62 protein-coding genes, 1 other RNA gene and 3 pseudogenes (1 of these 66 running past the window's edge) are annotated in these 56,418 nt (G+C 40.6%); 38 read left to right on the forward strand and 28 right to left on the reverse strand.

The features are described from left to right. On the forward strand, positions 1-561 hold the 3' portion of the coding sequence (gene bshB2 / locus V756_RS0114970; RefSeq protein WP_024715367.1) for a bacillithiol biosynthesis deacetylase BshB2. The gene continues 105 nt to the left of window position 1, outside the view; the window shows 561 of its 666 coding nt (coding positions 106-666); its start codon lies beyond the left edge, outside the window; its stop codon occupies positions 559-561. 26 nt (positions 562-587) lie between these two features. Here bshB2 and rsbRC read toward each other — a convergent pair whose 3' ends face one another. After that, the gene (gene rsbRC, locus V756_RS0114975) at positions 588-1,436 is read right to left on the reverse strand and encodes an RsbT co-antagonist RsbRC (protein WP_024715368.1); all 849 of its coding nucleotides are present in this window, start codon (positions 1,434-1,436) and stop codon (positions 588-590) included. A gap of 15 nt (positions 1,437-1,451) precedes the next feature. Continuing rightward, entirely contained in the window at positions 1,452-2,810 is a 1,359-nt protein-coding gene (locus tag V756_RS0114980) for an MATE family efflux transporter (protein ID WP_024715369.1), read from the reverse strand. Between the two features lie 276 nt (positions 2,811-3,086). Here V756_RS0114980 and cdaS point away from each other — a divergent pair, with 276 nt between their 5' ends. From cdaS to odhB, 8 genes are all read left to right on the forward strand, one after another. Beyond that, positions 3,087-3,701, forward strand: coding sequence for a cyclic di-AMP synthase CdaS (gene cdaS, locus V756_RS0114990; RefSeq protein ID WP_024715370.1), 615 nt, complete (start codon positions 3,087-3,089; stop codon positions 3,699-3,701). A 234-nt stretch (positions 3,702-3,935) separates the two neighbouring features. Beyond that, the gene (locus tag V756_RS0114995) at positions 3,936-5,153 is read left to right on the forward strand and encodes a macrolide family glycosyltransferase (protein ID WP_024715371.1); all 1,218 of its coding nucleotides are present in this window, start codon (positions 3,936-3,938) and stop codon (positions 5,151-5,153) included. Positions 5,154-5,517: 364 nt separating this feature from the next. After that, positions 5,518-6,756, forward strand: a complete 1,239-nt coding sequence (locus tag V756_RS0115000) for a C40 family peptidase (RefSeq protein WP_024715372.1) — start codon at positions 5,518-5,520, stop codon at positions 6,754-6,756. Positions 6,757-6,850: 94 nt separating this feature from the next. Next, the gene (locus tag V756_RS0115005) at positions 6,851-7,441 is read left to right on the forward strand and encodes a superoxide dismutase family protein (protein WP_024715373.1); all 591 of its coding nucleotides are present in this window, start codon (positions 6,851-6,853) and stop codon (positions 7,439-7,441) included. 87 nt (positions 7,442-7,528) lie between these two features. Then, positions 7,529-8,419, forward strand: coding sequence for an AAA family ATPase (locus V756_RS0115010; protein ID WP_024715374.1), 891 nt, complete (start codon positions 7,529-7,531; stop codon positions 8,417-8,419). Positions 8,420-8,429: 10 nt separating this feature from the next. Next, positions 8,430-10,346 (forward strand): vWA domain-containing protein, encoded by a 1,917-nt coding sequence (locus tag V756_RS0115015; RefSeq protein ID WP_024715375.1) that lies wholly within the window; start codon positions 8,430-8,432, stop codon positions 10,344-10,346. Between the two features lie 228 nt (positions 10,347-10,574). Then, positions 10,575-13,409, forward strand: coding sequence for a 2-oxoglutarate dehydrogenase E1 component (gene sucA / locus V756_RS0115020; protein WP_024715376.1), 2,835 nt, complete (start codon positions 10,575-10,577; stop codon positions 13,407-13,409). A 15-nt stretch (positions 13,410-13,424) separates the two neighbouring features. Continuing rightward, positions 13,425-14,669: a 2-oxoglutarate dehydrogenase complex dihydrolipoyllysine-residue succinyltransferase gene (gene odhB / locus V756_RS0115025; protein ID WP_024715377.1), complete on the forward strand. Its 1,245-nt coding sequence runs from the start codon at positions 13,425-13,427 to the stop codon at positions 14,667-14,669. 49 nt (positions 14,670-14,718) lie between these two features. Here the strand turns inward: odhB and V756_RS0115030 are convergent, their stop codons facing one another. Next, positions 14,719-15,684, reverse strand: a complete 966-nt coding sequence (locus V756_RS0115030; protein WP_024715378.1) for a bile acid:sodium symporter family transporter — start codon at positions 15,682-15,684, stop codon at positions 14,719-14,721. Positions 15,685-15,912: 228 nt separating this feature from the next. On the opposite strand from V756_RS0115030, the gene V756_RS0115035 reads away from it, so the two are divergent. Beyond that, the gene (locus V756_RS0115035) at positions 15,913-17,250 is read left to right on the forward strand and encodes a sodium-dependent transporter (protein ID WP_024715379.1); all 1,338 of its coding nucleotides are present in this window, start codon (positions 15,913-15,915) and stop codon (positions 17,248-17,250) included. A 33-nt stretch (positions 17,251-17,283) separates the two neighbouring features. Here V756_RS0115035 and V756_RS0115040 read toward each other — a convergent pair whose 3' ends face one another. The 3 genes from V756_RS0115040 to dhaS form a co-directional block, all read right to left on the reverse strand. Next, complete coding sequence (locus tag V756_RS0115040; protein WP_024715380.1) at positions 17,284-18,129, reverse strand: superoxide dismutase; 846 nt, start codon at positions 18,127-18,129, stop codon at positions 17,284-17,286. Beyond that, complete coding sequence (locus tag V756_RS0115045) at positions 18,119-20,017, reverse strand: terpene cyclase/mutase family protein (protein WP_024715381.1); 1,899 nt, start codon at positions 20,015-20,017, stop codon at positions 18,119-18,121. Before V756_RS0115045 ends, V756_RS0115040 begins: the two co-directional genes overlap by 11 nt. 96 nt (positions 20,018-20,113) lie before the next feature. Next, positions 20,114-21,601, reverse strand: a complete 1,488-nt coding sequence (dhaS, locus tag V756_RS0115050; protein WP_024715382.1) for an aldehyde dehydrogenase DhaS — start codon at positions 21,599-21,601, stop codon at positions 20,114-20,116. Positions 21,602-21,830: 229 nt separating this feature from the next. On the opposite strand from dhaS, the gene V756_RS0115055 reads away from it, so the two are divergent. Further along, entirely contained in the window at positions 21,831-22,034 is a 204-nt protein-coding gene (locus tag V756_RS0115055) for a DUF6501 family protein (protein WP_003241656.1), read from the forward strand. A gap of 363 nt (positions 22,035-22,397) precedes the next feature. Then, the gene (locus tag V756_RS0115060) at positions 22,398-22,742 is read left to right on the forward strand and encodes a PH domain-containing protein (protein WP_024715383.1); all 345 of its coding nucleotides are present in this window, start codon (positions 22,398-22,400) and stop codon (positions 22,740-22,742) included. An 80-nt stretch (positions 22,743-22,822) separates the two neighbouring features. Here V756_RS0115060 and V756_RS0115065 read toward each other — a convergent pair whose 3' ends face one another. Both V756_RS0115065 and V756_RS0115070 read right to left on the reverse strand, forming a co-directional pair. Then, positions 22,823-23,056: a hypothetical protein gene (locus V756_RS0115065; protein WP_024715384.1), complete on the reverse strand. Its 234-nt coding sequence runs from the start codon at positions 23,054-23,056 to the stop codon at positions 22,823-22,825. A 4-nt stretch (positions 23,057-23,060) separates the two neighbouring features. After that, positions 23,061-23,321 (reverse strand): hypothetical protein, encoded by a 261-nt coding sequence (locus V756_RS0115070; protein ID WP_024715385.1) that lies wholly within the window; start codon positions 23,319-23,321, stop codon positions 23,061-23,063. 66 nt (positions 23,322-23,387) lie between these two features. On the opposite strand from V756_RS0115070, the gene yocM reads away from it, so the two are divergent. Then, positions 23,388-23,864: a salt stress-responsive protein YocM gene (gene yocM / locus V756_RS0115075; protein ID WP_024715386.1), complete on the forward strand. Its 477-nt coding sequence runs from the start codon at positions 23,388-23,390 to the stop codon at positions 23,862-23,864. On the opposite strand, the gene V756_RS0115080 is transcribed toward yocM, so the two are convergent. Then, a complete protein-coding gene (locus tag V756_RS0115080; RefSeq protein ID WP_024715387.1) occupies positions 23,851-24,078 on the reverse strand; it encodes a hypothetical protein in 228 nt (75 codons plus the stop codon). The genes yocM and V756_RS0115080 overlap by 14 nt on opposite strands. A gap of 76 nt (positions 24,079-24,154) precedes the next feature. Between V756_RS0115080 and V756_RS0115085 the strand changes: the two genes are divergently transcribed. The 7 genes from V756_RS0115085 (at position 24,155) to V756_RS1000000123970 (ending at position 29,504) form a co-directional block, all read left to right on the forward strand. Then, complete coding sequence (locus V756_RS0115085) at positions 24,155-24,487, forward strand: hypothetical protein (protein ID WP_024715388.1); 333 nt, start codon at positions 24,155-24,157, stop codon at positions 24,485-24,487. 74 nt (positions 24,488-24,561) lie between these two features. Continuing rightward, positions 24,562-25,053, forward strand: a complete 492-nt coding sequence (locus V756_RS0115090; RefSeq protein WP_024715389.1) for a TraR/DksA family transcriptional regulator — start codon at positions 24,562-24,564, stop codon at positions 25,051-25,053. Positions 25,054-25,203: 150 nt separating this feature from the next. After that, positions 25,204-25,830 (forward strand): FMN-dependent NADH-azoreductase AzoJ, encoded by a 627-nt coding sequence (gene azoJ, locus V756_RS0115095; RefSeq protein ID WP_024715390.1) that lies wholly within the window; start codon positions 25,204-25,206, stop codon positions 25,828-25,830. A gap of 234 nt (positions 25,831-26,064) precedes the next feature. Further along, positions 26,065-26,251, forward strand: a non-coding RNA gene (gene ssrS / locus V756_RS1000000123580) — 6S RNA. Positions 26,252-26,392: 141 nt separating this feature from the next. Then, on the forward strand, positions 26,393-28,168 hold the full coding sequence (recQ, locus tag V756_RS0115100; protein ID WP_024715391.1) for a DNA helicase RecQ: 1,776 nt from the start codon (positions 26,393-26,395) through the stop codon (positions 28,166-28,168). A 246-nt stretch (positions 28,169-28,414) separates the two neighbouring features. Continuing rightward, positions 28,415-29,278 carry a 3D domain-containing protein gene (locus tag V756_RS0115105; protein ID WP_024715392.1) on the forward strand — a complete coding sequence of 288 codons (864 nt, stop codon included), beginning with the start codon at positions 28,415-28,417 and terminating at the stop codon, positions 29,276-29,278. A gap of 76 nt (positions 29,279-29,354) precedes the next feature. After that, positions 29,355-29,504, forward strand: a complete 150-nt coding sequence (locus V756_RS1000000123970) for a hypothetical protein (RefSeq protein ID WP_155906230.1) — start codon at positions 29,355-29,357, stop codon at positions 29,502-29,504. Positions 29,505-29,677: 173 nt separating this feature from the next. Here V756_RS1000000123970 and desR read toward each other — a convergent pair whose 3' ends face one another. From desR to V756_RS0115135, 5 genes are all read right to left on the reverse strand, one after another. Further along, positions 29,678-30,277 carry a two-component system response regulator DesR gene (gene desR, locus V756_RS0115115; protein ID WP_024715393.1) on the reverse strand — a complete coding sequence of 200 codons (600 nt, stop codon included), beginning with the start codon at positions 30,275-30,277 and terminating at the stop codon, positions 29,678-29,680. 18 nt (positions 30,278-30,295) lie between these two features. Continuing rightward, positions 30,296-31,408: a two-component sensor histidine kinase DesK gene (gene desK, locus V756_RS0115120; RefSeq protein ID WP_024715394.1), complete on the reverse strand. Its 1,113-nt coding sequence runs from the start codon at positions 31,406-31,408 to the stop codon at positions 30,296-30,298. 119 nt (positions 31,409-31,527) lie between these two features. Continuing rightward, positions 31,528-32,586 carry a Delta(5) desaturase DesA gene (gene desA, locus V756_RS0115125; RefSeq protein ID WP_024715395.1) on the reverse strand — a complete coding sequence of 353 codons (1,059 nt, stop codon included), beginning with the start codon at positions 32,584-32,586 and terminating at the stop codon, positions 31,528-31,530. A gap of 160 nt (positions 32,587-32,746) precedes the next feature. Beyond that, entirely contained in the window at positions 32,747-33,724 is a 978-nt protein-coding gene (locus V756_RS0115130; RefSeq protein ID WP_024715396.1) for a S66 family peptidase, read from the reverse strand. Positions 33,725-33,787: 63 nt separating this feature from the next. Beyond that, a complete protein-coding gene (locus V756_RS0115135; protein ID WP_024715397.1) occupies positions 33,788-34,285 on the reverse strand; it encodes an N-acetyltransferase in 498 nt (165 codons plus the stop codon). Between the two features lie 170 nt (positions 34,286-34,455). Between V756_RS0115135 and V756_RS0115140 the strand changes: the two genes are divergently transcribed. Together V756_RS0115140 and V756_RS0115145 are read left to right on the forward strand one after the other, a co-directional pair. Beyond that, positions 34,456-35,238 carry a VLRF1 family aeRF1-type release factor gene (locus tag V756_RS0115140; protein WP_024715398.1) on the forward strand — a complete coding sequence of 261 codons (783 nt, stop codon included), beginning with the start codon at positions 34,456-34,458 and terminating at the stop codon, positions 35,236-35,238. Positions 35,239-35,375: 137 nt separating this feature from the next. Then, positions 35,376-35,912 carry a DUF420 domain-containing protein gene (locus tag V756_RS0115145; protein WP_019714625.1) on the forward strand — a complete coding sequence of 179 codons (537 nt, stop codon included), beginning with the start codon at positions 35,376-35,378 and terminating at the stop codon, positions 35,910-35,912. A gap of 86 nt (positions 35,913-35,998) precedes the next feature. Here the strand turns inward: V756_RS0115145 and V756_RS0115150 are convergent, their stop codons facing one another. After that, complete coding sequence (locus V756_RS0115150) at positions 35,999-36,676, reverse strand: lysozyme family protein (protein ID WP_024715399.1); 678 nt, start codon at positions 36,674-36,676, stop codon at positions 35,999-36,001. Between the two features lie 192 nt (positions 36,677-36,868). Between V756_RS0115150 and czrA the strand changes: the two genes are divergently transcribed. Beyond that, positions 36,869-37,192: a Zn(II)-responsive metalloregulatory transcriptional repressor CzrA gene (gene czrA / locus V756_RS0115155; RefSeq protein WP_024715400.1), complete on the forward strand. Its 324-nt coding sequence runs from the start codon at positions 36,869-36,871 to the stop codon at positions 37,190-37,192. Between the two features lie 26 nt (positions 37,193-37,218). Here czrA and csk22 read toward each other — a convergent pair whose 3' ends face one another. Beyond that, the gene (gene csk22 / locus V756_RS0115160; protein ID WP_024715401.1) at positions 37,219-37,764 is read right to left on the reverse strand and encodes a mother cell-specific sporulation protein Csk22; all 546 of its coding nucleotides are present in this window, start codon (positions 37,762-37,764) and stop codon (positions 37,219-37,221) included. Positions 37,765-37,970: 206 nt separating this feature from the next. Here csk22 and V756_RS0115165 point away from each other — a divergent pair, with 206 nt between their 5' ends. From V756_RS0115165 to V756_RS1000000124500, 9 genes and pseudogenes are all read left to right on the forward strand, one after another. After that, positions 37,971-38,909: a helix-turn-helix transcriptional regulator gene (locus V756_RS0115165; protein WP_024715402.1), complete on the forward strand. Its 939-nt coding sequence runs from the start codon at positions 37,971-37,973 to the stop codon at positions 38,907-38,909. 53 nt (positions 38,910-38,962) lie between these two features. Beyond that, entirely contained in the window at positions 38,963-39,445 is a 483-nt protein-coding gene (locus V756_RS0115170; protein ID WP_024715403.1) for a GyrI-like domain-containing protein, read from the forward strand. Between the two features lie 75 nt (positions 39,446-39,520). After that, on the forward strand, positions 39,521-40,222 hold the full coding sequence (locus tag V756_RS0115175) for an MBL fold metallo-hydrolase (protein WP_024715404.1): 702 nt from the start codon (positions 39,521-39,523) through the stop codon (positions 40,220-40,222). A 5-nt stretch (positions 40,223-40,227) separates the two neighbouring features. After that, a complete protein-coding gene (locus V756_RS0115180) occupies positions 40,228-40,803 on the forward strand; it encodes a TetR/AcrR family transcriptional regulator (RefSeq protein WP_024715405.1) in 576 nt (191 codons plus the stop codon). A gap of 78 nt (positions 40,804-40,881) precedes the next feature. Continuing rightward, entirely contained in the window at positions 40,882-41,625 is a 744-nt protein-coding gene (locus V756_RS0115185) for a GNAT family N-acetyltransferase (RefSeq protein ID WP_024715406.1), read from the forward strand. A 14-nt stretch (positions 41,626-41,639) separates the two neighbouring features. Further along, positions 41,640-42,365, forward strand: a complete 726-nt coding sequence (locus tag V756_RS0115190; protein ID WP_081719870.1) for an AraC family transcriptional regulator — start codon at positions 41,640-41,642, stop codon at positions 42,363-42,365. A 65-nt stretch (positions 42,366-42,430) separates the two neighbouring features. Then, positions 42,431-42,763, forward strand: a complete 333-nt coding sequence (gene csaA / locus V756_RS0115195; protein ID WP_024715408.1) for a chaperone CsaA — start codon at positions 42,431-42,433, stop codon at positions 42,761-42,763. 416 nt (positions 42,764-43,179) lie between these two features. Next, positions 43,180-43,477, forward strand: a pseudogene (locus V756_RS1000000124495) (M15 family metallopeptidase); the annotation flags it as partial. 28 nt (positions 43,478-43,505) lie between these two features. After that, positions 43,506-43,741 (forward strand): annotated as a pseudogene (locus V756_RS1000000124500) (M15 family peptidase); the annotation flags it as partial. 79 nt (positions 43,742-43,820) lie between these two features. Here the strand turns inward: V756_RS1000000124500 and V756_RS0115200 are convergent. The 6 genes from V756_RS0115200 to V756_RS0115220 all read right to left on the reverse strand — a co-directional run bounded on the left by V756_RS0115200 (position 43,821) and on the right by V756_RS0115220 (position 45,891). Further along, complete coding sequence (locus V756_RS0115200) at positions 43,821-44,051, reverse strand: hypothetical protein (RefSeq protein WP_024715409.1); 231 nt, start codon at positions 44,049-44,051, stop codon at positions 43,821-43,823. A 174-nt stretch (positions 44,052-44,225) separates the two neighbouring features. Further along, positions 44,226-44,588 (reverse strand): DUF1433 domain-containing protein, encoded by a 363-nt coding sequence (locus V756_RS1000000123975; RefSeq protein ID WP_024715473.1) that lies wholly within the window; start codon positions 44,586-44,588, stop codon positions 44,226-44,228. Between the two features lie 174 nt (positions 44,589-44,762). Further along, a complete protein-coding gene (locus tag V756_RS1000000124505) occupies positions 44,763-45,023 on the reverse strand; it encodes a hypothetical protein (protein WP_255210036.1) in 261 nt (86 codons plus the stop codon). Further along, positions 45,020-45,385, reverse strand: a complete 366-nt coding sequence (locus V756_RS1000000124730; protein WP_368086261.1) for a response regulator aspartate phosphatase — start codon at positions 45,383-45,385, stop codon at positions 45,020-45,022. The genes V756_RS1000000124505 and V756_RS1000000124730 overlap by 4 nt, the downstream gene beginning before the upstream one ends. Beyond that, entirely contained in the window at positions 45,358-45,483 is a 126-nt protein-coding gene (locus tag V756_RS1000000124515) for a hypothetical protein (RefSeq protein WP_255210037.1), read from the reverse strand. Before V756_RS1000000124515 ends, V756_RS1000000124730 begins: the two co-directional genes overlap by 28 nt. A gap of 156 nt (positions 45,484-45,639) precedes the next feature. Further along, the gene (locus V756_RS0115220) at positions 45,640-45,891 is read right to left on the reverse strand and encodes a phage holin (protein ID WP_032682119.1); all 252 of its coding nucleotides are present in this window, start codon (positions 45,889-45,891) and stop codon (positions 45,640-45,642) included. Positions 45,892-47,191: 1,300 nt separating this feature from the next. On the opposite strand from V756_RS0115220, the gene V756_RS1000000124525 reads away from it, so the two are divergent. The 3 genes from V756_RS1000000124525 (at position 47,192) to V756_RS0115245 (ending at position 48,590) form a co-directional block, all read left to right on the forward strand. Continuing rightward, on the forward strand, positions 47,192-47,332 hold the full coding sequence (locus V756_RS1000000124525; RefSeq protein WP_240939656.1) for a hypothetical protein: 141 nt from the start codon (positions 47,192-47,194) through the stop codon (positions 47,330-47,332). An 85-nt stretch (positions 47,333-47,417) separates the two neighbouring features. Further along, positions 47,418-47,951 (forward strand): GNAT family N-acetyltransferase, encoded by a 534-nt coding sequence (locus V756_RS0115240; protein WP_024715412.1) that lies wholly within the window; start codon positions 47,418-47,420, stop codon positions 47,949-47,951. A gap of 279 nt (positions 47,952-48,230) precedes the next feature. Next, complete coding sequence (locus tag V756_RS0115245; protein WP_024715413.1) at positions 48,231-48,590, forward strand: YolB family phage-derived protein; 360 nt, start codon at positions 48,231-48,233, stop codon at positions 48,588-48,590. 73 nt (positions 48,591-48,663) lie between these two features. Here V756_RS0115245 and V756_RS0115250 read toward each other — a convergent pair whose 3' ends face one another. The 6 genes and pseudogenes from V756_RS0115250 to V756_RS1000000124735 form a co-directional block, all read right to left on the reverse strand. Next, a complete protein-coding gene (locus V756_RS0115250; protein WP_024715414.1) occupies positions 48,664-49,683 on the reverse strand; it encodes a hypothetical protein in 1,020 nt (339 codons plus the stop codon). A gap of 224 nt (positions 49,684-49,907) precedes the next feature. Continuing rightward, the gene (locus V756_RS0115260; protein ID WP_024715415.1) at positions 49,908-50,087 is read right to left on the reverse strand and encodes a hypothetical protein; all 180 of its coding nucleotides are present in this window, start codon (positions 50,085-50,087) and stop codon (positions 49,908-49,910) included. After that, on the reverse strand, positions 50,077-51,213 hold the full coding sequence (locus V756_RS0115265) for a response regulator aspartate phosphatase (RefSeq protein ID WP_024715416.1): 1,137 nt from the start codon (positions 51,211-51,213) through the stop codon (positions 50,077-50,079). The genes V756_RS0115260 and V756_RS0115265 overlap by 11 nt, the downstream gene beginning before the upstream one ends. A 118-nt stretch (positions 51,214-51,331) precedes the next feature. Further along, a complete protein-coding gene (locus V756_RS1000000123595; RefSeq protein ID WP_081719871.1) occupies positions 51,332-51,463 on the reverse strand; it encodes a phage holin in 132 nt (43 codons plus the stop codon). A 157-nt stretch (positions 51,464-51,620) separates the two neighbouring features. Further along, positions 51,621-51,995: a YoqO family protein gene (locus tag V756_RS0115270; RefSeq protein WP_024715417.1), complete on the reverse strand. Its 375-nt coding sequence runs from the start codon at positions 51,993-51,995 to the stop codon at positions 51,621-51,623. Positions 51,996-52,531: 536 nt separating this feature from the next. After that, positions 52,532-52,858: pseudogene (locus tag V756_RS1000000124735) on the reverse strand (ATP-dependent DNA ligase); the annotation flags it as partial. Positions 52,859-53,149: 291 nt separating this feature from the next. On the opposite strand from V756_RS1000000124735, the gene xynA reads away from it, so the two are divergent. From xynA to adhP, 3 genes are all read left to right on the forward strand, one after another. Next, complete coding sequence (gene xynA / locus V756_RS0115280) at positions 53,150-53,791, forward strand: endo-1,4-beta-xylanase XynA (RefSeq protein WP_024715418.1); 642 nt, start codon at positions 53,150-53,152, stop codon at positions 53,789-53,791. Between the two features lie 450 nt (positions 53,792-54,241). Continuing rightward, positions 54,242-54,685, forward strand: coding sequence for a hypothetical protein (locus V756_RS0115285; protein WP_024715419.1), 444 nt, complete (start codon positions 54,242-54,244; stop codon positions 54,683-54,685). Between the two features lie 650 nt (positions 54,686-55,335). Further along, entirely contained in the window at positions 55,336-56,352 is a 1,017-nt protein-coding gene (adhP, locus tag V756_RS0115295; RefSeq protein WP_024715420.1) for an alcohol dehydrogenase AdhP, read from the forward strand. Positions 56,353-56,418: the final 66 nt, after the last annotated feature.

Below are 56,418 nucleotides of genomic sequence, written 5' to 3' on the forward strand. Positions count from 1 at the left end.
GCCTGCGCGACGTTAGGTGAAATGGGCAGAAATATGGGCGATCCATTTTTCGCGAATCGGGAAACGTTGCCGCTCTTAAGAAAACAAGAGCTCATTAACGCTTGCAAAGAAATGGATATCAACGACCTTCGGATGCTTGGGCTCCGTGATAAAACGCTTGAATTCGAAGACGATGAGTATTTAGCTGATATCATGGAAGAGATTATAGATGATGTAAAACCAAGTTTAATTGTCACATTTTATCCAGAGCACGGCGTACACCCTGACCATGATGCATGCGGAGAAGCAGTTATCCGCGCATTGTACCGCAAAAAGAAAGAGGATCGTCCGCGCACAATCTGTATGGCCATTACGCGCAACAGAGAAGAGGTGCTCGGTGAAGCAGATGTCGTCCTTGATATCAAAGAAGTAGCGGATATTAAAATGAATGCGTTAAGAGCTCACCGCACACAAACAGAAGGCATGCTAAGAGAGCTTGAAGAAAAATTGAAAAACAATGAACCTGTTATGGCAACATGGTTTGAAGAAGAACGCTATTGGACGTACCAATGGAATGATTAATCAAAAAGGTATAAGGCCTTTAAGCCTTATACCTTTTTTAATTTTAAATCAGATGCAATTGCTGAAGCGAGGGTGGACCTCAAGGAAATATCTTCGAAAGACAAACCAAGCTGAACCGCCGTTTGCGCAATTTCGGGTCGGATTCCTGACAAAGTTGATGAAACGCCGATTAAACGCAGCGCCTCAATTAAACTGAACAGCTGGTGGGCAACCATCGTATCAATAACAACTACCCCCGATAAATCAATATACAGCTGCGTCACTTTTTTCTTCGCACATTGATGCAGTGTGTTTTCCATAATCAGTTTTGCGCGGACCGTATCAATATCGCCGATTAAAGGCAGCAGCCCAACGCTGTGAAACAGGACAATGACCGGTGCGCTTAATTCAGTAATCATATCTTTTTGAGCCTGAAGCTGAAGACTTGTGTTTTTGTACATTTCTTCTATAAAAATATGAATGACAAGATCGAATGCTTTTATAAGGGAGTGATATAGATCTTCGGCTTCTTCGCCTTTCACAGTCTCATGATTGAGATGGACAAATTCTTTCACATAAGAAATATATAGATCTCTCACTCTGACAAACTCACGGATAATATAGTGGATAGGAGTCTTTAAATGCTCCGGATCCTGTGTCACTTCAAAGGCCCATTCTTTCAGTATAGGCAGGTACACATCTTCGTCCTCTATAAAAATACGGTTAATCTTATAGTTGAAGGCAAGATTCTGGCTCTTTAAATTTTGAATGACAGCAGGGTCTGTTGATGCATAAATGGAATTCGGATCTGTCTCCTCGATTGTTTCATACCATGTTGAACTGATGGTCTCCGCATGCTGAGACAGATATTCGTATAATTTCTTGTTTTTTGCCATGATTGATCACCTCTTTTAGATGTATTGTTTTTGTGAATAACGTTTTTGCAGTTTTGCCAGCCTGAAAAACAGCCCAACTGCTCCGGCAGCAAGCCCTGTAATTAATCCGATCCAATAGCCGAACGCTCCGAGGCTTGTAAAGGTGCCGACCGCATAACCGACCGGCAGCCCGATGACCCAGTAAGAGACAAAAGCGGCAGCAAGCGTGTAGTTCACATCTTTGTACCCTCGAAGCGCTCCCTGAATCGGCGCGGCGACAGCATCAGAAAGCTGAAAAAACAGCGCGAAAATTAAAAAGTGCTGTGTCAGCCGAAGCACATCGGGATCAGAAGTGTACATGCCGGCAATTTGCTCTCTGAACAAAAGGATACAGGCAGCAGTTAATAAAGAAAAGCCGATCGCCATCATGATCCCGATTAAGCTGTATGAGCGCGCATCCTTAAAACGGGCTGCACCGGCTTCAAAACCGACCACAATAGTTAAAGCCATGGATACGCTGAGCGGCAGCATATATAAAAGCGAAGCAAAGTTCATGGCTGCCTGATGGGATGCGATGGTCACTGTATCAAAATGGCTCATCAAAAGCGTGACAGCTGCGAAAATGCTCGTTTCAAAAAATACAGCGAATCCAATAGGCAGCCCGATTTTGAGCATATTTTTGCATGCGTTCCAGGAGAATTTATACATTGTACGGAAAATCCCATATTCGGAAAACGGCGTGGATTTACGAATAATGAAAAAACTGATGATGCAGATACACCAATATGTAAGCGCAGACGCTAGCCCGGCACCGACGCCGCCAAGAGCCGGCATTCCGAATTTCCCGAAGATGAAAACGTAATTCAACACAAAATTGATCGGCAGAGAACTGAGTGTAATCATCATTGTGACTTTCGTTTTCCCTAATGAGTCAATGAATGATCTCAAAACAGTGTAAACAAATAAAGGGAAAATCCCTAGCGATAAAAAGCCTAAAAAGTGTTTAGCAATCTGGTGTACGTGTGTCTCAAGGTGCAATCGCCCGAGAATAAGGTCCACTGCAGCATATCCAATCGCTAAAACGGCGATGCTAAGAAGCGCGGCCACGTACACAGCCTGTAAAACAGTAAAGGGAATTTTTTGTTTTTTTCCAGCGCCTAATAACTGAGCGACAATCGGGGTGACCGCCATTAATATGCCTGCAAGTCCTGTGTAAACAGGGGTCCAAAGACTCGAGCCAATAGCCACACCGGCTAAATCAGCGGGGCTGACTTTCCCTGACATTACGGTATCTAAAAACGTCATCAGGGAGAGCCCCGCCTGGGTAATAAATATTGGAATGAATATGTGCAAAAGCTGTTTGATCTTTTGCCTGGCGTTTTGAGTTTCTTTCATACATTGATCTCCGTTTCTTTTTCATAACGAGAGAAATTATAACATTTTATGTATAAAAAGCAATGAACGCCGGACCTATTCTTTTTTTGTCGGTTTCGTTTTTCGAAACATTTGGGCATAAATAAAAGAAAGTGAGATCACGCCTAAAAAGGTGCAAACATACTGAATGATTCTTTCGATTTCCATTCTTTACATCCCTCCTTACCAATAGAATGTGCATCATTAAGACAAGCATGCGTGAAAAGTTGGAGAAATTTGAATAGGGGATGAAGGGCTATGCGTTATGAGCAAATGTCAGAAAATGCATTCAAGGGAAAAATACAAGTGTATTTAGAGCAAATACTAGGTGATGCGTCACTCATCTTAAAAACGCTTCACGAAAAAGACCAGTGCCTTCTATGTGAGTTAGATGATTTAGGCCACATTTTTCAAGATATGCAGGGCATCGCATCGTCCTTTTATTTGCAGTCATACATTGAACAATTTACGCCGGCATTTATTGAATTGGCCAAGGCGATCAAAGCACTTTCGGAACATAAACATGGTGCTTTAATAGTGATTGAAAGAGCAGATCCAGTTGAGCATTTTATACAAAAAGGGACTTCCCTTCATGCGGAGATCAGCGCTTCATTAATTGAGAGCATTTTTTTTCCGGGAAACCCTCTTCATGACGGCGCTTTATTGGTTAGAGAAAATAAACTTGTGTCAGCAGCCAATGTACTCCCGCTGACAACAAAAGAAGTGGATGTCCATTTGGGAACCCGGCACCGCGCGGCTCTTGGTATGTCGGGTCATACAGATGCGCTTGTGCTCGTTGTTTCAGAAGAGACGGGGAAGATGTCGTTTGCGAAAGACGGCGTATTATATCCGGTGATTTCGCCAAGAACGTAAAAATAATGAAAAGGACCTGACTAAAAATCCTGTCATGCGACAAAATGACTACATTCGGATCATTTTTAAAGCATTCACTTTAAGCTGAATGCTTTTTGTTTTGAAGACAGGAAATATAAACCGGTAGAAAAGTTATATTAAATGAATATTCATAAAGTTAAATACTTTACCTGATTTTGTATTTGTAGTACCGTATAAAATATTACATAAATTTTAAAGGAAGGGTGCTGCCGCATGGCTAATGTATTAATGATTGGGTTTCCCGGTGAGGGACATATTAATCCATCTATCGGTGTGATGAAAGAGCTGAAATCCCGAGGAGAAAACATTACTTACTACGCAGTGGAGGAATACAAAGAAAAAATCACAGCTCTTGATATTGAGTTTCGTCAGTATCATGATTTCAGGGGAGATTACTTCGGCAAAAACGCAACCGGAGATGAGGAAAGAGATTTCACAGAAATGATCTGCGCCTTTTTGAAAGCCTGTAAGGATATCGCGGCTCATATTTATGATGAGGTCAAGCATGAATCGTATGATTATGTCATTTACGATCATCATCTTCTGGCCGGCAAAATCATTGCCAACTTGCTGAAGCTGCCGAGACTTTCATTGTGTACAACCTTTGCGATGAATGAGGAATTTCTAAAGGAAATGATGGGCACTTACATGAATGGCTCATTTGAAGATTCGCCTCATTATGAAACTTATCAACAGCTTGCAGAAATGTTAAATGCTGATTATCAAGCAGGGATTAAGAAGCCGTTTGATGTTTTTTCTTCAGAGGGGGACTTGACGATTGTCTTCACATCAAGGGAATTTCAGCCAATGGCTGAGCAATTCGGCGATCGGTATATATTTGTCGGCCCTTCCATTACAGAAAGAGCCGGAATCAATGATTTCCCATTTGATCAGATTGACAATGAAAACGTGCTGTTTATTTCGATGGGAACCATTTTTAACAATCAAAAACAGTTTTTTAATCAATGTCTCGAGGTATGCAAAGACTTTGACGGCAAAGTTGTGCTTTCCATCGGCAAGCATATTAAGGCAAGCGAGTTAAACGACATTCCGGCAAATTTCATTGTGCGCCCTTACGTCCCACAGCTTGAGATTCTAAAAAGAGCCAGCTTATTTGTGACCCACGGCGGAATGAACAGCACAAGTGAAGGTTTGTATTTTGAAACCCCGCTCGTTGTTATTCCGATGGGAGCTGACCAATTTGTCGTCGGAAACCAGGCGGAAAAAATCGGTGCAGGAAAAGTGCTGAAAAAAGAACAATTATCTGAAAACCTTTTGAAAGAAACGATTCAAGAGGTGATGAACAATTCAGTGTATGCTGAAAAGGCGAAAGAAATTGGGCAATCACTGAAAGCGGCAGGCGGTTCTAAAAAAGCGGCCGATAGTATTCTTGAATTCTTGAAACACAAAAAGCAATCAGTTAACGCATAGGGAAAAGCCTGTTCTGACCAATAGAACAGGCTTTATATTTTTTCGTGAAGGGATTTGGCATGCCGATAGAGAATGATAAGAAAAACAGACAAGAAAGGAGGAAAATCTGCTCCATTCATCAATAGAAAACCATCATTTTTACCCCCGCTTAAATAGTGCCTTAGACCTTCGAAAAATATATACAGCTTATGTAAAATGTTAGGTGTTTATTTGAAAGTTTAAGGTCGAACATTGCTGACATATACTGCCGAATGATTGAAAAGGGTGTAACTCGTTAAAAAAGTGACGATAAAATTGATGTGTGCCATTTTTGGAAACAAAATGCTAGCTGTTTATGCAAAAAACGGTTTAGGAGGTTGAATGAATGAAAAAGAAGATTGTAGCCGGTTTGGCAGTTTCTGCAGTTGTTGGGTCATCGATGGCCGCAGCACCCGCGGAAGCAAAAACGATAAAAGTAAAAAGCGGTGACTCTCTTTGGAAACTTTCCCGCCAATATGATACGACAATATCCAAACTGAAATCCGAAAATAAATTGAAATCAACGGTGCTTTATGTCGGTCAAAGCCTTAAGATTCCTGAACAGGGCAAAAAAAGCACGCCATCCTCATCAAGCTCAAGCAAAACGTCTACATACACGGTTGCATATGGTGATTCGCTATGGATGATTGCGAAAAATCATAAAATGAGTGTATCCGAGCTTAAAAGCTTAAACAGCCTGACGAGCGACCTGATTCGTCCCGGACAAAAGCTTAAAATCAAAGGGACAAGCAGTTCACGCGGTACAAACGAACCGAAGAAAAATAGCGGCGGCTCCGATTCTTCCGGCTCTTCGAAAAGTACATATACCGTTAAGCTTGGTGACTCATTGTGGAAAATTGCAAACAGCTTACATATGACTGTAGCTGAATTGAAAACCTTAAATGGTTTAACATCTGATACGCTTTACCCTAAGCAAGTACTCAAAATAAAAGGGAACAGTTCATCTAAGACCGGGAACAGCGGTTCCAAGAAGCCGTCAAACGGCAATCCCTCAAAAACAACTGCATACAAGGTGAAAGCAGGCGATTCGCTGTGGAAAATCGCGAATCAGCTCGGAGTCACTGTGCAAAGCATCCGGGATAAAAACAATTTATCATCTGATGTGCTGCAAATCGGACAGGTTCTGACGATTTCGGGAACAACAAAGTCTGACAATTCGAAACAGACAAAGCCAAAAGACAACTCAGGATCAAACGTTCAAATAGGATCAAAGATTGACAGAATGATAACAGAAGCGAAAAAATATGTCGGGGTGCCGTACCGCTGGGGCGGAAACACGCCTGCAGGGTTTGATTGCAGCGGTTTCATTTATTACCTCATTAATAATGTATCATCTATATCAAGATTGAGTACGGCGGGGTATTGGAATGTCATGCAAAAAGTCAGCCAGCCTTCAGTCGGAGATTTTGTCTTCTTTACCACATATAAATCCGGCCCGTCTCACATGGGGATTTATCTAGGCGGAGGAGACTTTATTCATGCAAGTTCATCGGGTGTTGACATTTCCAATCTCAGCAATTCGTATTGGAAACAACGCTACTTGGGCGCAAGAAGTTATTTTTAAAAATGAGTATGATGAAAAAGCCTTTATATAGGCTTTTTTGTTTATTTCGGACAATGATTGACCACACTGTTAGAAAAAACAAGGGGGAGACAGTATGTACCGTCTCTTGCTGTTGATGATGCTGACGGCACTGGGAGTTGCGGGATGCGGACAAAAAAAACCTCCGGACCCTCCTAAGCGGGTGCCGGAAAAAAAGGCGGTTGAAACATCCGCATTTGGTCATCATGTCCAGCTGGTCAATCGTGAAGGCAAAGCAATCGGTTTTATAGAAATTAAAGAATCAGATGACGAAGGCCTCGATATTCACATCTCCGCAAACAGCTTGCGCCCCGGCGCTTCTCTCGGTTTTCATATTTATGAGAAAGGCTCATGTGTCAGGCCGGATTTTGAATCAGCCGGAGGCCCCTTTAATCCGCTGAACAATGAACACGGCTTCAACAATCCGATGGGGCATCATGCCGGAGATTTGCCGAACCTTGAAGTCGGTGCTGATGGAAAAGTAGATGTGATTATGAATGCGCCGGATACCTCTTTGAAAAAAGGAAGTAAACTAAATATTCTCGACCGAGACGGGAGTGCGTTTATTATTCATGAACATGCCGATGATTATTTGACAAACCCAAGCGGCAATTCAGGCGCGCGTATCGTCTGCGGAGCCCTTTCCGGCAATCATGAGAAGCAGTAATATCATCCAAGCCCTTTTGTATTGAGCATACAAGGGCTTTTTTAGTATACTCGTTAATGGAATACGAATAGGAAAGGGAACCTGTCTATGACAACTCAATTACAGCACTTAACATTGCCGGAAGATATACAGCAAAAGCTTTTAGCATATAAAGACCAGCCAATTTCTCCAGAGTTCCAGTCGCTCATCGGGACGTCAGGATATGAGGCGGAGGATGAAGCGATTTTATTTGACGCCATAATCGCATTAGCCATGGGAAAAAATGTCCTGCTGAAAGGGCCTACAGGCTCAGGAAAAACAAAACTGGCAGAAACATTATCCGGTTATTTCCATAAACCGATGCACAGTGTCAACTGTTCAGTTGACTTGGACGCTGAAGCCTTGGTCGGCTATAAAACGATTGAAAACCAATCTGGCCAGGCGACAATCGAGTTTGTTTCAGGGCCAGTCACAAAAGCAATGAAGGAAGGCCATTTTCTTTATATAGATGAAATCAATATGGCAAAGCCGGAAACACTGCCTATTTTAAACGGTGTATTAGATTACAGAAAAATGATGACAAATCCGTTTACAGGCGAGGTTATCAGGGCAAAAGGAGGATTCGGGGTCATTGCAGCCATCAATGAAGGCTATGTAGGAACTGTTCCGCTGAATGAAGCATTGAAAAACCGTTTTGTCATCATTGATGTGCCTTATATTAAAGGCGAGCTGCTGAAACAAGTGCTCATGTCTCAGTCAGCCCTGAAAGACGAGAAATTGATCGACAGATTTATCACGCTTTCCTCTGACTTGATCGTTCAGACCAATAACGGACAGGTGTCTGAAGAAGCAGCATCCATCAGAGCTTTAATCGATACATGTGATTTAGCCGCTTATATTCCGCCGCGTCGTGCTATTGAGCGGGGAATTGTAGAGAAGCTTGATGATGACCGGGAAAAGGCGGCCGTCCGAAATATCGCAGAAACTCTGTTTGAATGAGGGAGCTGCGATGAAATTTATCAAATTTAACGACAGCACAATTGATTCGTTTTTATTTATGATGCTGACTGACTTGGCCAAAACACTCACCAAGAGTGAAGCGGTAGAAGTGGAGTATGGCGTTCAGTCCTATTACAATCCATTCGAAAAGAAAATCTATATGAGCCACTTTTGGAAAGACAGGGTTGCTGAGGACATGGAAGCGGGTTTGAAAAGCGATGTCTACCTGCGTTCAGTCGGAACGAGATATAGTTCACTGCACGAGTTTGCGAGCTTTTTGAATGATATCCATCGGCGTCTTCGTTTTAAAAGCTTTGCCAAGCAGCTGTTTATGCTGCTTGAGGACATCAGAATTGAGGAATGCATCAAACACGAGCGCCCGGGTACGAAACATGTATTTGCGAAGAGAAAAGACATGTACAGAAAATATTTCTCCACCCAGCTGACCTTAAATTTGGAACGGAGCATTTTTACGGATGCGCTCTTTTGCGCGATTTATGTCAAACTGACTGCGGAATCGCCGCTCGAAACCCTTCCGTTTATGCGTGAAGATATTGATCTGATGCGCCCGTATATTGAGCAGCAGCTCCTGCGTGTGTATGATGCACATTCGACACGGCAGGTTCTGAAAATTGTTGAAGACCTCATGGACGGGCTTGAAGAGGTGCTCAATAAAGACATGCTGAACACCTACTTCTTTTTGCCTGAGCTTGATTACGCAAAAGCTGCAGAACAGCCGTTATTTGAAGAAGAGAAGAAAGCGCCGAAGCTGAGTGATGACATCACGCTTCCTAAAAAATCAGACGGCGATGAGGACATACATGAGGAAGACATGCCGACGTGGCACCGGGAAACAGAAGCACCGGCTAAAAGCTTCCTGCAATTTGATATTGAACACGGGGCGAAATCAGATTTAGGGAAAGACGCTTCAAGGGAAGGCGACGATGGGGACCAAGCTCTTGGCTCTGTCCAAGGATCAGCCAGACAAACAAAACGGAAAGATTATTCCAAGCTGGAGGCGCTGGACTCCCAGAAAGACCAGCCAAACGGAGCGGGTATGGCTGACGGCAAAGAAAATAAATACGCATTTCCAATTTACAAAGAACCGCAGCCGGCAACAGGAGAAGAAGAGTTTTCTTATAAGCAGCAGGCAAAAACAATTGAATCGTATCAAAAGCGATTGAAACAGATGATTCAAAAAACGCTGGAGCATAAAAAAACACTGCCAAGAACAGACCTTCATGCCGGACGGCTGAACAATAAGCTTCTCCGCTACTTCACTGAACGAAATCCGCGTCTTTTCTACAAAAAGCAAGAACCATCTTCAGAAATTGACGCGGTTTTTACATTGCTGGTTGACTGTTCTGCCAGCATGTTCGACAAAATGGACGAAACAAAACGGGGAATCGTGCTGTTCCACGAAGCGTTGAAATCGGTAGCAGTTCCGCATCAGATTGTCGGCTTCTGGGAGGACACAAACGATGCGACAGAAACAAGCCAGCCAAACTATTTCAATATGGTTATTCCTTTTCAATCGTCATTAAGACAAGAGGCGGGACCGGCAATTATGCAGCTTGAACCTGAGGAAGATAACCGTGACGGCTATGCGATCCGGCAAATGACGAAAACAATGCTGCAGCGCAGCGAGGCACAAAAGTTCCTAATCGTTTTCTCAGATGGAGAGCCGGCAGCATTTGGCTATGAACAAAATGGAATTGTCGATACAAGTGAAGCGGTTATTGAAGCCAGAAAAAGAGGAATTGAAGTGATCAATGTTTTTCTCTCCAATTCAGAAATAGAAGAATCGCAAATGAAGACCATTCAGGATATGTATGGAAAATTCAGCATATTTGTCCCGGATGTCGATCAGCTCCCGGATGTTTTGTATCCGCTGCTGAAAAAACTGCTCCATAAAAGCATAGGATAGCCCTTTATCCTATGCTTTTTGGCGTTTCTTTTTTTAAATGATTAAATTTTTTGTTTTTTATAAAGGTTTTTTACTGTTTTGTGAACAATCAAGGTAGAATCAAATGAAAAACAGTGGTAAAATATCGTTGGAAGCGTTTTTATTACATAATTTTGGACACAGCGTTCGAAAGTTATTTTAAGATAGTGAATCATTCACTTGATTATCTAAGTTGGGGGTAATATTCAAATGTTTCAAAATAGTATGAAACAACGAATGAATTGGGAAGATTTTTACGGTCCGAACCTCGGCTATGCGCTGGAGCTTTACGATCAGTATACCCAGGATCCGACTAGCGTTGATCCGGATCTAAAGGAAATGTTCGACGAGCTCGGTGCTCCGCCAAGCGAAATAAAAGAGGCCTCGGGAACAAAAGAAAAGGGACATGTTACAGCCGATCTAATTCAAAAGATCGCATCCGCAGTCAGACTTGCAGAAGATATCCGAACCTATGGCCATTTAAACGCTTCCGTCAATCCGCTCAGAAAGGATGGGGAAAAGAGCGAACTCTTTCCATTATCCGACTACGGGCTAACAGAAGAGGAAATAAAAGCAATACCTGCGTCCGTGATTTGCAAAGACGCTCCTAAAAACATTACGAACGGTTTAGAAGCCATTCAGTATTTACGAAATACGTATAAAAGAACCATCTCATTTGAATTTGACCATGTGCATGACTTCAAAGAGCGCGAGTGGCTGACGAAAATGATTGAATCCGGAGAGCTGTTCCGGAAAAGCTCAGCTGAAAAGCTGTCGGCTGTGCTGGAAAGGCTGACAGAAGTAGAAGGCTTCGAGCAGTTTTTGCACCGCACGTTCGTCGGACAGAAACGTTTTTCCATCGAGGGCTTGGACACTCTTGTTCCAGTGCTTGATGACATTATCGCGCAATCTGTTAAATCTGGCACGACGAGTGTCAACATCGGGATGGCGCACAGGGGGCGCCTGAATGTCTTGGCACACGTCCTCGGCAAACCGTATGAAATCATTTTCTCTGAATTCCAGCATGCGCCGAACAAAGATCTAGTCCCGTCTGAGGGATCAATCGGAATCAGCTACGGATGGACAGGGGATGTCAAATACCACCTCGGGGCGAATCGGGAGCTTCAAGACGCTGAAACAAAATCAGCGCGCATTACGTTAGCAAACAACCCGAGCCACTTGGAATTTATCAATCCGATTGTCGAAGGAAGCACAAGAGCGGCACAGGAAACGAGAACACAAAGCGGATACCCGGTGCAGGATGAAACAAAATCGCTTGCTATTTTAATTCATGGAGACGCTGCATTCCCTGGGGAAGGAATTGTCGCTGAAACATTGAATTTAAGCTCTTTAAAGGGGTATCAAGTAGGCGGCGCGATCCATATTATCGCCAATAACATGATCGGATTCACAACAGAAAGCGCTGAATCAAGATCAACAAAATACGCCAGTGACCTGGCAAAAGGCTATGAAATTCCGATTGTCCATGTGAATGCGGACGATCCTGAAGCTTGTCTTTCAGCAGTTAAGTTTGCGGTCGAATACCGAAAAACGTTCAACAAGGATTTTCTGATTGACTTAATCGGGTACAGACGCTACGGGCACAACGAAATGGATGAGCCGTCAACCACTCAGCCGATGCTGTATGACGCTGTCAGAAAGCATCCGACAGTCAAACAAATTTTCGCCGAAAAGCTCGTAAACGAAGGTATGCTTACCGAGAAAGTTGTTCAAAACATCGAAAAATCAGTAACAAAGCGCATTGAAGATGCTTATCAGAAAGTGCCGGCTAAAAAGGAACAAGTCGCAAGTGAAATTGAACTTCCAGAGCCTGTTTCAAACGGTTTTCCTGATGTCGATACATCCATTGATTTTGATGTGCTCCGCAAGCTGAATGGCGAATTGGTCAACTGGCCGGAGTCATTTAACGTTTTCGGCAAGCTGAAGCGCATTTTAGAAAGACGTGCCAAGGCATTTGATGATGACAGAAAAGTGGAATGGTCTTTAGCAGAATCACTTGCCTTTGCGTCAATTTTGAAAGACGGAACACCGATTCGTTTAACAGGACAGGATTCGGAGCGCGGAACGTTCGCCCAAAGAAATCTCGTGCTCCATGACAGTGAGACGGGCGAAGAATTTGTGCCGCTTCATCACTTATCTGACTGCAGCACATCATTTGCTGTCCACAACAGTCCGCTGTCCGAAGGGTCGGTTCTCGGCTTTGAATACGGCTATAATGTGCATTCACCGGAAACGCTTGTCATGTGGGAAGCGCAGTACGGAGATTTTGCCAACGCGGCTCAAGTGTATTTTGACCAATTTATTTCAGCCGGCCGCGCGAAATGGGGGCAAAAATCCGGATTGGTTATGCTTCTTCCGCACGGTTACGAGGGACAGGGGCCTGAGCACTCAAGCGGAAGAATCGAGCGGTTTCTGCAGCTTGCAGCGGAAAACAACTGGACGGTCGCCAACCTGACAAGCGCCGCACAATATTTCCATATTTTAAGAAGACAGGCGAAAATGCTGCTTCGTGAAGAGATCAGACCGCTCGTCATCATGACGCCGAAGAGCCTTCTTCGCAACCCGAATACAGTTTCGGAGGTGCAAGAGCTCAGCGAAAGCCGCTTCCAGCCTGTATACGAACAGTCCGGACTTTCTCATAACTATGAAAAAGTAACCAGACTGGTATTGTCCAGCGGTAAAGTGTCCATAGACATCAGCGATCATTTCAATAAGTTAGAAGACGATAAAGAGTGGCTTCACATTGCGAGAATTGAACAGCTGTATCCATTCCCGGCAAAAGGAGTCAAAGAATTATTTGCAAAACTTCCGAACCTGAAAGAAATTATTTGGGTGCAGGAAGAGCCGCAGAACATGGGGGCGTGGAGTTATATCAGCCCGTATTTGACAGAAATTGCACCAAAGGGAGTAAGTGTTCAATATATTGGACGAAGAAGACGATCCAGCCCTGCAGAGGGTGATCCGACAGTTCATAAAAAAGAACAGGAACGTATCGTATCTGATAGCTTGACTCGCAAAAACTAAGGGGGAAATGAAAAAATGGCGGAAATTAAGGTACCTGAATTAGCAGAATCAATCTCAGAAGGAACAATAGCCCAATGGTTGAAGCAGCCTGGTGATTATGTAGAACAGGGTGAATATCTGCTTGAACTAGAAACGGACAAAGTAAATGTTGAATTAACAGCAGAAGAATCGGGTGTACTTCAAGAGGTATTGAAAGATTCGGGTGATACCGTCCAGGTTGGAGAAATTATCGGCACGATTTCAGAAGGCGCGGGTGAAAGTTCTGCCCCTGCTCCTTCAGAGAAAGCAGAAAGCAAGGAAGAAAAGCAAGCTGAACCAGCGGCACAAGAGGTGAGCGAAGAAGCGCAAACTGAAGCAAAATCACGGACGATCGCTTCTCCTTCAGCACGTAAGCTGGCGAGAGAGAAAGGAATAGATCTGTCTCAGATTCCAACGGGAGATCCGCTGGGACGAGTGCGCAAGCATGATGTCGAAGCGTATGAAAAACCAGCGTCAAAACCGGCTCCTCAACAAAAACAGCAGCAGCCTAAGGCTCAAAAAGGACAGCAAAGCTTTGACAAACCTGTAGAAGTGCAAAAAATGTCGCGCCGCAGACAAACGATTGCCAAACGCCTTGTAGAAGTTCAGCAAACATCAGCGATGCTGACTACTTTTAATGAAGTAGACATGTCGGCTGTCATGAATCTCAGAAAACGCCGCAAAGATCAATTCTTAGAGCAAAACGAAGTGAAGCTCGGCTTTATGTCTTTCTTTACAAAAGCAGTTGTCGCTGCATTGAAAAAATATCCGCTTTTGAATGCGGAAATTCAAGGCGATGAGCTGATTGTTAAGAAATTCTACGATATCGGAATTGCTGTTGCAGCTGATGAAGGTCTTGTCGTTCCGGTTGTACGGGATGCGGACCGCCTGACATTTGCAGGAATCGAAAAAGAAATCGGCGAGCTTGCGAAAAAAGCAAGAAACAATAAATTGACGCTTAGCGAGCTTCAGGGGGGCTCTTTCACCATTACAAACGGAGGGACTTTCGGTTCACTGATGTCAACTCCGATTTTAAACAGCCCTCAAGTCGGTATACTGGGCATGCATAAAATTCAGCTACGCCCTGTGGCAATTGATGAAGAGCGTTTCGAAAACCGCCCGATGATGTATCTCGCTTTATCTTATGATCACCGGATTGTAGACGGGAAAGAAGCGGTTGGTTTCCTAGTGACAATTAAAAATTTACTGGAAGACCCTGAGCAGCTTTTATTAGAAGGTTAATCAAAAAAGGTACATCACGATAAAGTGATGTACCTTTTTTGATGCGTATTTAAAGAGGGAGATTGCTGCCGTCAGATGCTGCTTGATTCTTTTTTGCTTTTTTTGACCAATATGTCGCAAGCATAGAACCCGAAAGGTTATGCCACACGCTGAATATCGCGCTTGGTACAGCGGATAGCGGTGAGAAATGAGCCGTGGCAAGTGCCGCCCCAAGTCCTGAATTTTGCATACCGACTTCGATCGCAATCGCTTTTTGAGAAGGGTAATCCATTTTTAAAAGCTTTGCGCAAAGAAATCCAAGCAAATAACCGAAACCGTTATGCAGGATGACAACTGAAAAAATGAGCAAACCCGATTGAAGCAGATTTTCCCGGTTGCCGCTGACGACAGCTGAGACAATCGCAACGATGCCAATAACAGAAACAAGCGGAAGGGCATGCACGGCTTTTGCCACTTGTTTTTTGAAAAACATTTTGACGATCACGCCTGCAAGAATTGGAAATAAAACAGCCTGTAAGATTGAAGTAAACAAAGACCCTGGCGAGACAGGAAGCCATTCCTTGGCAAACAGCATAATCAAAACTGGAGTCAGGACCGGTGCCAATAAGGTAGAAATGGTTGTAACCGCAACAGAAAGAGCCGTATTTCCTTTTGCTAAAAATGTCATGACATTAGATGCGGTTCCCCCGGGGCAGCAGCCCACAAGAATAACACCGACTGCAATTTCAGCTGGCAGATGCAGCCCAAATGCCAATCCAAAAGCAACGAGCGGCATGATGGTATACTGGGCAATCACCCCAATAATGACCTGCCAAGGTTTTCTGAGCAGCTCTTTGAAATCATCGGTCTGCAGTGTGAGTCCCATCCCAAACATAATAATACCAAGAAAAATCGTTATATAAGAACTGATCCACGTGAAAAAAGACGGGAAAGAAAATCCCAGCACAGCAAATACAATGACCCATATGCCAAAGGTTTGCCCAGCGAAATGACTTATTTTTCTAATGATGTCCATAAAAACACTCCTAACACATTGATCAAGAACTTCAGCAGAAATTCTCACAGATTTTTAGCATTCTCTTATTATAATTAATTTTCAGAATAATTCAATATCATCATTAGACTAGATTTTTATCATAGGTAATAAATATATTATGTAAACTAATTAAAATATTCTTGACTATATAGGAAGATATTCTTACAATGAATCTTTATAATGGTTAGATCAAATAGGAGTGATAGGGTGAAGGAAGCGAATCAATGGTCTTCGAAGCTGGGCTTTATTTTAGCCGCGGCAGGATCAGCTATCGGGCTTGGCGCGATATGGAAGTTTCCATATGTAGCGGGAACCAGCGGAGGAGGCGCATTTTTACTTATTTTTATTTTATTTACGGTTTTAATCGGGCTGCCTTTATTGTTAGGTGAATTCATCATAGGCAGAAAAACACAGAAAGATGCCGTACAGTCCTATAAAGCACTTGCTCCAGGAACGAAGTGGCATTGGATCGGTTATTTAGGCATGGCGACGTGCTTTATTCTATTATCTTTTTACAGCGTCGTCGGCGGGTGGATTTTAATTTATATTGTAAAAGGGTTCACTGGCGGTTTATCGCAAACATCTGGTTTTGATGCGATATTTGCAAGTACGATTTCAAATCCTTATTTGGCTGTAGGAGGCCAGCTGCTCTTTATGGTGGTGACCATTTTAGTAGTTGCAAAAGGAGTAAGCAGCGGAATTGAAAAAGCAAGCCAAGTATTAATGCCGGCGCTTTTTATATTATTTATGATTTTAATCGTGCGTTCCGTAACGCTTGATGGCGCGATGGAAGGGCTCACATTTTTCCTGAAGCCTGATTTTTCAGCAATTGACGCCAATACGATTTTGTACGCGATGGGTCAGTCCTTTTTCTTATTAAGTGTGGGTGTATCCGTTATGGTAACGTATAGCGCTTATTTAGAGAAGCAGGAAAACCTTGTGCAATCCGCTGTATCTGTAACTGTGATGAATGTACTTGTAGCTGTTATGGCAGGAATTGCGATTTTTCCAGCTGTCTTTTCATTTGGTCTCAAACCAGACCAAGGGCCGGTCCTGTTATTTAATGTGTTGCCGACCGTGTTTAATCAAATGCCGTTCGGAATTATCTTTTTATTAGCATTTTTACTTCTATTTTTATTTGCAGCGCTGACATCCGCTTTCTCTATGTTGGAAATTTTGGTCGCGGTGCTTTCAAAAGGTGATGTCAATAAGAGAAAACGATTCGCTTGGATAGGCGGTATTGCTATATTTATTGTCGGGGTGCCGTCTGCATTATCATATGGTGTTTTAAGTGATGTCTCTATATTTCACTTGTCCATTTTTGATGCGGCAGACTATCTTGTAAGCAATATTTTAATGCCGTTAGGCGCGTTATTGATTTCGATTTTTGTTCCGTTAAAAATACCGAAACAGGATTTGTTCGACGAGCTGAAAAGCGGTTCCAATCTCAAACGAAAGTGGTTTGCGGTTTGGCTGCTCCTCATTCGTTATCTATCTCCTGTTGCCATCATTATTGTGTTTTTGCATGTGGTAGGCATTTTTTAAAACACAAAGCCCCCGGGGAAAAGGGGGCTTTTTTTAATAGAGTTTCCAAACGACTTCTTTTGCCTGATCGAAACGTTTTTCTGCTTCACGCCAATCCACAATATTCCACCAATGATCGACATAGCTTGCTCGGTCATTTTTATATTGCAAATAGTAGGCATGTTCCCATACGTCAAGCGGTAAAAGGGGGATCACATCCCATTGGCTGAAGAGCTGGTGCTTCTCTGCCGCTAAAATCTCCAGCCGTCCCGATCGAGGAGCCCACACCAGAATGGCCCAGCCGACACCTTCCACTTTTTTAGCGGCCTGGGTAAAGTGTTCTTTAAAGGCCGAGTAGCTTCCAAAAGAAATTTCAATCATGTGGAACAATGCCCCAGTAGGACGCCTTTTTCCGTTTGGATGCATCGAAAACCAGAAAATACTGTGCAAATAATGGCCTGCTCCATGGAATGCAAGTTCTCTTTCCCAATGAGTGATGAAATCAAAATTTTTTGAGGCTCTCGCTTTTTTTAGCTCTGTTTCTGCTTTATTTAGCCCGTCAACATAGCTCTGGTGGTGCTTCGTATGATGAAGGACCATAATGTCTCGAGATATATAAGGTTCTAAGGCAGAATAATTGTATGGAAGCTTTGGGAGCACGTGTTTCCCAATAGGGACATAGGCACGTCTTTCGCTTGCATCACCTGACTCTGTCACATCCCGATAAAGGGCAGCGGCCTGTTTATACCAATCTTCTTCTGTTGTTTGATCATCTTCCAGTGCTTTCATCATCTTGTCAATTTGATCTTCAAATTGTTCAAGCTGCCCACGCTTTTGAATCTGATCCTTCAGGGCTTTACACCAATTGAACATCTCTGTTTGATAAGATTCACGTTTCATTTGCTGTCTCCTTTTCAATAGAATTCAAATACTTTCCGACAGCCAGCAAAGAGAAGACATATGGATAACTGTGATAGCGGATGTAAAACTGCTTTGGCAATCCGATCCCCGCTGGATAGGCCAGATTTTCGACACCATGAGAACTGCTGTCAGTAAGGTATTGCATACCTTTCACAATAGTCGGGTGTTCGGGATTTTCGTATGTGAGCAAAGCATCTAAAGCCCACGCTGTTTGCACAATTGTTCCTGTATGCAGAGGTACGTACGTTTTGATTTCAGCGCTTTTGCAGGATTCTCCCCAGCTGCCGTCATCATTTTGTATGGATTTGAGCCAGCGCAATGCCTTTTGTATAGCAGGATGCTTTCTGCCGACTCCGCAGGCATGCATACCTGTAAGAGCAGCCCATGTGCCGTAAATGTAGCAAACACCCCATCTCCCGTACCATGACCCATTTTGTTCTTGATGTTTGAATAGCCAGTTCACTGCGCGCTGAATAGGTTGATGTTTTTCAGTGAAACCGGCTTTCTCGCCTAAAAAATGCAGTACACGCCCGGTGAGATCGGCGGTTGAAGGGTCAACTGCCGCGTCCTCGGCGGATTCAAGAGGGAGAAGGCGAATCAGTGGGTGGTTCACATTTTTTTCAAACGCAGAAAATCCGCCGTCACTGTTTTGCATCGATAAAAGCCAAGACACCCCTCGCTCCCAAGCTGAAGGAGAAAAACGGCGGGGAATCGCTTTTAATACGGCGGCAGTGTCGTCACAGTCAGGATTATTTGTATTGATGTTTGAAAAACCCCAGCCGCCGGGAGCTGCATTCTGATTTTTGACAGACCAATCTGCTATTTTGGTATGCTGGCGTTCCAGCAAAAAGGCGGCTGCTTTTGTAATAGAGCCGTCTGTTTCGGTTACGCCGTTTTCCTGAAGGGCATAGCTGATCAGAGCCGTGTCCCAAACAGTTGAAGTAGAGTTTTCCAAATAAGGCACCCCGCTGCAATTTGTCACTAGCGATTTCATGCCGTAAATGGCTTTTCTAATGACAGGAGAGTGTTGCGACACACCAAGTGACAGAAGGCTGTAAACCATAAAAATGGTCGCGCTCGCATAGCTGTATAATGTTCCGTCTTTTTCAATCCGGTCCAGCATATATGTTTTAGCTGTCTGTAAGCCAAGCTGCTGAAAAGCAAATGGTGCATGAAAAATGCGCTTCCAATGTGACCAAATAGGTGTCAGGTCTCTTTCTTCAAAAGCATCAGATCGAAGCCAAGTAAAAGGGTTTTTTGTCATGTGCGGATCGAGATGGCGAAGAGATGGAATATTGCGGTTTTTAAGAACGAATCGCCGATTGAGTGTTACAGCCATAGGAGCAAAATGAATTCGGGCATATGTGCTGAACTGATAGAAATGAACCGGCAATGTCGGGGGGAGCGCCATAAGTGCTAATGGTAAATACAAAACAGGCCAAGGATACAGCCCGTTCGCGGCAAGCATCCATTTTGTCATGAAATGAACATGCCTCAAACCGCCATGTGAGATGATAAATTGTTCAGCTTTCTTCATGTGAGGGTCAGATCTCTGAAAACATCCTGAAGCCAGCATTCCTACATATCCTTGGACGGTAGCGGTTATATTTCCTCTCGTTTCATCAGGATAGTTGATGAATGAGCCATCTGGCAGCTGTTTTTCGCGAATGCCGGCTGCAAGCGCTGATATCAGTTCTTTTTCATTCTCGCGCTCATCTAGTGAGGTAAGAAGCAAAATAAAAAAGGAATTTGTCATGATTGGTCCTTCAAAGCAAAATGTCCACGAGCCGTCAGCATTTTGCCTGGCTTTTAATTCTGCAATGGTTTTGTTTTGATAACGCCTCACTTTCTCCTGAAGTGTGCTCACCACGCTCAACTCCTTCAGAAACATATATATTCAGCATCTTTTGCCGCCATTACAGAAAAAAACTGCTGGCAGGCAGCAGTTTTTTTGACATGCAAATTAATCCTCGAGATTAATCCATACACTTTTGACTTCTGTGTAGTTATTTAAGGCATATGATCCCATTTCTCTTCCGAGTCCTGACTGTTTATAGCCGCCAAACGGTGACGCCGCATCAAACACATTATAGCAGTTCACCCAGATGGTTCCGGCTTGAAGACGGTCAGCGATATAGTGGGCATGCTTGACGTTTTCGGTCCATAGCCCGGCTGCGAGTCCATATTCCGAAGAATTTGCCCGTTCAATGACTTCATCGACTGTTTCGTACGGAATGGCAGTCAGTACCGGTCCGAAAATTTCTTCTTTTGCGATGGTCATCTCGTCTTCAACATGCGCAAACACAGTCGGTTCGACAAAATATCCTTCTTCAAAAGGACAGCTTCCGCCAGTCACTGCTTTTGCTCCTTCGTCTTTTCCTTTTTGAATATAGGAAAGAACGCGTTCGTGCTGTTCCTTGCTCACGAGAGGCCCGATTTGTGTTTCCTTATGAAGGCCCGCTCCTTGGCGGAGTGATTTGGCATAAGACACCATCTCATTGACCACTTCATCATACTGGTCTTTATGAATAAAAACGCGCGATCCCGCACAGCAGACTTGGCCTTGGTTAAACATCACTCCGTTTAATGCGCCTGGGATCGCTTTTTTCAAATTCGCATCCGGCAGAAGGATATTAGGCGATTTTCCGCCAAGCTCCAATGTAACACGCTTCATGCTTTTCGCAGCGGTAGACATAATTTTCTTTCCGATTTCAGTGGAACCGGTAAAGGCAATTTTATCAACCGCTTCGTGGTTTGTCAGCGCTTCTCCCGCATCTCCGCCGAATCCAGGAATGATATTGATGACGCCGTCTGGAAAACCGGCCTGATCAATTAATTCCGCCAAATAAAGCGCTGAAAGCGGTGTTTGTTCAGCAGGCTTGAGCACGATTGTACAGCCTGTTGCAAGAGCTGCGCCCATTTTCCACATCGCCATCAGGAGCGGGAAATTCCATGGAATGATCTGGCCGACGACGCCGACAGGCTCATGGCGCGTGTAATTGAAATAAGCTCCGGAAACCGGGATCGTCTGTCCTGTTATTTTTGTACACCAGCCGGCGTAATAGCGCATATGCTCAATAGCCAGCGGAATATCTCCATTCGTCGTTTCATTGATCGGTTTTCCGTTATCAAGTGTTTCAAGCTGAGCAAGCTCAGTTTTATGCTCCTCCATTAAGTCTGCCAGCTTATACATCAGTCTGCTTCTCGAAGCTGGAGACATTGTTCTCCATTCGCCTTGGTCAAAGGCTTTCCGGGCAGCTTTAACCGCTTTGTCCACATCCGCAGCCTGAGCTTCGTACAGCGACATCAAGGTTTCGCCGGTAGCTGGGTTGGGCGTGTCAAAGGTTGCCCCTGAGGCACTCGGAACAAACTTTCCATCAATATAAAGCTTCTTTGTTCCCTGTAAAAATGTCTCCAGCCTTTTCGTCACTTGCATCGTTAAAGAACTCATCTGTAACAAACCTCCAGTCAATTTTTATGGTCTGTTTTGAGATTCTGGGTGATGATACATTCATTTTTTGATTGAATAGCAGAAATAAGCTGTGTGAATTACTGTAGAAGTAAGCGCATACAAACATTCTATAATAGAAATCATGGTAAAATCAATGAATAACTGATATTGCAATTTACAAAAGAAAAAAGCTACAATAAGCTTATAGATAAGTAAAGGAGATTTTATCATGATTCATAACAATTGGCTTGAAAAAGAAACAATCAAAAAGGTGAAATGTGTGCAGACAAACGCTAAAAAATATATCGTGAACCGCGTGTTAACGCCGGGAAAAGAATATGAAGTGAAAAATGAAACAGAGGAGTTTCTTTTTGTGATCGACAATACGAATAAAGTCGGCGGCTACTATAAAGAATACTTCGAAGAGGTTTAACCCCTGAATTCTCGCAGCATGCAAGCAAAAGGTTCTCTAAGCAAATGATACAAAAAACCGCACCGTGAGCTGCGGTTTTTTCTATGGTTAAAACAGAAAAAATAAAACAAAATCAATGATAACATTAAGAATCCTCTTTTTTAAAAAAACATTGCTGAATATTGAAACTTTTTTCTCTGTACGTGCGTATTACTTGATGACAACAGCACAAAAGACGAAAAACAACTAAAAATTTGAAAAATGTAATCTGTTCGTAATGGTTTAAATGTCGTCTATGTCGTATTCTTATATAGGGATAAAGGACTTATTTTTATATAGTGAATGATATAACAAATAGATAAATGCAGAAAGAGGGGTTCTTCATTGGGTATTTTTTCTGTTAGCAGATCAACGGACGCCAAGAAGCTTGAAGCTTTGCTCGTTGAGGGGGAAAGAATAGAATCGATTTATAAGCTCCGAGTGGATCAAATTTGCTTTACAAATAAGCGGATCATTTTCTTTGACAATAAAATGTTTTCTAAAAAGAAGGTTCGTGTATTTCTTCCATATAAATCAATTGAAAGCTTTGCGATCCAAGAAGCGGGAATGTTTGATCCGGACACTGGGCTTTTATTGATGACCAGAAGCAAAACGTTCGAATTAGAATTTGCGAAAGACACCGATTTAAGCGAAGTTCAAGCGGTGCTGACAAAGCACTTGTGCAGCTGAATATTTGATGAGCCAGCCGTTCAAAAATGGTTAGGCTTTTTTTATATACAAAAGAACAGGGCATATGCGCCCTGTTCTTTTTACACAACACTGTTTTTTGCTGAGTTCGAATCAACAACATCAGCATCTAACACATTCGAAATGGGGATGACAAGCGGGGCAAAGTCACCATTTTCTTCACCGAAGCCTTGATTTATTTTAGCTGATAAAAAATAATCGACCTGCTGATACGGACCGAGCGTTAAAGAGGAGCCGCGGTCCATTGTATTGATTTTAAATCCGCCGACATTCACGACGGAGGGCGAAAAGAACATCTCATCACTTCCTTTTGATCGAGTTGACCGCATCACTTTCAAAAGATGCAGGAGAATCAATTTGGTCCCTGTCATCCACGTGGCTTTTCGTGCCCATAAAGCCGCTCGCATCTCCAAAGTTCTGGCCGTAGCCTTGATTTTTTTTATCTGAATTTTGCCAGTCTGCCAGTAAATTTTGTCCTACGTTGACCGCTGAAGCATTTTCAAAGGAATTAATTTTCAGCATGAAAATATTAATATTGATATACGGAGTTGGTTGAACCACAGGAAAACCTCCTTTCTATAGTTGTATGCGGGTGGTTGTAAAGTATGTTAAGACAGGGGGCTTCAAATGGATTTCGAAAAGATGAAGCAGTGGATGGAATTTGCGCAGCAGATGTACGGCGGTGACTTTTGGAAGCAAGTATTTGATGAGGATCAGAAAACCCCTTTTATGACAAATGGCCAATCTCCGTTTTCGTTTTCGCAGCAGGATCAGCGAGGGAAAGAAGAGAGTTCATTTCCAAGCATGGATATTGTAGATACTGTTACGGAAGTACAGTTTTTAATTTATCTTCCAGGCTACCGTAAGCAGGATGTTCACATCTTATCTTACGGAGATTATTTAGTGGTGAAGGGGCAGCGCTTTTCCTATTTTAATGAACAGGATTTTCGCCAAAAAGAAGGGAAATACGGAAGTTTTGAAAAGAAAATTCCGCTTTCCGACCATTTACATGGAAAGATGGGCGCCATTTTTAAGGACGGAATCTTATACATCACCATTCAAAAAGACGAGGGTCAAGCGAAGACCATTGTTATTGATGATTGATTTTCATACTAAGTGCATCAGCCCCATCGCGATCATCAATTGATTCAATTGGAACCACCATGACAACAAGATCTGCATTTTGTTCCCCAAAACCGTTATTTCTTTTAATCGCAGAGCACCTGTTTCTCACCTCCGCAGAACCAAAGGTAAGGGATGAGCCGGTGCCTATTGTGTTATTTTTGAAATGCGATATGTTGATGTAAGTCGGAAGCATGAAAACCTCTCCTTTCCAAGGGATATACCTCATTATATATGTAAACGAAACAGGAGTATGCAAAGGTCGTGATGTCATGAAAAAAATGCTTCGATCGCTGATCAGGCATTGTATAAAACCAGAACTTGACAAATTGCATAAGTATGAAGAAAGACTTTCACTGCTTGAGAAACAGAAACAAAGCTGCAAACACGAGTCTGAAGAAACCTATATACATATTGAAACGCTGAATGTCGAAAAAATTGATTATCATCTTGAATTCGGTGAGCTGACCATTGATGAACTAAGCGGAAGATTAAATATAGGAGCAACATATTATGTACCGCCAGAACAGAAGGATAAAAAGTGCCAAAGAAAGCCCGATACCCCATCATCGCCGACGGTCACGATTCGTTCAAAAAAAGAGTAGCTCATCTTTCTATCAAAGTTCCCATGTTTGACAGGGTGCAAAACGGGAAACAGGATAGAAAGGAGAGGATACACATGGCACTGACAAAAGAACAAACACAACATCTCTATCATAAATTGCTTGATATGCAAAAAGAATTGTCCGACGAAAAAAAAGAAACAGAATCAATGACAGAAGAAGTGGGAGAGCTTTCAAATGGAGTTGACAACCATATGGCAGACCACGGCACGATCGTCACCGACCGGATGACAGACCAAACGGTGAGAGAGATTGACCGAGAGCTGTTAGAAGAGGTCAACCACGCATTACAAAAAATGAAAGACGGGACTTACGGCGTGTGTGAAAAAACAGGCCGAGACATTCCTTACGAAAGGCTTGAAGCTGTTCCCTACGCAAGAATGACAGTTGAGGCTCAAGCTGATATGGAGGATGATCTGGAGACAGATGCTCCTTCATATGAAAGAGAGTTTCATCAACAGGTAAAAGATCTCTCCAATAAAGAAACGATTGATCAAAAAAGCTCACAGACGTATGAAATTTTGGATCGTGAACAAGATTCGAAGTAAAAATGGCAAGCAAGTACACCGATATTAGGTGTGCTTGCTTTTTTTTGAAAAAAAATCTCATATTCAAAATAAAGTGATTGACTTTGAGTAAAAAAGAAAGTAACATACTATTTGTAAGTAAATATAAAAAGTTTACCGGGAGGAATACAAATGTCTACAGTTCTATTTGTAAAATCAAGCGACCGTACAGCTGAAGAAGGCGTTTCAACTAAACTTTACGATGCTTTCTTAGCTGCTTATAAAGAAAATAACCCTAGTGATGAAGTGGTTGAATTAGATCTTCATAAAGAAAATCTTCCTTACCTTGGAAGAGATATGATTAACGGAACATTTAAAGCAGGCCAAGGAATGGAAATGACTGAAGAAGAGAAAAAACAAGCGGCAATTGCCGACAAATATCTGAATCAGTTTGTAAAAGCTGACAAAGTTGTTTTCGCATTCCCGCTTTGGAACTTCACAGTGCCAGCAGTGCTTCATACTTATGTTGATTACCTGTCTCGCGCAGGCGTTACATTCAAATACACACAAGAAGGTCCAGTTGGTTTAATGGGCGGCAAAAAAGTTGCGCTTCTTAACGCTCGCGGCGGCGTTTACTCTGAAGGACCAATGGCTTCACTTGAAATGTCATTAAACTTCATGAATACTGTTCTTGGTTTCTGGGGTGTTCAAGACTTGCACACAGTTGTCATCGAAGGACATAATGCAGCGCCTGACCAAGCACAAGAAATCATTGAAAAAGGTTTACAAGAAGCAAAAGATCTTGCTGCAAAATTCTAATGAAACAAAGACTCCTATCATTGGGCGATAGGAGTTTTTTTGTATACATATTATAATAGAAGAAAGTGATGAATCCTCTTTGCGAAAAAAGGCTTTTTTTTTATTGTAATATATTTTTGACTTGTCGAATCTCCGGATATAATAGCGAAAAATCGTTTTTATCGGCTGGAAAAAGTTTTTCTAAACAATTGTTCTGGTCTCTTGATAAAAAGCCGCTGATGGTGTACTATATAAAAGAAGCTACTTTGTGCGTATTGTTAATTAAGTTTTAACCTTTAAGCTGTAATAGGGAGTTTTATATCGAAGCCGGAATGTCATGCCTCCATTGCAGAGGACGACAGGAACGTTTCTGCAAACACCCACTTTGAGGAGTGGTGGTTTAAAACTTTCTTACTTGCATACGGCAAGACGTAGCGAAAGCCATTTCCTTTTGGGAAATGGCTTTTTATTTTATTTAAAAAGGTTTGGTATAGCAAAAATTCAATTTCTGTATGGATGAAATGAAGACCGTTTTTTTATGATATGATGGGAGAAATTCAAGGAAAAGCGAGGTTTATACGTTATGTTACATAGAGCCCAATCCCTTCTGGCCCATTATTTCGGTTATGAAAAGCTCCGCAATGGCCAAGAAGAAGCGATCCGCTCGGTGACGGAAGAAAGACGAAATACCGTCTGCATTATGCCGACGGGAGGAGGCAAATCAATTTGCTATCAAATTCCGGCCCTGATGTTTGAAGGGACTACGATCGTTATTTCGCCGTTGATTTCCTTGATGAAGGATCAAGTCGATGCGTTAGAAGAAGCGGGGATTAAGGCCGCATACATTAACAGCACACAATCGAGTCAGGAAATATATGAAAGGCTGACTGGGCTTAAAGAAGGGGCCTATAAGCTATTTTACATTACACCGGAGCGATTAACGTCACCGGAGTTTATTCGGATTTTGCAGGGCATTGATGTCCCTTTGGTTGCAATAGACGAGGCGCATTGTATTTCTCAATGGGGCCATGATTTCAGGCCAAGCTACAGAAATATTGAAATTTTATTCCGTGAATTACATGACAATCCTGTCATCATGGCATTAACAGCAACAGCAACCCCTGAGGTACACGAGGATATCTGCAAACAGCTGCACATACAAAAAGAAAACACCGTATATACCGGATTTTCCCGAGACAATTTAACCTTTAAAGTAGCAAAAGGAGAAAATAAGGATCGTTTTATTGACGAGTATGTTCAAAACAACAAACATGAAGCTGGCATTATCTATACAGCGACCAGAAAAGAAGCTGACCGGATTTATGAGCGATTAAAAAGAAATCGGGTCAATGCAGGGCGGTATCACGGAGGCTTGGCTGATGATGTGAGAAAAGAGCAGCAGGAAAAGTTTCTTAATGATGAGCTGCAAGTGATGGTGGCAACCTCTGCTTTCGGAATGGGCATTGATAAATCAAATATCAGATTTGTTCTGCATGCACAAATTCCGAAAGATATGGAAAGCTACTATCAAGAGGCCGGACGAGCTGGACGGGACGGTCTTGACAGCGAATGCGTTCTCCTGTTTTCACCGCAGGATATTATGGTGCAGCGTTTTTTAATTGAACAATCAGAACATGAAGAGAAACAAAAGCAGGATTTAAAAAAGCTGAGGCAAATGGTCGACTATTGTCACACGGAAGACTGTCTGCAGCGTTTTATCCTTATGTACTTCGGAGAAAAGGAGCCTGATGCGTGCGGACAGTGCGGAAACTGCACTGATACAAGGACGGCTCATGACGTGACACGGGAGGCGCAAATGGTCTTATCGTGTATGATTCGCATGAAGGAACGCTTTGGTAAGATGATGGTTGCCCAAGTGCTCGCCGGATCTAAAAATAAAAAAGTTCTTGAAAACGGCTTTGCCGATCTCTCAACATATGGGATATTAAAACATCAATCCGTAGGGGAAATCAGTGATTTTATCGAATTTCTTATTTCTGACGATTTCATCAGGATGTCAGACGGAACGTTTCCGACTCTTTTTGTCAGCAGTAAAGGAAGGAATGTGCTGAGAGGAGAATTATCAGTAACGAGAAAAGAAGCGCTAAAAGCGGCCTCGATTACTGAAAATGACGAGCTGTTTGAACGATTGCGTACGGTTCGCAAAGAAATTGCGGCAGAGCAGGGGGTTCCGCCTTTTGTCGTTTTCTCTGACCAAACGTTAAAAGAAATGTCAGGAAAACAGCCCGTCAATGATGAGGAACTTTTGTCTATAAAAGGAGTCGGAGAACAAAAAAGAGCAAAATACGGCCGGCTTTTTTTACAAGAAATACAAGCTTATGCAAGGGTCACAGACTAAAAAAAAGAAAATCAAGCTTTTTTTCTATAAAAAACACATTTTATTTTCTCTTTTTTGTCTCAAAATAAAAAGACTTGTGAAGCCTTTTATATCAAGGGTTCAGCAAGTCTTTCCAACAGAGAGAAATCCTTCATGTAAAGGAACTGTAATCTAAATCATATCTTTTTGTTATTGATTTGACATTTGCGTGTGTTACGATATCACCTGTTAGCCGCCAATAAAAAGCTAACAAGGGAGGATTTACTTATGAAGAAGACGATTATGTCCTTTGTAGCAGTTGCTGCACTTTCATCAACTGCATTCGGAGCTCACGCTTCTGCAAAAGAAATCACGGTGCAAAAGGGTGATACGCTCTGGGGAATCTCTCAGAAAAACGGAGTGAACCTAAAGGACCTAAAAGAATGGAACAAGTTAGCTTCTGATCAAATCATTGCAGGAGATAAACTGACCATTTCTTCAGAAGAAACAGCCACTACTGGGCAATATACAATTAAAGCGGGAGACACGCTGACAAAGATTGCTCAACAATTCGGAACAACAGTCAATAACCTGAAAGTTTGGAATAACCTAAGCTCTGACATGATCTATGCTGGATCAACACTTTCAGTAAAAGGTCAGGCAACAGCAGCAAACACAGTTACTGAGAATACGCAAACAAGCGCGCCTCAAACTGAAACAAAACAAGAAGCTGTGCAAAAAGAGCAACCTAAACAAGAAACAGCTCAACCACAACCAAAACAAGAAACAAAGGCTGCAGCAGAAACTTCTGTTCCTACAGAAGAAAAGGCTGTTCAATCAAATACAAATAATCAAGAAGCATCAAAACAACTAACAGTTACTGCTACTGCTTACACTGCTAATGACGGCGGCATTTCCGGCGTTACAGCAACAGGCATTGACTTAAATAAGAACCCGAATGCGAAAGTCATCGCGGTTGACCCTAATGTGATTCCGCTAGGTTCTAAAGTCTATGTTGAAGGTTACGGTGAAGCAACAGCAGCAGACACTGGCGGCGCTATTAAAGGAAATAAAATCGACGTATTTGTACCAAGTAAAAGTGATGCATCTAATTGGGGCGTCAAAACTGTAAATGTAAAAGTTTTAAACTAATGATATAATTTGTGATGAAAGACGCGAGCTTTTGGCTTGTGTCTTTTTTTGTTCTGTTTAGAGATGTATATATGATATGCCTGATTTAAGAAAAGTGATCGCGATGTTTTTAAATGTGAAAAAAGGTTTTTTGGGAGGTAAGGTTATCTATCGGAAGCTCGCAGCTATAGAGGCAGAGCTGTACAACAGCCGGCTTTACATACTCGGATATCAAGAGGTCGGATGAATGTGCCGGTGCGGGAGATTGTAACTGAATCATCTTTTTATTGTTCAGCCGGCATGAGGAGCGAAAATGCCAAGCGGGGAATATGATTCAGTCCGATTGTGGGTGGTGCGGTGAGGCTCTTCATTAGGAATTGCTGGTTAATAAAAGGATCCTGGCATTTGCCAAGATCCTTTTTATTTAAACCAGCCTTTTTCCTTTGACCGAGTAATAGCTTCTATTCGGTTTTTCACTTCAAGCTTTTCTAGAATCATTGAGATATAATTTCGTACTGTCCCGCTTTTGATGCTGAGTTCCTGAGCAATTTCTTTTGTGTTTTTACCGTCAGCCACAAGTTCAAGCACTTCTTTTTCTCTATCTGTAAGAGGATTAGCCTCGCTGTATATGTCCTCCATCAGCTCAGGTGCATAGATGCGTTTTCCGTTCATGACGCTTCGGATGGCGCTTGCAAGCTCTTCGCTCGGACTGTCTTTTAACAAATAGCCTTTAACGCCTGCTTTAATGGCTCTCTGAAAGTAGCCGGGCCTGGCAAAGGTGGTTAAGATGATAATTTTGCAGCCTGTACCCTTTAACTCCTCAGCAGCTTCGAGCCCCGTTTTTCCGGGCATTTCAATGTCCATCACACATACATCAGGCTGATGTTTTTTGACAAAATCGACAGCATCTTGGCCGGTTGTACCTTTGCCTGTGACTTCCATATCGTCTTCTAGGTTTAGAAGTGATCCTAAAGCGCCTAATAGCATCTGCTGATCTTCTGCAATAAATATACTAATCATGTAAGCCATCCTTTATGTTTATTTTGAATTATTAGGAATTGCCATGGTAAGCTTGGTGCCGTTTTCGGTATTGATGTGAAGGCTACCGTTTGCAAATTCAAGCCGTTCTCTCATCCCGAGTAAGCCATGGCCTTTTGAAAAGAATTTTTCTTCTCCTTGAAATGTTCCATCGTCAGACACAGTAATGACAACTTCCTTCCACAGCTGCTGAATGTCAATCCGGCAAGTTTTAGCCTGACTGTGTTTGACGACATTTGTGACAGCTTCTTTTAAGCACATGCTTAAAATGTTTTCATTAAGCAATGAAATGTTATCAGGCCATTTCTCTTCTTCATAGATAAACGTGATGTCAGCTGCTTCGAGAATTTGTTTAATGTTGATCAGTTCATCCTTGAGCCGGATGCCTTTCATGGAGGATACGATCTTTCTTACTTCATTTAAAGACGTTCTCGCTGTTTGCTGAACACTTTTCAGTTCACGCGCTGCTTGGTCGGGATCCTTGTATATCAATTTTCGCGCCAAGTCGCTTTTTAAACCGATGAGAGAAAGCTTTTGCCCAAGCGTATCGTGGAGGTCGCGGGCAATTCGCTGCCGCTCTTCTAATTTCACCAGCTCGGCAATCCGTTCATTTGCATCCTCGAGTTTTTCTTCCAGCCGTTCGCGCTCCTTACGGCTTCTTATACTAAAAGGCAATAAAATCGCGCTGATGAGGGTAATGACGACAAAAGGAATTTGAGTCAGAAAAAATTCCTTTTTTAATACGAGACTGAAATTAGCTGCAATGGCTGCGCTTATTAAATGGACGTAATATAAAATATGAAAGGGGACGCGTTCCTTTATGTTTCCAATAAAATAAGCGATAAAAAAAGCAAAATAAATATAACTGTACATAGTAATGGAGGCGGTTGAAATGCCAATTAACAAAAACGCCCACAAATAAATGGCCCAGCCTTTTGAGACAAACGCAAATCGATATGCCAAAAAAAACAAAAGCGTCAAAATGATACCGACAATAATAACAATTGTTGATGATGATTTCCAAATAAAGTAGAAGGGGAGGATGAAAAATATCGTCCATATATAGGGTGTAATCCCGTTTAGTTTTTGAAATGTAAAAGGCTTTTTAATCATGATCTTACCTCGTTTTCAGCTTTTCATCTTACTTGTAACTTTATCATTGTAACAGCCAGAATGCATCCTCCAACAATAAAAAGGAAGCCTTCTAGTATGTTAGAAGACCTCCTTCATCATCAGGCGTTCTTCCGCAGATTCTGTTTTTCTGGTGAATCAGGCGGAAGGATTAAAGGTATATGTTTGATATCCCGAAATGACACAAACTGTTTGTTCTCTTCATCCCATAGACGGAATGCGAGTGATTGCAGGCTTGTTTTTAAGGTGATTGTCGGTACGTTTTTTAATGGTTCGTGATGTTCATGAGCAACTTCAAGCTTATAGTTAGGCACCTTTGGACTCAAATGATGAACGTGGTGGTAGCCGATATTGCCTGTCAGCCATTGAAGCAGTTTGGGGAGTTTATAAAATGAACTGCCTTCAACAGCAGCCTGAACGTAGCTCCAGTTTTCATCTGCTTCAAAATAAGAATCTTCAAATGTGTGCTGAACATAAAACAGCCACACCCCGATTGAACCTGAAATCAGAAAAATGGGGCCTTGCACCAGCAAAAACGATTGCCAGCCAAAGATCAGACAGCAAGCAGCAGCCAAAGCGGCAATTGCCAGATTCGTAAGGTATGTGTTTATACGCTCCTTGCGTCTTGCACCTTTTTTGTTAAAACGGTTGGTGATCAGAAAAACATAAATCGGTCCGAGAATAAACATAACAAACGGGTTTCTATAAAGTCTGTATGCAAGCTTTGTTCGTCTGGATGCAGCTTTATATTCGTTAACTGTTAACATCCAGATGTCTCCTGTTCCGCGTTTATCCAGATTGCTGCTTGTCGCGTGATGGATCGAATGGCTGTGCTGCCATTGAAGATACGGAAATAAAGTCAGAACACCTGTCAGAAAGCCGAGAATATGGTTATAGCGCTTTTGTTTAAAAAATGATTGATGACAGCAGTCATGAAAGATAATAAAAATTCTTGTCAAAAACCCTGCAGCAATCACTGCAAATGCTAACGTAAGGAGATAGGAGACGTTGAGGCTGAGAAAAGCCAAAAACCACAGTCCGAAGAAAGGAATAAACGTGTTCAAAAGCTGAATCAGGCTGTTTTTTGTTTCGGGCTGAGCAAAAGCAGCGACTTGCTTTGTCAGCTGTTTTTGTTTATGCGCAACGGTTTGTTCAGTCATGGTAAGTATCCTCTCATTGTGTGTCTCAGTTAAGTATACGCGAATGAGAGAAGCTCTTTGTAGTAGCACACATCATACACCGTACATGACATTTGTCATGTCGAACAGCTTGCATCACGGTTTGCGCTAAAAAAGCTTGTAAAAAAAATTTACAAGCTGGTTAATGTTTATCGATCCATATTCGTGATACACCTGAAACAGCTTCAATCCTGCATGTTCCCCCTATGGGAAAGGTGGCAATTGGGGAGGTGTGTCCGGCATTTATATTTGCGATGACCGGAAGGCCGGATAATTCTTTTTTTGTTCCAATCATGGCTTTCACAAGATCGATTGATACGTTTGATGCTTTTTGAAATCTGCCGATCAAAATCGCTTTCACATCAGAAAAAGCGGGGAGGTGGATGAGTGATTGCAGATCGCGGTCAAACATGTGGATGTCTGACATATAATCATCTTCAATCAATAAAATAGTATTTTCTGTTTCTGGAAAATACTCCGTTCCCTGCAGCAAATTAAGCGTGCATAGGTTTCCGCCAATCAAGGTCCCTTCCGCATAACCCTCCTGGATCACAACAGGGCCGTTATTAGGGTGGAAGCTCCTGTTTTCTTGATCCAACAACCAGCGGTCATCGCTCCACTCGCTAGAAGGATGAATCTCAAACGGGTCGTCCGAAGTGCAGCAAGAAAGAAAATATTCTTCTGTATAATCAAGTCCTTTTTTCATTGCAAATGTTGAAAAGTGGGGACCTGAATACGTAACAAGACCCGTTTTTTGATAAATGGCGTTGCAAAGAGCCGTTATATCCGAATAGCCGCATAGAATTTTTGGATGCTGTTTGATTTTTTCGTAATCAAGATAGCGCAGCAGCTGATTTGAATTGAAACCGCCCAGTGTCGTTAAAATTGCTTTGACATTGGGGTCGAAAAAGGCAGCGTGCAGATCATGGACTCTTGACTCAATAGAAGAAGAATCAAATTCGTTACATTCATTTGCGTGTTCAGAGATGGTTACTCGATAACCTAAGCGTTCTAACGCCGTTTTTGCTTGGATTTTTGCTTCATTTGATAATGCAGACATGCTGGTCGCGGGAGACACGATCCGGATTTCGTCTCCCTTTTTCAGTTTTGAGGCGAACATAGAACCCTCCATCAATGGTTTTATACCATTACAGCATATCTTGGCTCTTTCATCCAGACCTTTTTACAAATCAACCCACTTTATGCTGCCTGACTGTGTATCATGATCGATGCATACTTTGAATTGATGTTTTTCATAAAAATGAATCAGCCGGTCTACATGATGCCAATCACGTTTGACGATATCGCCGGTGACTTTCGGAATATTGCGGTCTCTGGCGATATCTTTTAAATATTTCATGCAAATGGAACCAAACCCGTGATTCGGAGGGCCTTTGATGTCTCCGATATGAATGGCATCGTCCTTATAAGATGCTACAAGTGAAAAACATCCTATTCCTCTGTATGCCGTTTTACAATCAGTAAGCATAATTTTGCATGTTTGGCCATCATCAATCGAGGAGACAATCAACCACTCTTCATGTTTCGATTGATCAATACCAAGCACTTTTGCATCTTTAGATAGATCCTTCATATTCTCCTGCATGCGGTACATTTGAAATTCCAAATCATTTAATTCTTCCTCAAGTTCTTGACGATTTTTTTCTTTAACAGTAAACAAGATCAAACTCCTTTCAAAAATCAGCTTAGAAACACAGTTTCCAATTGTATTAGATGAGAGGAGCAATGTAAATAACAAATCCAATATTACTAGAAATTAGCGTAAAGGAAGGTTTGACCGTTTTTAAGAGAGGAAAAAGAAAACTAACCTGTGAAAAAGGAGGAAACGGAATGGCGATTGATTCATTGATTAACAAATTACAGTATGTCCAATTGGAACCGCCGGATAAAATTCTCTCCCTGTATCTCAATACAGACATGAGAGATCCAGATCAGCAGGGGGGAGAATGGAAAATTGCCCTAAAGTCAGGATTCGGCCGATTAAAGGAATATCTGGCTGCAAGTGATCCAGAGGAAGAGAAGTGTCTGGACGGAATTAAAATGAAAATTGATCAATACGTAAATGAAATGGGAAAAGACATGCCCCGCAGTCTCGTATTTTTTGTTTCCGACAGCGGCATATGGGAACCTATTAAGCTTCAAATCCCTGTCAAAACAAGATTTTACTGGGAAGAAGCAGCTGTACTGGATCAGTTGAAGGGTTTGCGCCAAACGTACCCAAGCACGGCATTTATTTTAACTCAGCAGCATGAAGTGAAAATTATTGAAACCGTTTTAGGCAAAATAGAGGCGGTTGAGCATTATGAATACGATATGATCAATGAGTCTTGGGAGAATTGCCATTCCTCCGCAAACAAAGCGGCACCATTTGATGAGAACCGAATGAGGGAACATGCTACAGAGAACCAAACAAGACTGTATAAGCGGCTGGCTGCCAATCTTGATCAAAAAGCTGCCGCGAAAAAATGGGAACGAATGGTCATTGCCGGTGATAAAGAAACAGCCGATTTATTGGATCAGCATATGAACAAACCGATTTACTCGAAAATCCAAAAGAACCTGCTGAATGAAAACGAACATAAGGCTGTTGAGCATTTGATCAAAGAGGCGTAAAATTACTAGGGCCGGGGCTAAAAGCCGCCGGCCTTTGAAGTGTGTCTAATTTCTGACGAAGCAATCGAAAACGTTGACATCTTCTTTGAATTTGCATACGATTTGGATAGCCAGTACAAATTAGGAGAGGTCACCAAATGAATCAAACAGAAAATAAACCGAAAAATTATACGGGGATTGTGCTTACACTGACAGTTCTGATTAACGGTTTAATCGCAGTGCTGTTTTTTATGCCTAAATTAGATCAGTTCAGCCATGCGAATATTCACATTTTGCCAATGCTGAATGCGATATTCAACAGCTTTACGTTTATCTTCTTATTGGCCGCGCTGATTATGATTAAACAGAAAAATATTAAAGCTCATAAACGCTTTATTTTAGCCGCATTCACAACAACTTTGCTATTTTTGATTTGTTATGTGGTTTACCATTCGATTGCGGAGAACACGCTGTATGGCGGAGAAGGGATTATGCGCCCGATTTACTTCTTTATTTTAATAACGCATATCTGCCTTTCCGCGATCATTGTGCCGCTTGCGCTGTTTACGCTGATCAGAGGCTTCAGCATGCAGGTGGAGCGCCACAAAAAAATTGCCAGATGGACAATGCCTCTATGGCTGTATGTAAGTCTTACAGGCGTTATTGTATATCTGATGATTTCACCGTATTATTAAAAGCCATACTCTGTATGGCTTTTTAGCATGTAAACATGACAAAAGCCCAAATTCATTTTTGGGCTTGTCAGTAAATTGATAGACTCCTAATTACGAGTCTTAGGTTCCATGGTTTCAAGTGTTGCAACCTGCAAAGATTCTTCAACAGTTTTTGTTTTTTCTTTTACTTTTTCTGCATACGTGTAATCGCCGTAGCAATAAGGATAGCGAAAATTGTTCGCGTTTCCACCGCAAGTATACAGATCAGGATTTTTTTTGACTTGCTGCTCGGAGTATTGTTTTGCCAATTCCTCAGTATGCGTTCCTCCATGTTCAGCTACAAAATCAATGTAACCTGCCCCCATGTTGTAGCTTTGAATAATGGTATCCAAATCCACGCCTTTTTCCTTGCCAGTCTTGTACATGAGGGTAAATTGCTTGATGCCTTGTTTAACACTGAGTTGAGGGTCTGTTATCTCATTGCGTTTTAACCCCAGAGATTCAGAGGACTGCATGGGATCATTGCCTTTTCCTTTTGACTCCTGATACATCATGCCAAGTATGAGTGATGTATAATTAGAGAGTCCTTGATTATCTAGCTCGTCTTCCACCAGCGGTTTATAATCGGTTAAACGTTCCAAAACAATCGTTTTCGTATCGATCGGAAGTTTTTTGATTAAATCCCGGTTGGAAAAAAGCAAGACTAATAAAAAAGAGGCGATGACAAAGACAAAGATCATCATAAAACCCGCAGCAGCGAAACAGCCTTTTCTCTTTTTCTTCACTGTGTTTCACCCTCAATGTTTGGAGCAGTATGACTTTTTTATTATGACACAGAACCATATATCAGACCAAGTAAAAACCTGATTTGAAACATAAATTTAAACTATGAGATTGAATTGGAACACAAGCAAGCTGGTTTGCACCCAAGCATAATTGTTATATGATAAAAGTATGTATAAAGAAAGGTGATACAGATGACTGAATTTAAAGAAACGGAACGGACGGCTGCTGACCTGGACGAGGAGACGCTGTTTTTAGTCGCGCAAACATTCAAAGCGCTTTCTGATCCTACCAGAATCAGAATTCTCCATTTGTTATCTCAGGGTGAACATGCAGTAAACGGAATTGCAGAAAAGCTGGATTTACTGCAATCCACAGTGTCCCACCAGCTCAGATTCTTAAAAAATCTCCGGCTTGTCAAATCGCGCAGAGAAGGAACATCCATATATTACTCACCGGAGGATGAACATGTTTTAGATGTTCTTCAGCAAATGATCCATCATACACAACATGATTAAAAAAAGACATCCTTGCATAATCGCACTTAGCGGGCAAGGATGTCTTTTTCTTTATTGTGTCTGATCTGTTCGCGTTCTTTTCTGCTGAGCTTGATGACAAAAGAAGAAAAGCCGATATAATAAACAGCTATCAGAAAAAAGACGCCAACTGTCAGAGGGTCTGTGCCGATTGACTGACTGTAAGATTCAAGGCTGTTTAGATCAGGCGAGGTAAGATAAAGCTCTGTTACTCGATACAGAAATCTTGATAAAAACAAGGTTAAGAGAATCACTTCAACCCAAATATGAGTCCGAAAATAAATTTTCCCTCTGCGTTTTTCAAAGGAGATGTTCTTCTTAGCGAAAAAGACAAGTAACCATCCGCCAAGAATGCCGAAAATGAGATATCCATATAAAAAAGGGTGAATCACGCTGAATATCGAAAGTCCACAGGCAAACAGCGAAAAAAGAATCATACGGGTGAACAGCCAGCGGGGCTTCAGCGGCTGGTATCCGATGGACCTTTTAATTTTTTTATACAGAAAAAAGATGATAATCATGGCAGGATAAACGCTCTGAAGTGTAAGATGCATGATGTGAAATCCCCTCCGTTGAGAAGTGTATGCTTATCCGGTTTGAAATAGTAGCTGAAATCAATATTGAACACAAAAAAGAAGGGGAAACCCCTGTAACCATAACATATGCAAGAGGTATTTGGGCCGCATAATAGATATGCCCAAGCTTTATCAAAATGTTATGATTATGCTGTTGGAAAATTAAAGAAGAAAAGGTGCGAAGAATGAAACTGGAACGTTTATTGGCGATGGTTGTATTATTAATCAGCAAAAAACAAGTGCAGGCCGCTGAACTTGCTGAGCTGTTTGAAGTATCAGTCAGAACAATTTACCGTGATATTGAGACGATCAATAGAGCAGGTATTCCGATTGTAACCTCACAGGGCTCCGGAGGCGGAATTGGCATTATGGAAACGTATCGGCTTGAGAGAGAGTGGCTGAAAGAGGAGGAGCTGTTTGCGATCGCTTCCGCTTTGCAGAGTGTCTCATCCATGTATGAACCCGTTTCTCACAGCACAGCCTATCAAAAAATCAAGCACCTCGTACCGGAACAGTCTGCTGAAGCATTTAAGCACCAAACAGAAAAATGGTTTATTGATATGACGGCTTGGGGCCATTCTGAGGATCAAAAGGCGCTTCGTGAGAGAATCAGTACAGCCATCGATCAATTGTCAACGATATCATTCACATATACAAACGCAAGCGGAGAAACACTTTATCGTGAAACGGAGCCTTACACATTGGTTTGCAAAACAGGACACTGGTATTTATACGCCTATTGCCTGGTGAGAAACGATTTTCGCTTTTTTAAACTTACCCGAATGAAGGATATGACCATCTTACATCAGTCCTTTATCAGAAAAGACATTCAACTGGAGACTTTGCCGTGGGAAAAGAATTGGTACCAAAAAGACCGTTTAACTGAACTGGTCATTCTTGTTCAGCCGGCAGCACGTCAGCGCATATGTGAATGGTTCGGAAATGAAGTTCTTCATTGTGATGAAGATGAAACCTGCCGGGCAATGATTTCTCTTCCGGAAGATCAATGGCTGATCGGCTTTTTGCTGCAGTTCGGAAAGGATATTGAGGTTCTGAAGCCTCTTCATATACGGGATAAAGTAAAAGATACCATTCATCAGATGCAAAAAGTTTATGAAACCTGACACACTGCTGTCAGGTTTCTTTTTTTATAATCTAGGTAAAAAGGAGGGATCGTATGGGTTTTTCACATATGACACATTTAGAACAGAAACGGTTTGCCGGACTGTCACAACGTACCAGCAACGCATTGGAAATGGCGGGAGAACGGCGGATCCCGGCACTGTGGGACCAATTCTGGAAGCAGGATATGAGCGCTCTAGTTTCGCAAGCTGAGAGAGATCAAAGCATTATCGCTTTATATTCCAATTACGAACAGGAGACGAAAGGGCTTTACACGTTTTCAATCGGAACGTTTCAGGAGGAGAGCGGCACTTTTCCGGAACTCTATGAAAATATTGATTTGCCTGCTTCCGATTATGCCGTTTTCACTTCCAGAATCGGCCCTATTGAAGAGGTTGTGCTTGAAACGTGGAAGGAAATTTGGACGTGGGACAAACGTCATCTGCGTACCTTTACAGGTGACTTTGAGATGTATGATCAAAGGGCGGCAGTACCTCAGCGGGCACAAGTTAATATTTATATAGCCATAAAAAAATAATAACTCTTGATAAACTAATGGTGTTAGTTAATAATGAAACTAACGCTATTAGTTTTTATTAGGAGGAATGAAAAGATGAGAGTTACTCAGTACCAAACCGTTTGGCAGCTGACTTTTTATCCAGCATTGTTTCCGGTCAATTGCTATTTAGTAGAGGAAGAAAACGAAGTCACCCTGATTGATGCCGCACTTCCGGGCAGCTATAAAGGAATCATTCAAGCTGTCAATCAGCTGGGAAAACCGCTTCAGCGTATTTTACTGACCCACGCCCATGGTGATCATGTCGGATCACTGGATGCATTGACACAAGCATTTCCTCACGCAAAGGTGATGATCTCAGAACGGGATTCTTTCCTGCTGCAAGGCGATACATCCTTGCGTCATGATGAGCCGCAGACACCTATTAAAGGAGGCATTCCGAAACACGTGCAAACAAAGCCTCACCAACTGCTGAGGGGAGGCGAAACAATAGGTTCACTGCTTGCAATTTCTACACCGGGCCATACACCGGGCAGCATGTCATTTCTTGATACGAGAAACGGAACTGTAATTGCAGGAGATGCGTTTCAATTGCGCGGAGGAATCGCTGTATCAGGACAGATAAAATGGTCATTCCCTTTTCCAGCCTTCGCGACATGGAATAAGGAGGAAGCCATTAAAAGCGCACAATTGCTCGCCGACAAGGCGCCTTCGTGTCTCGCGGTCGGACATGGACATTTCCTGAGATCACCCGCAGAGCGGATGAAACAGGCGATCCAAAAAGCAAAGAAAGGATGATGAACATGTCACCGAGAATAGGGTTAAGCCAAAAAATGATTGTAGATGCAGCAGCGGAGATTGCCGATCAGGAAGGCTTGAATCGTGTTACGCTTGCTGCACTGTCTAAAAAAATGAATGTTCGCCCTCCATCGCTGTATAATCATATCAACGGGCTCAAAGCGATCAGAACAGAGCTTGCTGTCAGCGGACTGACAAAGCTTTATGAACAAATGGCAGTCTCCGTAACCGAACAAAAGGGAGATGCCGCTCTGCTTGCTTTAGCCCATGCCTATGTTGATTTTGCAGTTGAAAATCCGGGATATTATGAGGCGTCTTTGCTTAAGGTTCAGGACGAAAGGGCAGAAATCGTCTCAGACCAAATTGTCAGGCTTGTGACGAAGCTGCTCATTGAAAACGGCTATGCAAGCGAAAAGACTGCCATTCACGCGACAAGGGGGCTCAGAAGCCTGTTGCATGGCTTTACGGCTTTAATGGCAAAAGAAGCATTTGAACGTCAAGAGGATATTTCAGAAAGTCTGTCATACTCAATCCGCACGTTTTTGTCAGGTTTGATAATAAACAATAAAAATATTATGTAAACAAATAAAAAGATGTCCTATATTTCTGAATATTGATATAATATTACGGTAGTATACATAGGGGAGAGACATTAGGAAATGAATGACATTCACAAAATTGAGCGGTTAGCGGCAGCTTCATGGCCGTCATATATTCAGAAACGCTTGGGACAATGGCTTCTCAGAGCGAATTTTGGCGTAACCAAAAGGGCGAACAGCGTGTGGACATCAGCGGAAATGCCTGAAGGAGACTTCCGGGAAGAAGCCGAGCATTTTTATAAAAGCTTGGGCTTGCCCGTTTGTTTTCATATCAGCAATGCAACTCCGAAAGGACTAGATGCTGCATTGGCAGACAGCGGTTATGAAAAGGAGGACGAGTGCTTTCAAATGACAGCATTATGCCGGGATATTATGAACCATACTGAAGAAAACAGCAGCTTTACATACAAATGGGAGCATGAGCCGTCATCTGTTTGGATTGATGAATTTATTCGATTGGAAGGATTTTCGCAGGAGCGGCATCAAGGCTACACAAACATTTTCAAGCGCATGCCGCCGTGTAAAACCTTTTTCACGATGTATGACCAAGGAAGCCTAACAGCGCTTGGAACGGTTTCTGTCATTGATGGTTATGGCGGACTTAGTAATATCGTTGTAGCCGAGGAACACAGAGGAAAAGGGGCAGGAACCCAAGTCATCAGACTGTTGACTGATTGGGCAATAAACAACGGAGCGGAATGCATGTTTTTACAAGTGATGAAAGAAAATCTGGCGGCAGTTTCTTTATATAAAAAAATTGGATTTTCGCCTATATCAGAACACCATTACCGGATCAAAAGATAACCAAAGGAAGGTGCTTGACGATGGACTCGCTTCAAGAGATTATATGCGAAAAACGGACATATACACGCCTTTATCATTCACATAAGCACGCGTACAGCCAATTTCTTTTTCCGCTTGAAGGGAGTATTGATCTTGAGACGGAGGGGCGCGAGGTGAAATTAAAGCCGGATCGGTTTTTATATATTCCGCCTGAATGCGAACATCGTTTCCGTTCAATCGGCAGAAATGAATGTCTTGTGCTGGATGTTCCGCTTGATGCGATGAAAATTGATGAATATGATGCAGGGGCGGGAATCGAAGCTGGACTTGATCCTTATTGGTCTTCAATTAGGTACTTATTGACGGAGGAAGCAAAGGCCGGCACAGCAAACTCGCTGCATATGCTTGTTCAATACATAAAAGAAAAGCTGCAATCCCATACCTACGCCTCAATTGCCTACATTCACAGCCATTTATTTGAGCGGCTGACGATTAAAAAGCTGGCAGAAATCGAGCATTACCACCCAGCCTATTATTCAAACTGGTTCAAGAAGCAGACGGGGAAGTCGCCGCAAAACTATATCGCTGACCTTCGCCTCGAGGAAGCGAAACGAATGGTGATAGAGAAAAAGGAAACCCTTACTGTCGTGAGTGAGGCGCTGGGTTTTCAAAATCTTTCTTCATTTACAAGATGGTTCACAAAAAATACAGGCATGCCGCCCCGCCTCTATCGAAACACCTTATATTCGGATAAAAAGTGATGGTCCTTTGGTTAAAACGAATCTAGGATACCTCTTTTATAATAGAAGAAAAAGGAGTTATTGATATGGCAGTCATTGAGGACTTTGAGAAATTGGATATCAGAACAGGCACTATTGTAAAAGCGGAGGAATTTCCTGAAGCAAGAGTTCCGGCGATTAAGCTTGTGATTGATTTTGGAGCAGAAATCGGCATAAAACAATCAAGCGCGCAAATCACGAAGCGTTATCAGCCAGAGGATCTTATTAACAAACAAATCATAGCAGTCGTCAACTTTCCGCCGCGCCGGATCGCGGGGTTCAAGTCAGAAGTTTTGGTGCTTGGAGGCATTCCCAGCCATGGTGATGTCGTCCTATTGCAGCCGGGTCAGCCCGTCCCAAACGGCACAAAAATCGGATAACACAAAAAAGACGTTTGCCCTTAGGCAAACGTCTTTGCGTATTGAGGCGATGCACCACACGCCACATTCGTGTGCGCCCAAAGGCACGTACATCGGCTTACACAATTCAGCTCATCGCTATATGAATATAGCATGGCGGGTGAAGGAATGCAAGGATAACTTTGTAAATGTGAGTGAGATAGTTATAAAACTTATCTTATTTTGTCTGTTTTTGTCGAAAATAAGTGAAAACACACAATTCCAATTATAATATTGTTAATTTGTATGACGATAATAAGTTTGCCTTTTATCATTCAAACTTAGAAAAGTGACTTATCTGTGGCCTAAGTGTGACCTGAAACACCGTTTTGTGAATGTGAATAAATGCTGTTAAATCAACGAAAACCTAGTAAATAATAAGGTGAATACAGGATGGTGTGCTTATCTATGAAACGATTCGTACTGAAGCATAACAACGCCAGAATGTGAATAAAGGTGTTTCACAGACAATGAAATCATATCACCTTGTAGGTCAGGCTTTAGACTTTGTTGCCAACTAGTGGTTATTCTAAATCTGATACTAAATGGAATAGGTATTGCGGTGCAGATATTAAGAAATTTATTGCTTATCTCAAGTCAATTGGGTTTGAGCGGGAAGGAGACTAGAAAGGTTTTATTGATCAGCCACACCTTCAATTTAACTACAAAGGCTATGGCACAGATACCTTTGTAAAAAAGCATCCTCTAAACCTTCAAAATCACAAATTCAGGTATAAAACAATCAGTCGGTAAGATCAAAATTGTCGGTGTATCAAACGCTGCAATTATCATGGACAAACCAGATCGAATTAACGCTAAGAATGTTGGTACAATTGGGCTTGGAAAGACAATTGATATCGCTGGTCTGTTAGAGGTTCAAATAATTCTAAGGGATACTGGGGGATTATTCATATCGGTAAACGCCGATATGTGTCTGGTCAGTACGGCAAAATGATTTAAGTAAATAAATAGTTCCCTTAAAAATTTTCGAGGGAATTCTTTTATTTACTTTTTAATTAAACCCGATTAAAACAGTTCTCTAGATAATAGGTGTACCGGGAGTTTTTGTGTGAGATGTTTTTTTGGTGTCAAATCCTTCTTCAATGATTAGTTCTTTTTCCTTTTTAGATAAGTATTTATGGAAGATAGGGGCTGAAAAATCATAAAATTCTTTGCTGCCTATCACCTCCTCAACCCATTCTTGTACTTCATCAGTTATTTCAGTTTTTACCTTGTAGTTTTCTCTTTTTTCAAGCTTACGTCCTGGCATACGATAATCCTCCTTGCTAGATTATTGTTTATAGTTCTTTTGGAATCCATGCTTAAATTATTCCAATCAAAGGAAAGTATATCTGAAGACGGTATTAAGGTTCAGATCTTGAAGTTCAATAATCATCCGCCACACCATAAAAAAGACCCCCTCACAACTGTGAAGTGGCCTTTTTTAATACTCGCATACTTTATCTTCGCACTCAGGCTTCTCGGTTGCATCCACAGTAAATACTCCAACTTCATCATTTGCCTTATCGTATATTCCCCAAATTTTTTTGTCTTTGTTTCCGTTTAAATAGCCATTAATTGAAATACCACCCATTGGATTTATTTCATAATCATTGGTGTATTCAATTGACTGGATATCTTTATAGTTTGTTTCAATAAAATCATTCATTCTTTTTTTAGCCAAAGAATACAATTCTTCTTTTTTTGCTTCTTGCGTTTCGATTTTTCTGTCATGTTGTTCTTTCATGTAAAGTCCTGCAAGTGTTATGAGAGCCAGAGTAGTAAGTATAATTATGGCTTTCTTCATTAAATCATCCTTAAACGCTTTAGCATTTTTAGTATCGTTTTGTCTTCCTTTTAAGAAGGAGATAACAAACAATATTTTAGCTGCATATTCATGGTTTTCTGGCTCAGTGATTTGAAGCGACTTATAAAAGTGAAAAAATGCTTTATCAAGTTCTACCATTTGATTATAACATAATCAAATATTAAACAGTGCTGAACGTATCAAATGCCCACGATTCTTCTCATTTTTATTCAGTTCTTCTGCTTCTTGATAAGCTTTATATGCTCTTTTTAACGCCTCATCAAACTTCATGCTATCCAGTAAATTCCCCAATATGACGAATTGGCAACGTACTTTTTGTACCCCGTATGTAGAGTTTCCATCAACAGCAGGTTGCTTTTTAAAAATATTATAGGCTCTCATGGCATAATTCATTGAAAAATAAGTCTGTTTCATGTGGTAATACACTTCTGACAATTTAAAATGAAATTCAGTTTTTCAACTTCAATATCTTCGCTAGCGATTGAGTCCGAATATTTCTCCGCTTGTCTATAGTGGCTAAGGGAGAACGTTAAGTCTTTTTGTCTAAAATAGAACATGCCCATGAAAAAATAATAGTAATATTCGAGCATTCCTGTTAAGTTTTTATGACCTTCATATTCTTTTAACTCACCATATTTTTTCTCAATGTCCTTTATGGCGTTAGGATACATATACGACAGCATTAATTTATGCCTAAATTCGAGTAGGGAGTAGTATAGCAAGACATCTTGATTCTCTTCCATATTCTTTATTTCTTGCATAACTTCTTTTCGCATTTTTCTGCTCTACCGACCCAATTCTTTTTAATTGCCACATACCAATGATTCATTTTTGTCGCTACTAAGTCATAGGGGATGACTTTTTCCGTTTTCAAGTTTTAAACTCCTTTCTGTGCTTTTTATTATATATTTGCACTGGAGGAAATGAATGTAAATCAATTTGTATGAAAATTAAAAATAAATTGATTTAAAAGTATGAAACTTAAAAAACGAAAAAAATACCCTCCTCAATTAAGAGAAGGGCAGGGGTGTTATCTCGGTGAATCATAATCCATTGCTTGTTCACTATCAGAAATACCTTGAGTTGTTGGGTCAACAATAATGCCTATTGCAGTTAAAAAAGTTAGAATCGCATTAAATTTCTCTGTTAAGTCGTCACCAAATACAGTCAAGTCGTATCCAAAAGCAGAGGCAATAGCTTGTACGAATAACAGCGTTGCAGAGAAAATAGCGACAAGAAATGTCTTCTTTTTCAGTCTTACTTTCCAGTTAATTTTAGTCATTAATCGTCTCCTGTACATTTTATTTGAGTCCAAAATGTATGAGTAACCATGCACCGATTATAGTGGCAATTACGCATGGCAGCACCTTGAATACAAGGTCTTTTGTAAACTGAGAGGGATCAATTTTGCCAGTAGAATTAGAGCGCTCCAATATTTCAACCCGATTGAAATGCAGTAGATCAATTCAATTCTAAAAACGAATTCACTGAAAATGCTTTGACAAAATATTATGTTGAAACTAACAGCAAAACAATACTACCGAATGTTGACAACACAAAAAAAGAACTTGATATGGATAAGTACATCTAATCAAACGTTGATATAGGTCAATTCACCACACACAAACTTAATGAAAACATCTCCGTTACATTCACAAATACTCCAGTTTACTTCATTGAGTCAACCACCGAAGAAGACACACCGCCAACTTCATCTGATGTATCGCAGCAGCAAAATACAAAAACACAAAAACATACACACATAGCTATACTGCCAAAAACTTTTTAAATATGAAGCTTTTCACTGTTAAGACAAAGGGATATTTCCAATATAATGGTACCGATGTTAAACCGAAGCTAAATGATGCATGGTATACGAGAGGCTTCTTATCCATCTGGCAAGTTTCTAATTGGCAAAAGAGCACATATAAAAAAGGATCTAATTACGCTGAGGTATACGGAAGAGGAAATTTCCACTTTGGTCTCGAAATTAATGGTTATGGCTTGGTAGTCCAAGATCAATATATCAAAGTTTATTTAACAGGCAATAAAAAAGGAACAGTTTATAAGAAAACAAGCGTAAAATAAACAAAGGAGGTGATATTTTATGAAACAGTTTTTTCTTTCTAAATCCTTCACAGTGTCTTTTCTGTTTTTCGCTTTGTTTTTTGGGTTCCAATTAAACACTGATGGATTACAAGCCATTTCAATTTTGAATTTGTTGTTGGTCAGCTTGATATGTTCATCGGTGTTCACCTTTGTCATACGATTATTCAAAAGTAAAAGGCCCATAGCGAATTAGCAACCAAAGAAAGGGGGATGCATTAAGCGTTCCTCTTTCTTATTTTATGTCTGGAGATAATTTTTTTAGAGATTTTAAAAGAAGTTTTAAATTTAATGGATTGAAATCTTGACCAGACGAGGGGAATCTTTTCTTATGAATTAAATATACTCGGTCATGGGAAAGTCTCTGCAAGAGTTGTGACAGTTACTGAGGAATATAGAAGTCATTATGATTTAAGTGACGGTATGATAGTAATAGAGTACATTGATGAATTTTCTTATTGTCTTGATAAAACAAAATGGAAAACGGCGAATGTCCAGTAATTGTTTGGGCAAATGAAGCTGGTTATGGAGACACATTTGCAGATGATTTTTTTCAGTTTTTCATGGAAGAGCTTGAAGAAGCAAAAGAAAACTGGGATGAGGATTTGGAAGATTAAAACGCAAGAAAGTCTTTATTGAATGAGATGATGACTTACTAAACGGTTAAGGCAAAGTATGGAGATAACTGGAGGAGAGGTTAAAATGGCAGTTACTTATTGGACAGGGGAAAATCTTACACTACGAGCAATTCAACCTGAAGATATCGTTATATTTGATTCATTAGATGATGAAATTCTGCGAAATATGGATTCGCTTCATTTTCCTCGTTCGGCTAATAGCATGAGAGAATGGGTAGAAGAACAATTAGAAAAAGATGAATTCCGTTTTATTGCAGTTGATAGAGATAATAATATTGTAGGTATGATTGAAACCTTTGATTGTGATAGGAAAAATGGAACCTTTGATTACTATTTGGCTGTATTTGAGCCATATAGGGGGAAAGGGTATGCCAAAGAAATGATCCTGATGGTTCTTCGCTTCTTCTTTTTGGAACTTGCTTATCAAAAAGTAAATACAACTGTTTATTCTTTTAACAATCCATCCATGCGATTGCATGAAAAATTAGGTTTCATGAAAGAGGGACAACTAAGAAATATCATTTTCACTAAAGGAGCCTATTATGATGGTATTTGCTTTGGGATGACAAGAGAAGAATTTGAACGGAATCATGGATAATATCACTTGTGCACCGATAAAGTACTGCGTTCCGATATGGGGGATGAGTAAGATCCCCTTGAGTGAGCAAACTTAATATGCAGGAAATATTGTTTATACATAAATGCCCTTATCGTTAAAAACTCTCAATAAATTAACAACGGGAAAGAAACTTGTGAAATGCAGGTTCTTTTTTTGTATTCTGTTATTAAATCATTCGAGTGATTGTCGATATTTAACATGTGTATAAATGGAAAAGGAGCTACATCATAAAAAGCTCTGAGAGGATTGTGATGATCGGTGGTAAATGTAAACTCAAGTGATCTTATTTATGATCCAAAATTCTTAGCATTTTGCAGCTTGGCTACAGAAGGGTATGGAGGAAATAACTCAGCGCCAAGTAGATCTATAGGGTTTACAGAATTCTGTGAAAAACTTGAGAAAAATGAAGTAGTTAAACCTGAGAACAAAAAAAGCTCACTTGACCTAAATAAGTCTTTAGATTATTGGAAATCAAGATTTAATCCAGGAGGCAATCTTTCTGCGTTAGATTCTCAGGTATTAGATATTATCAAAAAAGCTTACAACTTAGGCATGGTTAACAAAGATAATATGCTGTTGCGAAATGAAGCAATTAACGCTTATAAAAATTCAATCTAAATTAAATTGATAAAACCCCTTTATCCAAAAACGGAAAGGGGCTTTATCAATTGTGTGGACCTATCATCAAGGGTTAATCTAAAATCAAAAAGTCTTGTACTTTTGTTGTTTCTTCAGGTAAATTGAATTCCTTAAGTTTCTTTTTAGTACGTATATCAAAAATTCCCATATAACCTCCAATACCTTTTTTGTTTTCCTCTTGCGAAATTACATAAAGTTTTTGATCTTTAAATTGTGCATTCATATATGGAAATTTCAAATCGTATATTTCAAAAGAAAAATCTTTATTAATCTCAAGTAAACCTGCGTTACCAGACTTATTTATATATGTAACGTAAAATTTTCCGCTTTTTTCGTCATAATGTACAGCGTCTGCTTGCTCAAGATCATCAGGGTACTTTAAGAATTTTGATTTCCACGATTCTTTTTCAATTACAGTTAGCTCATGTTCTGAGCTTGCTACGATATGCTTTTCAGAGTGATCAAATAAATCTGCATAGGAGGCTAATCCTAGGTTTTTAATAATCTCCTCTGTTTTTCTATCAATAACATAAATAGACATGCTTTGAATTACATAAATGTATTTACCATCGTTTGCACCCATTGTCACTAGGGAGGGTAAAGTTAAGCTATATTTTTTGTTAAACTGTTTATCCTTAATTTTCAACTCATTCCCATTAGTGTCGACATTATAGGCTTTTACAGAAACATTCTTTCCTTCATACCAAAAAGCGAATGGATTAGATAATCTATGTTCCTTAATTTTGTTGTTATTTAATGTATAATAGTATGGTTCGTGTTCTGCTAATAAGACAATATCGTCTGAAGAATCGGCTTTTTTCTGGATATAAGGTATATCTGGAACGTTAAAATATCGTTTGTTGAATTTTTCTCCTTGTGACGTGGATATCAGTGCACTTTTCTTGATGAGTGGATTTGAATAGATAAAGAAGATTTTATCCTCGATTGGATCAATTTTAGAAGCATTTACAGAGTGCTCACCTTTATTAATAAAGAAAATATTGGTTAGCAATACCGCAGCGATACCAATTAGAATACCCGAACCTCCATATAAAAGATAAGACTTTTTCATACGACTCTCCTTTCTTATAGAGAATAAAAAGACACTTGCAGAAAAAATCTGCAAGTAAGTAAAAATATTTTAGTAGCTAACAGTTTATGATGAAAGATCATTATCACAGTAGCAATTTTTTTATACATTTGCAGGTATTCCGCTTCACCGAGCATGATGACTGGTGGATACAAATCATAAAAAATAACCCCCTTCAAAATATGGAGGGGGGATAGAAAAACGTATTAAGAAGTATGACCTCTACTACCTGCAACTTCATACGAATGGCCATCAGTATAACCAATACTGGCTGTATGTCCTCTGCGTGCTTCTTGGACATCTTTTTGCGTGTTAGTTAAATAAATGCTAACAAATCCAATTAAAACAATGGCTAAAATAAAGACTGACGCATGCTTAAGTTTCATAAAGACAATCCCCTCTCTGAATTTGTTTACGGGCATAAAGCACTTTCTCATAAAAAGTAACAGCCACTTTATGGTCTTCTATTTCATCATAATACTTCGCCGCATCTGATGCTAAATCCTCCACGTCGGATAACATTGACTTAAACTCTAAATAATTTAGAATCGAATGTAATTTTTCTTTGTCGTTATCTACATATAAGACATGAATGAATTCAAACATTTTTGCCATCATCTCATCGTTTAAAGTGTTGGACAAAGACAAACCATGTGCACACCAAGGAATTCCTTCTGATTCATTCCTCATTTTGAATGTGGTTTTTGTCAACATCAGTAAGATGTCTAATAAACGATTTGAGTGCTCATACCCATTATTCTGGTATACTCTTATTCCCTCCTTAAAGTACTCAGCTGCCTCTTCATAATTTTCCTCAGCAAATGAACATAAGCCAAGATTGTACAGAGATGATCCGATTAATCGTCCCATATCGATTTCTCTGGCCTTGTCTAGAGCATCCTTAAAATGAGGGATCGCTTTTTCAGGGCAGTCCATATCTAAATAGTTTAGACCGATAACAAACGAGCATTGAATTACTCTTACAGTGTAGTTTTCATGTGCTTTATAACTATCGATTGCTTGAACAATGTGATGCATCGACATATGTGTTTGCCTCATATGATAATAAATTTCTGCAACTTTGTAGTGGAATTCTGCGCGTTCAATTTCATCTGCAACAAGTGATAATTTTCTCTCTGCTTGCTTATAGAAGCTTATGGCCTTAAGATATTCGTATTGTTCAAATTCATGCATTCCGCGGAAAAAGTTAAAATAATATTCAAGAATCCCTTTCAAATCAGTTTGGCTGCTTTCGATCTTTTCTAATAAGTCAGAAATTTTAGGGCGCTCTTCACTCAATGACTTAGGTTCAAGGTAATCCAGCATTAACTCATGGCGAAAACACATGAGAGAATAGTACAGCAATAAATCTTGATCTTCTTTCATATGCCTAATTTCTTTCTCGACCTCAGCTTTCAATAGTTCTGAATCGGGGACACTAAATAATCTTATGTATTTATACCACTCATTTATTTTCACTCCGACTTTAGAAGAAGAGATCATTTGCTCCAACACAAGCCCTCCTATATTAAATATCAAAATATGTAATATTTTATCATATTTAAGCGAATAAGGAAGATTAATGTTTTCTTAAAAAATACCCTCCTCAATTAAGAGAAGGAAAGGGGTTTTATCGCGGTGAACCATAATCCATTGCTTGTTCGCTATCAGAAATACCGTAAGTTGTTGGGGCAACAATGATGCCCCTTGTTGTTAAAAAGGTTAGAAATGCATTAAAGTTCTCTGTCAAATTGTCAATCATGCCTTTAAGTATGAAGGTGGAGCATTCATTGTTTTTTCAGTAAATGGAGTCTTTTATTTTAGACGAATTATACAAGGAATTAGAGAAAGTTGATATCGCATTTGATTGCCTACAAAAGAGACCACATAAAAAGGGGTTGTTGGCATAAGGAAAATAATTAAAACTCTTTACTGTGAGGGGGGTTCCTTAACCGATTCGCAATAAACTTCATTAAATTTACCGCAATAGATACCAAAACAATGATCAAAGCGATCTCAAGTAAGATGATAAGTCTCATATTTAAGTTTAGCTTGTCAAAGTAATCACCGATCAAGGAAATGAGTTGATAAATCCCTAGCATTAGAGCTGTAAAGATTGCTCCTAAAACAATTAGAGATTTTTTAGAAAAATCTTTAGCATGTTCAAAATGATAAATGATTAAGAATACAAAAAGACAAGCCATAGCAATCTCATGAGTCAACGAATCATTTGCTGAAAATTCTTGCACAATTAAGGAAGTAATGATTCCGATCATTCCGATTATTTGATTCAAGACACCACCTGCTTTGCATTTTTCTAGGTGTCAGCTTACCAATTACAGAGGAATTTCTCAAGATGATACACTTTAATGTTAACTTAAAATAGTGAATTTATCAGGGAGCGGAGGTAATGAAAACCTATGTATCAACTAAGAAACGGATTACTTAACTTCTGAATCACGAAAAGAGATAATCTATGTGGTCACTAATAAAATGCTTTCAGCTGAATTAGTGAAGATCCAAGCATCAGGATTTAAAACATATAGCAGAGCCTATACGGAATGGCGATTGGCTTTAAATAAATTAGGAATCGCCAAGAAAGAAGTTGAGAACTACAGAAGAAAACTAAAAAATCACAAGACCTTGTAGAAATGCTGGAGAGAGATGAATAAGTCAAAAATAGATCTTCATTTCACCTTTATTAATGAAAAACAGCTTGTCGTACGCATGCCATATAAAATTTCAAACTTTACTTGTTTCATAGAGTGGAAGAAGGAATTTTTGGTGTGCCGGTCATCAGAACTTCGATGTAATCATAAGTGATTATTTACAGCAAATTATGTGAATGTTAATTAATTTCATAAGGGGAATCGGCTTTCTTGAGCACGATTCTCTCTGAATTTTTTTCTTTAGCCAAGTCAAAGTAGAGCTAGTCCGTTGCTATGAATTTCTTCGATTACAAAGGCATAAGGATGATTCAGTTCAAGTGAGCCCAAAACTATCTTACCGCCAGTCAGTTGAGTTGACTGATCGTCTTTGAAGATAACATCAACGACACAGTAAACGATCTTATGAGCTGATTTTTTGGACATGAAACGTCCATGACAGCTTCAAGGTCAGGAGCACCATCTGGGGCAGCTACAATGACTTTACTATCTGTAGTATATATAAAATGGTTCGAATGGGGTATTACTCCTTCAGAATTAGAAACAAGCATTCTGATTCTATGAAAAAAGGAACAGACTATAGCAGGACAACACCACTTATCATATGATCTTTAGGTATTTGTAATTAAATTACAAATATTATTAATGTCCACTCACGGATTCGTGATAATATATTGAAGGGAACGATCAAAAGCTTTGGTCATTAGTCATTAAGAATGTTTTACATGTATACGAGTGCTACCTCATGTCAAAGTCAGAAAAAATATTATAGGAGGTAACATATGTTTAAGTTTAAAAAGAACTTTTTAGTTGGATTAACGGCAGCTTTAATGAGTATTAGCTTGTTTTCGACAACCGCTTCTGCAGCTGGCACAGACTACTGGCAAAATTGGACTGATGGGGGTGGAATCGTAAACGCCGTCAATGGGTCTGGCGGGAATTACAGTGTTAATTGGTCTAATACCGGAAATTTTGTTGTTGGTAAAGGTTGGACTACAGGTTCGCCTTTTAGGACAATAAACTATAATGCCGGAGTTTGGGCGCCGAATGGCAATGGATATTTGACATTATATGGCTGGACGAGATCACCTCTCATCGAATATTATGTAGTGGATTCATGGGGCACTTACAGACCTACCGGAGCGTATAAAGGTACTGTAAAAAGTGATGGAGGTACATATGACATCTATACAACGACACGTTATAACGCACCTTCCATTGATGGCGATAACACTACTTTTACGCAATACTGGAGTGTCCGTCAGACAAAGAGACCAACTGGAAGCAACGCTACAATCACTTTCAGCAATCATGTTAACGCATGGAAGAGCCATGGAATGAATCTGGGCAGTAATTGGGCTTATCAAGTCTTAGCGACAGAGGGATATCAAAGTAGCGGAAGTTCTAACGTAACAGTGTGGTAACAGATCATCTGTAATCATGGGTAGCTAACGGGCTGCTGATCGTTCCTTGAGCCATTTTATAATCATTAGTAATGATTAAAGGCCATTTCAACTGGGCAAACGGCCTTGGCTTTGCTGAGATAGGGTATCCCTATCAGGTTTTATAACTTTCCCTATGAGATTAACGGAGTAGTAATAAAATGCGAATGCTAGCAATTTATTGTTTAATAGCGATGTTTTTTGTCATCAGCGCTTGCTCACAACAGACACCTTCACATAATCCTTCTTCCTAAAAACTTAGTACCCCACGTTCTTTACTCGTTTGGTTCTGGGTTTCACTATTTCTAGAGCGTAAGACTTGAGCAAGTTAGAGCCGCACTTGTTGCAGCTCCAACAAAGCATTTTGAGAATAAGAAAACCAATTCCTTTAATTACCAATTTCTATTATAATTGAGGAAAGGGGGAGTATTGATGAAAAGGTTAATCGTATTGACTTTAGTTTGCTTTGGTTTACTCTCAGGTTTTAATGTTCAAGTTGCCGGGGCCAAGATTACTACTGAATCCACGAAAGTAAGCTTCACTATGACCGAACAATCCACGGAGTTTTCAATGTCTGATGATAATAATTGGCAATATTACCCCACTGAGCTGTGGTACAAGTTCACTATATTCAATGCAGAGGGCTGCACTCTAAAAATGACAATATACAGAATAACACTCTCTGGCTGGGAATTTCCACGAAGTGTAAAAGAATTCACAGGAAACCATTTTGATTTTTCTGCAACAGATCGAGCAGAAGGAGATCCATATAGAAATCATTCGTTAGTGATTGAAAAAAATCCTGGATGTGGAGACGTAAAAATCAAAGGCAAATATGGGATTGACCACGACGAGCCTGATGATTATCCTTTTTAAGTTTTTAAAAAAGCCAAGGTTATTTGTAGACCTTGGCCCTTTTATAGATGTTAAGTAATCAAAAGTAACCAGAGGTAACAACACTGATTAAAGCAAATGTAACACCCATATTGGCACAAACTGAGGAAATTCTACATAGCTGTTATACAATTTAATGAACCGGGGGATGGAAATCCGCTAAGCTATAAAAGTAGCTTTTTCGGCAAAAAGAACAGCTGAGAAAATAATGATTTATTTGATTGCACTTTAAACGGCATCATCACTGCCATTTGTTTGCTCAATATACCTTTTTGAATCATTCTTCTTATGAACGAGCTTAATTGCTTTCTTCTTCAGTTCTTCGTCATACCTTTCTTTATCAGACAATTTAATTCACCTCTTAGCCTCAATACTTTAGCTGCAGATTCCAGTCAAATCTTAATCTTTCTGATAATTATCATTGTTTTTCATTTGAATTATTCCGCGAAAAAAGAGCCTTAATCTGGTTCTAACGAGAGGATTCTTCCGCCTCTTGTCCTGTCGAAATTTCTTTTATTGATTTTACAGCTACTTGTCTATAAATTTATGTAAGGGTTTTCAAAAGTGAATAACTGTGCTAAATTGTAACTTGAGGATTAATTTCCCAGAGGTTCTGAAAGGGGTGTATGTTTGTGAAGGCAGTAGTAGCAGCGAAAGGCAAAAGTATAGCGATCGTACAAAAAGAATTGCGTCCTTTGCAACATGGTGAAGCCAAAGTGAAGATGGAATACTGTGGTGTATGTCATACTGACTTACATGTTAAAAACGCTGATTTTGGTGATGTTACAGGTATCACTTTAGGGCATGAAGGAATAGGCATTGTAACTGAGCTTGGTAAAGGTGTAACAAATCTGCAAAAGGGAGACCGCGTTTCTATTGCGTGGATGTTTGAAAGCTGCGCCCGCTGTGAATATTGCTTAACAGGCCGTGAAACACTGTGCCGTGATGTGAAAAATGCTGGTTATACAGTCGATGGAGCAATGGCTGAAGAAGCAATCGTAAAGGCTGATTATGCAGTGAAGGTGCCTGAAAATTTAGATCCAGCAGCAGCAAGCAGTATTACTTGTGCAGGTGTAACAACTTATAAAGCAGTAAAAGTCAGTGAAATTAAGCCTGGTCAATGGATCGGTGTATTTGGTGTCGGCGGTTTGGGCAACTTGGCTGTACAATATGCTAAAAATGTATTTAACGCGAAAGTTATAGCTTTCGATATTAGTAATGAAAAATTAGATTTTGCTAAGAGCTTAGGCGCTGATATCATTGTAAACAGTTTACATGAAGACCCTGTAGCCAAGGCTAAGGAAGTGACAAACGATTTAGGTCTTGATGCTACGGTCATTACCGCTGTTGCTAAAACCCCTTTTAACCAAGCAATTGATGTTGTAAAAGCTGGTGCACGTGTAGTTGCTGTTGGTTTACCGATAGACAAGATGGACTTAGAAATTCCTCGCCTTGTGCTAGATGGAATTCAAGTTGTAGGATCTTTAGTAGGTACGAGAGAAGACCTGAAGGAAGCTTTCCGATTTGCTGCAGACGGTAAGGTTGTACCTAAAGTGACAAAGCGCCCAATCCAAGATGTTAATGATATTTTTGAAGAAATGGAGCAAGGCAAAGTTACCGGACGTATGGTTATAGATTTTACTGAGTAATAGATAAAAAATAAGAGTCAAATCAATATCGGCAGCCTTTGAGCTAAAAGTTAAAGAGCTCTTTAA

This window comes from Bacillus tequilensis KCTC 13622, assembly GCF_000507145.1.
Lineage (GTDB): Bacteria > Bacillota > Bacilli > Bacillales > Bacillaceae > Bacillus > Bacillus tequilensis.

Excerpts from the sequence above, each read along its gene's own strand:
- rsbRC (WP_024715368.1), bottom strand. The coding sequence starts at position 1,436 with ATGGCAAAAAACAAGAAATTATACGAATATCTGTCTCAGCATGCGGAG.
- V756_RS0114980 (WP_024715369.1), bottom strand. The coding sequence starts at position 2,810 with ATGAAAGAAACTCAAAACGCCAGGCAAAAGATCAAACAGCTTTTGCAC.
- cdaS (WP_024715370.1), top strand. The coding sequence starts at position 3,087 with ATGCGTTATGAGCAAATGTCAGAAAATGCATTCAAGGGAAAAATACAA.
- V756_RS0114995 (WP_024715371.1), top strand. The coding sequence starts at position 3,936 with ATGGCTAATGTATTAATGATTGGGTTTCCCGGTGAGGGACATATTAAT.
- V756_RS0115000 (WP_024715372.1), top strand. The coding sequence starts at position 5,518 with ATGAAAAAGAAGATTGTAGCCGGTTTGGCAGTTTCTGCAGTTGTTGGG.
- V756_RS0115005 (WP_024715373.1), top strand. The coding sequence starts at position 6,851 with ATGTACCGTCTCTTGCTGTTGATGATGCTGACGGCACTGGGAGTTGCG.
- V756_RS0115010 (WP_024715374.1), top strand. The coding sequence starts at position 7,529 with ATGACAACTCAATTACAGCACTTAACATTGCCGGAAGATATACAGCAA.
- V756_RS0115015 (WP_024715375.1), top strand. The coding sequence starts at position 8,430 with ATGAAATTTATCAAATTTAACGACAGCACAATTGATTCGTTTTTATTT.
- sucA (WP_024715376.1), top strand. The coding sequence starts at position 10,575 with ATGTTTCAAAATAGTATGAAACAACGAATGAATTGGGAAGATTTTTAC.
- odhB (WP_024715377.1), top strand. The coding sequence starts at position 13,425 with ATGGCGGAAATTAAGGTACCTGAATTAGCAGAATCAATCTCAGAAGGA.
- V756_RS0115030 (WP_024715378.1), bottom strand. The coding sequence starts at position 15,684 with ATGGACATCATTAGAAAAATAAGTCATTTCGCTGGGCAAACCTTTGGC.
- V756_RS0115040 (WP_024715380.1), bottom strand. The coding sequence starts at position 18,129 with ATGAAACGTGAATCTTATCAAACAGAGATGTTCAATTGGTGTAAAGCC.
- dhaS (WP_024715382.1), bottom strand. The coding sequence starts at position 21,601 with ATGAGTTCTTTAACGATGCAAGTGACGAAAAGGCTGGAGACATTTTTA.
- V756_RS0115055 (WP_003241656.1), top strand. The coding sequence starts at position 21,831 with ATGATTCATAACAATTGGCTTGAAAAAGAAACAATCAAAAAGGTGAAA.
- V756_RS0115065 (WP_024715384.1), bottom strand. The coding sequence starts at position 23,056 with ATGTTCTTTTCGCCCTCCGTCGTGAATGTCGGCGGATTTAAAATCAAT.
- yocM (WP_024715386.1), top strand. The coding sequence starts at position 23,388 with ATGGATTTCGAAAAGATGAAGCAGTGGATGGAATTTGCGCAGCAGATG.
- V756_RS0115080 (WP_024715387.1), bottom strand. The coding sequence starts at position 24,078 with ATGCTTCCGACTTACATCAACATATCGCATTTCAAAAATAACACAATA.
- V756_RS0115085 (WP_024715388.1), top strand. The coding sequence starts at position 24,155 with ATGAAAAAAATGCTTCGATCGCTGATCAGGCATTGTATAAAACCAGAA.
- V756_RS0115090 (WP_024715389.1), top strand. The coding sequence starts at position 24,562 with ATGGCACTGACAAAAGAACAAACACAACATCTCTATCATAAATTGCTT.
- azoJ (WP_024715390.1), top strand. The coding sequence starts at position 25,204 with ATGTCTACAGTTCTATTTGTAAAATCAAGCGACCGTACAGCTGAAGAA.
- recQ (WP_024715391.1), top strand. The coding sequence starts at position 26,393 with ATGTTACATAGAGCCCAATCCCTTCTGGCCCATTATTTCGGTTATGAA.
- V756_RS0115105 (WP_024715392.1), top strand. The coding sequence starts at position 28,415 with ATGAAGAAGACGATTATGTCCTTTGTAGCAGTTGCTGCACTTTCATCA.
- V756_RS1000000123970 (WP_155906230.1), top strand. The coding sequence starts at position 29,355 with ATGCCTGATTTAAGAAAAGTGATCGCGATGTTTTTAAATGTGAAAAAA.
- desR (WP_024715393.1), bottom strand. The coding sequence starts at position 30,277 with ATGATTAGTATATTTATTGCAGAAGATCAGCAGATGCTATTAGGCGCT.
- desK (WP_024715394.1), bottom strand. The coding sequence starts at position 31,408 with ATGATTAAAAAGCCTTTTACATTTCAAAAACTAAACGGGATTACACCC.
- desA (WP_024715395.1), bottom strand. The coding sequence starts at position 32,586 with ATGACTGAACAAACCGTTGCGCATAAACAAAAACAGCTGACAAAGCAA.
- V756_RS0115130 (WP_024715396.1), bottom strand. The coding sequence starts at position 33,724 with ATGTTCGCCTCAAAACTGAAAAAGGGAGACGAAATCCGGATCGTGTCT.
- V756_RS0115140 (WP_024715398.1), top strand. The coding sequence starts at position 34,456 with ATGGCGATTGATTCATTGATTAACAAATTACAGTATGTCCAATTGGAA.
- V756_RS0115145 (WP_019714625.1), top strand. The coding sequence starts at position 35,376 with ATGAATCAAACAGAAAATAAACCGAAAAATTATACGGGGATTGTGCTT.
- czrA (WP_024715400.1), top strand. The coding sequence starts at position 36,869 with ATGACTGAATTTAAAGAAACGGAACGGACGGCTGCTGACCTGGACGAG.
- csk22 (WP_024715401.1), bottom strand. The coding sequence starts at position 37,764 with ATGCATCTTACACTTCAGAGCGTTTATCCTGCCATGATTATCATCTTT.
- V756_RS0115165 (WP_024715402.1), top strand. The coding sequence starts at position 37,971 with ATGAAACTGGAACGTTTATTGGCGATGGTTGTATTATTAATCAGCAAA.
- V756_RS0115170 (WP_024715403.1), top strand. The coding sequence starts at position 38,963 with ATGGGTTTTTCACATATGACACATTTAGAACAGAAACGGTTTGCCGGA.
- V756_RS0115175 (WP_024715404.1), top strand. The coding sequence starts at position 39,521 with ATGAGAGTTACTCAGTACCAAACCGTTTGGCAGCTGACTTTTTATCCA.
- V756_RS0115180 (WP_024715405.1), top strand. The coding sequence starts at position 40,228 with ATGTCACCGAGAATAGGGTTAAGCCAAAAAATGATTGTAGATGCAGCA.
- V756_RS0115185 (WP_024715406.1), top strand. The coding sequence starts at position 40,882 with ATGAATGACATTCACAAAATTGAGCGGTTAGCGGCAGCTTCATGGCCG.
- csaA (WP_024715408.1), top strand. The coding sequence starts at position 42,431 with ATGGCAGTCATTGAGGACTTTGAGAAATTGGATATCAGAACAGGCACT.
- V756_RS0115200 (WP_024715409.1), bottom strand. The coding sequence starts at position 44,051 with ATGCCAGGACGTAAGCTTGAAAAAAGAGAAAACTACAAGGTAAAAACT.
- V756_RS1000000123975 (WP_024715473.1), bottom strand. The coding sequence starts at position 44,588 with ATGAAGAAAGCCATAATTATACTTACTACTCTGGCTCTCATAACACTT.
- V756_RS1000000124505 (WP_255210036.1), bottom strand. The coding sequence starts at position 45,023 with ATGAAACAGACTTATTTTTCAATGAATTATGCCATGAGAGCCTATAAT.
- V756_RS1000000124730 (WP_368086261.1), bottom strand. The coding sequence starts at position 45,385 with ATGCGAAAAGAAGTTATGCAAGAAATAAAGAATATGGAAGAGAATCAA.
- V756_RS0115220 (WP_032682119.1), bottom strand. The coding sequence starts at position 45,891 with ATGACTAAAATTAACTGGAAAGTAAGACTGAAAAAGAAGACATTTCTT.
- V756_RS1000000124525 (WP_240939656.1), top strand. The coding sequence starts at position 47,192 with ATGGAAAACGGCGAATGTCCAGTAATTGTTTGGGCAAATGAAGCTGGT.
- V756_RS0115240 (WP_024715412.1), top strand. The coding sequence starts at position 47,418 with ATGGCAGTTACTTATTGGACAGGGGAAAATCTTACACTACGAGCAATT.
- V756_RS0115250 (WP_024715414.1), bottom strand. The coding sequence starts at position 49,683 with ATGAAAAAGTCTTATCTTTTATATGGAGGTTCGGGTATTCTAATTGGT.
- V756_RS0115260 (WP_024715415.1), bottom strand. The coding sequence starts at position 50,087 with ATGAAACTTAAGCATGCGTCAGTCTTTATTTTAGCCATTGTTTTAATT.
- V756_RS1000000123595 (WP_081719871.1), bottom strand. The coding sequence starts at position 51,463 with ATGATTGACAATTTGACAGAGAACTTTAATGCATTTCTAACCTTTTTA.
- xynA (WP_024715418.1), top strand. The coding sequence starts at position 53,150 with ATGTTTAAGTTTAAAAAGAACTTTTTAGTTGGATTAACGGCAGCTTTA.
- V756_RS0115285 (WP_024715419.1), top strand. The coding sequence starts at position 54,242 with ATGAAAAGGTTAATCGTATTGACTTTAGTTTGCTTTGGTTTACTCTCA.